This is a genomic window from Alteromonas gilva, assembly GCF_028595265.1.
In the GTDB taxonomy this organism is placed as follows: domain Bacteria; phylum Pseudomonadota; class Gammaproteobacteria; order Enterobacterales; family Alteromonadaceae; genus Alteromonas; species Alteromonas gilva.
Genome location: NZ_JAQQXP010000001.1, coordinates 634,387 through 692,057 on the forward strand (window position 1 = coordinate 634,387; position 57,671 = coordinate 692,057).

Annotated in this window: 50 protein-coding genes (2 of these 50 only partly in view); 25 read left to right on the forward strand and 25 right to left on the reverse strand. The window is 45.8% G+C overall.

Annotated features, from left to right (window positions below):
• Window positions 1-605, forward strand: partial view of a pectinesterase family protein gene (locus OIK42_RS02835; RefSeq protein ID WP_273638204.1) — the 3' end only. The gene continues 5,557 nt to the left of window position 1, outside the view; only the last 605 of its 6,162 coding nucleotides appear in the window; its start codon lies off the left edge, out of view; it ends in the stop codon at window positions 603-605.
• 594 nt (window positions 606-1,199) lie between these two features.
• On the opposite strand, the gene OIK42_RS02840 is transcribed toward OIK42_RS02835, so the two are convergent.
• The 3 genes from OIK42_RS02840 to OIK42_RS02850 all read right to left on the reverse strand — a co-directional run bounded on the left by OIK42_RS02840 (window position 1,200) and on the right by OIK42_RS02850 (window position 5,629).
• Complete coding sequence (locus OIK42_RS02840; RefSeq protein ID WP_273638205.1) at window positions 1,200-2,324, reverse strand: ThuA domain-containing protein; 1,125 nt, start codon at window positions 2,322-2,324, stop codon at window positions 1,200-1,202.
• A gap of 235 nt (window positions 2,325-2,559) precedes the next feature.
• Window positions 2,560-4,398 carry an SLC13 family permease gene (locus OIK42_RS02845; RefSeq protein WP_273638206.1) on the reverse strand — a complete coding sequence of 613 codons (1,839 nt, stop codon included), beginning with the start codon at window positions 4,396-4,398 and terminating at the stop codon, window positions 2,560-2,562.
• Window positions 4,399-4,657: 259 nt separating this feature from the next.
• Window positions 4,658-5,629 carry an arabinan endo-1,5-alpha-L-arabinosidase gene (locus tag OIK42_RS02850; RefSeq protein WP_273641384.1) on the reverse strand — a complete coding sequence of 324 codons (972 nt, stop codon included), beginning with the start codon at window positions 5,627-5,629 and terminating at the stop codon, window positions 4,658-4,660.
• Between the two features lie 214 nt (window positions 5,630-5,843).
• On the opposite strand from OIK42_RS02850, the gene OIK42_RS02855 reads away from it, so the two are divergent.
• A complete protein-coding gene (locus OIK42_RS02855) occupies window positions 5,844-6,875 on the forward strand; it encodes a glycoside hydrolase family 43 protein (RefSeq protein WP_273638208.1) in 1,032 nt (343 codons plus the stop codon).
• Window positions 6,876-7,199: 324 nt separating this feature from the next.
• Window positions 7,200-8,525: a TolB-like translocation protein gene (locus tag OIK42_RS02860; protein ID WP_273638209.1), complete on the forward strand. Its 1,326-nt coding sequence runs from the start codon at window positions 7,200-7,202 to the stop codon at window positions 8,523-8,525.
• Here the strand turns inward: OIK42_RS02860 and OIK42_RS02865 are convergent.
• Together OIK42_RS02865 and OIK42_RS02870 are read right to left on the reverse strand one after the other, a co-directional pair.
• The gene (locus tag OIK42_RS02865) at window positions 8,522-9,424 is read right to left on the reverse strand and encodes a sialate O-acetylesterase (RefSeq protein ID WP_273638211.1); all 903 of its coding nucleotides are present in this window, start codon (window positions 9,422-9,424) and stop codon (window positions 8,522-8,524) included. The genes OIK42_RS02860 and OIK42_RS02865 overlap by 4 nt on opposite strands.
• A gap of 161 nt (window positions 9,425-9,585) precedes the next feature.
• A complete protein-coding gene (locus OIK42_RS02870; protein ID WP_273638213.1) occupies window positions 9,586-11,214 on the reverse strand; it encodes a sodium:solute symporter in 1,629 nt (542 codons plus the stop codon).
• Window positions 11,215-11,494: 280 nt separating this feature from the next.
• Here OIK42_RS02870 and OIK42_RS02875 point away from each other — a divergent pair, with 280 nt between their 5' ends.
• The 4 genes from OIK42_RS02875 to OIK42_RS02890 all read left to right on the forward strand — a co-directional run bounded on the left by OIK42_RS02875 (window position 11,495) and on the right by OIK42_RS02890 (window position 15,092).
• Entirely contained in the window at window positions 11,495-12,214 is a 720-nt protein-coding gene (locus tag OIK42_RS02875; RefSeq protein ID WP_273638216.1) for a FadR/GntR family transcriptional regulator, read from the forward strand.
• Window positions 12,215-12,275: 61 nt separating this feature from the next.
• Window positions 12,276-13,055, forward strand: coding sequence for an SDR family NAD(P)-dependent oxidoreductase (locus tag OIK42_RS02880; protein ID WP_273638218.1), 780 nt, complete (start codon window positions 12,276-12,278; stop codon window positions 13,053-13,055).
• Window positions 13,056-13,324: 269 nt separating this feature from the next.
• Window positions 13,325-14,032 (forward strand): sulfite exporter TauE/SafE family protein, encoded by a 708-nt coding sequence (locus tag OIK42_RS02885; protein ID WP_273638219.1) that lies wholly within the window; start codon window positions 13,325-13,327, stop codon window positions 14,030-14,032.
• A 175-nt stretch (window positions 14,033-14,207) separates the two neighbouring features.
• A complete protein-coding gene (locus OIK42_RS02890) occupies window positions 14,208-15,092 on the forward strand; it encodes an SMP-30/gluconolactonase/LRE family protein (RefSeq protein WP_273638221.1) in 885 nt (294 codons plus the stop codon).
• On the opposite strand, the gene OIK42_RS02895 is transcribed toward OIK42_RS02890, so the two are convergent.
• Both OIK42_RS02895 and OIK42_RS02900 read right to left on the reverse strand, forming a co-directional pair.
• Window positions 15,089-15,439, reverse strand: a complete 351-nt coding sequence (locus OIK42_RS02895; RefSeq protein WP_273638223.1) for a YacL family protein — start codon at window positions 15,437-15,439, stop codon at window positions 15,089-15,091. The genes OIK42_RS02890 and OIK42_RS02895 overlap by 4 nt on opposite strands.
• Window positions 15,439-15,972: a YgjP-like metallopeptidase domain-containing protein gene (locus OIK42_RS02900; protein WP_273638225.1), complete on the reverse strand. Its 534-nt coding sequence runs from the start codon at window positions 15,970-15,972 to the stop codon at window positions 15,439-15,441. Before OIK42_RS02900 ends, OIK42_RS02895 begins: the two co-directional genes overlap by 1 nt.
• A 379-nt stretch (window positions 15,973-16,351) precedes the next feature.
• Between OIK42_RS02900 and OIK42_RS02905 the strand changes: the two genes are divergently transcribed.
• The 8 genes from OIK42_RS02905 to OIK42_RS02940 all read left to right on the forward strand — a co-directional run bounded on the left by OIK42_RS02905 (window position 16,352) and on the right by OIK42_RS02940 (window position 25,735).
• Window positions 16,352-17,914, forward strand: a complete 1,563-nt coding sequence (locus OIK42_RS02905; RefSeq protein WP_273638227.1) for a sodium/sugar symporter — start codon at window positions 16,352-16,354, stop codon at window positions 17,912-17,914.
• Between the two features lie 324 nt (window positions 17,915-18,238).
• On the forward strand, window positions 18,239-18,820 hold the full coding sequence (locus OIK42_RS02910; protein WP_273638229.1) for a single-stranded DNA-binding protein: 582 nt from the start codon (window positions 18,239-18,241) through the stop codon (window positions 18,818-18,820).
• Between the two features lie 170 nt (window positions 18,821-18,990).
• Window positions 18,991-20,307 carry a tyrosine-type recombinase/integrase gene (locus tag OIK42_RS02915; protein WP_273638231.1) on the forward strand — a complete coding sequence of 439 codons (1,317 nt, stop codon included), beginning with the start codon at window positions 18,991-18,993 and terminating at the stop codon, window positions 20,305-20,307.
• Window positions 20,304-21,854, forward strand: a complete 1,551-nt coding sequence (locus OIK42_RS02920) for a site-specific integrase (RefSeq protein ID WP_273638233.1) — start codon at window positions 20,304-20,306, stop codon at window positions 21,852-21,854. Before OIK42_RS02915 ends, OIK42_RS02920 begins: the two co-directional genes overlap by 4 nt.
• Window positions 21,851-22,366 carry a hypothetical protein gene (locus OIK42_RS02925; protein ID WP_273638234.1) on the forward strand — a complete coding sequence of 172 codons (516 nt, stop codon included), beginning with the start codon at window positions 21,851-21,853 and terminating at the stop codon, window positions 22,364-22,366. Before OIK42_RS02920 ends, OIK42_RS02925 begins: the two co-directional genes overlap by 4 nt.
• 82 nt (window positions 22,367-22,448) lie before the next feature.
• Window positions 22,449-24,704, forward strand: a complete 2,256-nt coding sequence (locus OIK42_RS02930; RefSeq protein ID WP_273638236.1) for an integrase — start codon at window positions 22,449-22,451, stop codon at window positions 24,702-24,704.
• Window positions 24,705-24,712: 8 nt separating this feature from the next.
• Window positions 24,713-25,117, forward strand: coding sequence for a hypothetical protein (locus OIK42_RS02935; protein WP_273638238.1), 405 nt, complete (start codon window positions 24,713-24,715; stop codon window positions 25,115-25,117).
• 228 nt (window positions 25,118-25,345) lie between these two features.
• Window positions 25,346-25,735, forward strand: a complete 390-nt coding sequence (locus OIK42_RS02940; RefSeq protein WP_273638240.1) for a hypothetical protein — start codon at window positions 25,346-25,348, stop codon at window positions 25,733-25,735.
• A gap of 297 nt (window positions 25,736-26,032) precedes the next feature.
• Here the strand turns inward: OIK42_RS02940 and OIK42_RS02945 are convergent, their stop codons facing one another.
• From OIK42_RS02945 to OIK42_RS03005, 13 genes are all read right to left on the reverse strand, one after another.
• A complete protein-coding gene (locus OIK42_RS02945; RefSeq protein ID WP_273638242.1) occupies window positions 26,033-26,311 on the reverse strand; it encodes a hypothetical protein in 279 nt (92 codons plus the stop codon).
• Between the two features lie 159 nt (window positions 26,312-26,470).
• On the reverse strand, window positions 26,471-26,803 hold the full coding sequence (locus OIK42_RS02950) for a hypothetical protein (RefSeq protein WP_273638244.1): 333 nt from the start codon (window positions 26,801-26,803) through the stop codon (window positions 26,471-26,473).
• Window positions 26,804-27,983: 1,180 nt separating this feature from the next.
• Complete coding sequence (locus OIK42_RS02955) at window positions 27,984-28,601, reverse strand: hypothetical protein (protein ID WP_273638246.1); 618 nt, start codon at window positions 28,599-28,601, stop codon at window positions 27,984-27,986.
• Window positions 28,602-28,634: 33 nt separating this feature from the next.
• Entirely contained in the window at window positions 28,635-30,692 is a 2,058-nt protein-coding gene (gene brxL / locus OIK42_RS02960) for a protease Lon-related BREX system protein BrxL (protein ID WP_273638247.1), read from the reverse strand.
• Window positions 30,693-30,707: 15 nt separating this feature from the next.
• Entirely contained in the window at window positions 30,708-33,452 is a 2,745-nt protein-coding gene (gene pglZ / locus OIK42_RS02965; protein WP_273638249.1) for a BREX-1 system phosphatase PglZ type A, read from the reverse strand.
• A gap of 5 nt (window positions 33,453-33,457) precedes the next feature.
• Window positions 33,458-33,742, reverse strand: a complete 285-nt coding sequence (locus OIK42_RS02970; RefSeq protein ID WP_273638251.1) for a hypothetical protein — start codon at window positions 33,740-33,742, stop codon at window positions 33,458-33,460.
• Entirely contained in the window at window positions 33,739-34,377 is a 639-nt protein-coding gene (locus OIK42_RS02975; RefSeq protein WP_273638253.1) for a nucleotidyltransferase domain-containing protein, read from the reverse strand. Before OIK42_RS02975 ends, OIK42_RS02970 begins: the two co-directional genes overlap by 4 nt.
• Window positions 34,374-35,189: a pentapeptide repeat-containing protein gene (locus OIK42_RS02980; RefSeq protein WP_273638255.1), complete on the reverse strand. Its 816-nt coding sequence runs from the start codon at window positions 35,187-35,189 to the stop codon at window positions 34,374-34,376. Before OIK42_RS02980 ends, OIK42_RS02975 begins: the two co-directional genes overlap by 4 nt.
• 1 nt (window position 35,190) lies before the next feature.
• Window positions 35,191-38,829 carry a BREX-1 system adenine-specific DNA-methyltransferase PglX gene (pglX, locus tag OIK42_RS02985; RefSeq protein ID WP_273638256.1) on the reverse strand — a complete coding sequence of 1,213 codons (3,639 nt, stop codon included), beginning with the start codon at window positions 38,827-38,829 and terminating at the stop codon, window positions 35,191-35,193.
• A gap of 15 nt (window positions 38,830-38,844) precedes the next feature.
• Window positions 38,845-42,492 (reverse strand): BREX system P-loop protein BrxC, encoded by a 3,648-nt coding sequence (gene brxC / locus OIK42_RS02990; RefSeq protein ID WP_273638258.1) that lies wholly within the window; start codon window positions 42,490-42,492, stop codon window positions 38,845-38,847.
• Between the two features lie 19 nt (window positions 42,493-42,511).
• The gene (locus OIK42_RS02995; protein ID WP_273638260.1) at window positions 42,512-43,096 is read right to left on the reverse strand and encodes a DUF1788 domain-containing protein; all 585 of its coding nucleotides are present in this window, start codon (window positions 43,094-43,096) and stop codon (window positions 42,512-42,514) included.
• A gap of 4 nt (window positions 43,097-43,100) precedes the next feature.
• Window positions 43,101-43,715: a DUF1819 family protein gene (locus tag OIK42_RS03000; RefSeq protein ID WP_273638262.1), complete on the reverse strand. Its 615-nt coding sequence runs from the start codon at window positions 43,713-43,715 to the stop codon at window positions 43,101-43,103.
• Window positions 43,716-44,606: a WYL domain-containing protein gene (locus tag OIK42_RS03005; RefSeq protein WP_273638265.1), complete on the reverse strand. Its 891-nt coding sequence runs from the start codon at window positions 44,604-44,606 to the stop codon at window positions 43,716-43,718. It lies immediately after the preceding gene.
• A gap of 242 nt (window positions 44,607-44,848) precedes the next feature.
• Between OIK42_RS03005 and OIK42_RS03010 the strand changes: the two genes are divergently transcribed.
• The 4 genes from OIK42_RS03010 (at window position 44,849) to OIK42_RS03025 (ending at window position 46,991) form a co-directional block, all read left to right on the forward strand.
• Window positions 44,849-45,220 (forward strand): hypothetical protein, encoded by a 372-nt coding sequence (locus tag OIK42_RS03010; protein ID WP_273638267.1) that lies wholly within the window; start codon window positions 44,849-44,851, stop codon window positions 45,218-45,220.
• Between the two features lies 1 nt (window position 45,221).
• Complete coding sequence (locus OIK42_RS03015; protein ID WP_273638269.1) at window positions 45,222-45,785, forward strand: recombinase family protein; 564 nt, start codon at window positions 45,222-45,224, stop codon at window positions 45,783-45,785.
• Window positions 45,786-45,906: 121 nt separating this feature from the next.
• A complete protein-coding gene (locus tag OIK42_RS03020; RefSeq protein ID WP_273638271.1) occupies window positions 45,907-46,815 on the forward strand; it encodes a hypothetical protein in 909 nt (302 codons plus the stop codon).
• Entirely contained in the window at window positions 46,812-46,991 is a 180-nt protein-coding gene (locus OIK42_RS03025) for a hypothetical protein (protein ID WP_273638273.1), read from the forward strand. Before OIK42_RS03020 ends, OIK42_RS03025 begins: the two co-directional genes overlap by 4 nt.
• A gap of 518 nt (window positions 46,992-47,509) precedes the next feature.
• Here OIK42_RS03025 and OIK42_RS03030 read toward each other — a convergent pair.
• Window positions 47,510-48,730 carry a GGDEF domain-containing protein gene (locus OIK42_RS03030; protein WP_273638275.1) on the reverse strand — a complete coding sequence of 407 codons (1,221 nt, stop codon included), beginning with the start codon at window positions 48,728-48,730 and terminating at the stop codon, window positions 47,510-47,512.
• A 51-nt stretch (window positions 48,731-48,781) separates the two neighbouring features.
• Between OIK42_RS03030 and OIK42_RS03035 the strand changes: the two genes are divergently transcribed.
• From OIK42_RS03035 to gluQRS, 3 genes are all read left to right on the forward strand, one after another.
• On the forward strand, window positions 48,782-48,910 hold the full coding sequence (locus OIK42_RS03035) for a hypothetical protein (protein WP_273638277.1): 129 nt from the start codon (window positions 48,782-48,784) through the stop codon (window positions 48,908-48,910).
• 317 nt (window positions 48,911-49,227) lie between these two features.
• Entirely contained in the window at window positions 49,228-50,865 is a 1,638-nt protein-coding gene (locus OIK42_RS03040; protein WP_273638279.1) for a glutamate--tRNA ligase, read from the forward strand.
• Window positions 50,866-50,901: 36 nt separating this feature from the next.
• Window positions 50,902-51,846: a tRNA glutamyl-Q(34) synthetase GluQRS gene (gene gluQRS / locus OIK42_RS03045; protein WP_273638281.1), complete on the forward strand. Its 945-nt coding sequence runs from the start codon at window positions 50,902-50,904 to the stop codon at window positions 51,844-51,846.
• A gap of 63 nt (window positions 51,847-51,909) precedes the next feature.
• On the opposite strand, the gene OIK42_RS03050 is transcribed toward gluQRS, so the two are convergent.
• The 4 genes from OIK42_RS03050 to OIK42_RS03065 all read right to left on the reverse strand — a co-directional run bounded on the left by OIK42_RS03050 (window position 51,910) and on the right by OIK42_RS03065 (window position 55,061).
• A complete protein-coding gene (locus OIK42_RS03050; protein ID WP_273638283.1) occupies window positions 51,910-52,098 on the reverse strand; it encodes a hypothetical protein in 189 nt (62 codons plus the stop codon).
• 143 nt (window positions 52,099-52,241) lie between these two features.
• Window positions 52,242-52,757, reverse strand: coding sequence for an Lcl C-terminal domain-containing protein (locus OIK42_RS03055; RefSeq protein WP_273638285.1), 516 nt, complete (start codon window positions 52,755-52,757; stop codon window positions 52,242-52,244).
• A gap of 1 nt (window position 52,758) precedes the next feature.
• Window positions 52,759-54,456 (reverse strand): Lcl C-terminal domain-containing protein, encoded by a 1,698-nt coding sequence (locus tag OIK42_RS03060; protein ID WP_273638287.1) that lies wholly within the window; start codon window positions 54,454-54,456, stop codon window positions 52,759-52,761.
• Window positions 54,457-54,518: 62 nt separating this feature from the next.
• Window positions 54,519-55,061, reverse strand: coding sequence for a sugar O-acetyltransferase (locus tag OIK42_RS03065; RefSeq protein ID WP_273638288.1), 543 nt, complete (start codon window positions 55,059-55,061; stop codon window positions 54,519-54,521).
• Between the two features lie 437 nt (window positions 55,062-55,498).
• Between OIK42_RS03065 and OIK42_RS03070 the strand changes: the two genes are divergently transcribed.
• The 3 genes from OIK42_RS03070 to mreC form a co-directional block, all read left to right on the forward strand.
• Window positions 55,499-56,014, forward strand: a complete 516-nt coding sequence (locus OIK42_RS03070) for a hypothetical protein (protein WP_273638290.1) — start codon at window positions 55,499-55,501, stop codon at window positions 56,012-56,014.
• A gap of 308 nt (window positions 56,015-56,322) precedes the next feature.
• Window positions 56,323-57,366, forward strand: coding sequence for a rod shape-determining protein (locus OIK42_RS03075; RefSeq protein WP_073316955.1), 1,044 nt, complete (start codon window positions 56,323-56,325; stop codon window positions 57,364-57,366).
• A 36-nt stretch (window positions 57,367-57,402) separates the two neighbouring features.
• Window positions 57,403-57,671: the start of a rod shape-determining protein MreC gene (gene mreC / locus OIK42_RS03080; protein WP_273638297.1), read on the forward strand. Its footprint extends 598 nt past the window's final position; the window shows 269 of its 867 coding nt (coding positions 1-269); it begins with the start codon at window positions 57,403-57,405; its stop codon lies off the right edge, out of view.

Sequence of the window (57,671 nt, forward strand, 5' to 3'; positions counted from 1 at the left end):
AGATTGATCAAAGCGGCCTGGATATACCCGCCATTGGCGACAATGGTGCCGGTGGTGGCAGCGGCGGCAATGATACCGGCACAGACGTAACGCTGCCTTACAGCGAAGATTTCTCTGCTGACAGTACGGACGCGTTCTTTAGCGCCGCCTACAAGTCATTACCGGCGGATAGCAGTGTCCCACTGCATGCCGTCACCGGTGGTGGTAGTGGGATATCCATTACTGACGGGCAAATCTCGTTGGACAGTGCGCGTTTCACTATTGGTGACACGCAGTCAGGCACTGACACCGCTGATACCGATACTGGCGGACGTGGTGTATTTGACTTAAGCCGGCCGTATAAAGTGTTGGTCGATATCGTCAGCGTGAGCGATCCGGATGGTGATAATAATTTCCAGCTGTATGTGGATAACAATACCAGTAGCAGCAGTAAATCGGTGCATGGCGGCAGCTCAAAATTCTTCGCCACGCTGATTAATGATCTGACGATTGGCACATTGGAAGTCGAAGGGCCGGTGGCTACCGCTAATTCGTTTATTCAATTACGAACCGAGAGTGGTGGCACCGTCACACTGGATAACCTGCGGATTGAATATACTGACTGACACAGAATAAATTAACCGTTTGAAATCCGTAGTGCCGCCGCGCACTGCGGATTTTTTTTGTTTTTTTTAAAATCTCACATCAACCAGGATTTTACTTTGCGGGGATTCTTAGGCTTTTGTTTTTATTAATGTATTTATTGTTTTAATGGGTGCTGTTGCATTGCCAAAATAGCGTAAAAATATAAAATAGTATACGATTTTAAAAAATAACTGGAAAATTTTACAGTATTGTCATATAGTTAATAGGGCAACATAACTAAGGAGGATGTCAAATGAAAGCTTTTAAACGATTCTTCAAGCGAGCACATCCATACACTGTTGCTTTTTATCTAGGCAGAAAGAATACCCAAAAAATCTTAAACTGTAAGATTAAGAAGAAGTCAGAACTGTTCGACGAACAGCATGGTTAAGGCTTGAAGGCAAAGAGGCTCTATTAACGTGGGGCCTTTTTTGCGCCTGTAATATGGGTTGAGCGGGCAGTTGTGAGCTGCCCTCAGATAACCAACGCACTGCGGCGGGCTCAACGTCTTAAACCTTGAAACCCACTCGTGTGCCTGCTCTTGTGTATGACTACCAACAACCTCTGAATCATCTTTACTCTTTACATTGCGCCACGCCTTGCCCGGCAGTCCATTGCAGCGCATCCTTTAGTAACTGCATGTTTTCTTTGTTGGCGTAAACTTCTTCACGGTGGCCAATGGCAGTGTACATGGCTCTGCCCTGACGCACACAATGCTTCCAGGCTATCGGGTGGGTATCGCCCATCGCCAAATTGCCTGGTGTATAGCTGGACTCGTCAATACTGAGTACGTATTCCACATTATCAATCTGCGGTTCACTGGCAAAGGAATACCACTCATCTTTTAATGACCAGGTTTGCGGCAGCGATGCACCGACACGGCCGTCATTTATATGTGTGGTTAGTTCGGCGGTCTGAAATTGTGGCTCCATGGGGTGACCAATAAACTGTGCGCCTAACAATGAGTCGCGGTACCAATCCCAATAGTAAACCGAATCGCCGCCCGAGGCATGTACGCCAAGAAAGCCACCGCCATTATGCATATAGTCTTCAAAGGCCTTGCGTTGTGACAGGGTCAGGGTATCACCACTAACATTATTCCACACGACAACATCAAACTGGGCCAGGTTACTGGCTACAAATGCCCCGCCATGCGCGGTCACCGTCACGCCATACCCCATGTCTTTTGCCAAACGCTTAAAGGCTTCAGTGGCTGCGGTGACCGAGCGGCCATGGTCATAGCCATTGATTTTCTGAAAAACCAATACCTGAACAGGTTCATTGCCAACCGTAAACAGCTGTGGTTCGGCGTCGAAACGTGCACAGCGGGCGGTTTGATCGTCAGTCGTCACCGGCAATTTTTTAAGTGCTGCATCGAGCTTGTCGATACCTGGTTTGGCCGGATCCATGCGGGCAATCAATTGCTCCAGAGTAAGGATGGTTGCCAGTGATGGTACCGTGTCACTGAGCAACCACGCCGGTAGCGTGGCAAACAGGCCTGGGTAATACTGCTCGGTGAGTTCACGGGCTGCCGGGCGGGTCATTATGTCATAGGCGGGCAGGCTAACACTGAAGGGGGCATTACGCAGAGCACAGTTGGTAATTGGTTTATCCTGGGCAAACAGGTTATTGCAAAAAAAAGAGCCGCTGACCAGCAGGGTAGTGACGGCTATGTTTGACAACGCTTTAAATGTTTTCATGATTTTTCCTGATTGGCTAACACGTAAGCGCTTCCAACGGTGATAGTTCAGCGCAGTGATAACTGAAACCCTATTTTGTTAGGTGGCTTAACAATGAGTGACACGTACGATAACCGGCTGGAGCGACAATGAAAAGTTCGAATGTTAAAAATAACGCTTTGTGTTAACCAATTTGCAACAAGTGATGGTGCGAGCAAATAAAGACCAGTGCTATGCCGCAACAATCAAAGGTTTGTTACCAGGGGAAAAACCAGGGAACTAAATAGTAGCAGCACACAAATACCCAACCAAGCATGGGCAGGCCCAACTTAATGAAGTCGATAAACCGATACTTACCGGGCTCTACAATTAAGGTAATAATCGGCGAGGCGACCGGTGTTAAGAAAGCGGCTGATGCCGCGAATATAACAGTCATGGCCATTGGGTAGGGCGATACTGACAGTTGATCGGCAATACTAATGGCGATGGGAGCCATCAGTACTGCAGATGCCGTATTGGATAATATATTGGTTAACAGGGCTGTGATAAAAAACAACATGACCAGTAAGGTATGCGGCGAAGCATCTGCCGCCAGGCTAATTAAACTGCCGACAATCATGTCGGTACCCCCTGTTTGTTGCAGCGCCTCAGCCAGCGGCAACATACCGGCCAGCAAGACCAGGCTTTGCCAATGGATGGCACGGTAGGCGTCTGCTGCGCTCAGGCAGCGGGTCACGACGCCGGCGATAACGGCCAGCATCACCGCCGCAATCAGTGGCATCCAGTTAAAGACCGAGCTTAGCACCAGTAATGCGATAATCACTAAGGCCACAGGCATGCGTTTATAGGCTGGCACGATGTCGTCGGCTTCCGACGGTGTTTCCAATAACACAAAGTCATGCTTTTGCTGCTTTAGTCTGGCGATTTTTGTCCAGGTACCGGTAACGAGTAAACTGTCAGAGGCTTGTAAGGGCGTGTTTTGGTAGTCGGCCAGAGGCTCTCGTTTGCGCCGCACACCATATACATCCAGATCATAGTGATCGCGAAACCGGGCATCACGCACAGACTTACCAATGAGCTTTGAATCAGGATGAATCAATACACTTACCGCACCAAACTCCCAGCTGCGGTACTGAGTTTCCATCTGCGACGGATGAAACGGAGCCAGCCCCAGCGTCTGTTCGACGCGGTCGCTATCTTCAGGATGCATTGCAACATGTAATATATCGCCGCTGTGTAACACGATATCCGGCGATACCCCGGCTTTTAGCTTGCGCCAGCCGCGGGTTTGCTGGGAAAGATCGAGAATACGGATACCATAGCGGTTGTAGAGGCCACTTTGGCCAATAGTTTTACCCTGTAGCGGCGATGTTTCACTGATGCGTAAATAGGTGAGTTGATGGTCGACCTGATATTCATGCCACAAGGCCTGAATTGACCGCTGCGGCGAGCGTTCAGCCGCCACACGGTTATCAGGCAGCCAGTGGCGCCCCCAAAGCAGCATATATCCAATTAATCCTGCCAGCACGATAAGTCCGGGGGCGGTAAATGTAAAAAAGCGCAACGGTGCATAACCTGCGGTGTTCAAGGCTTCGCTGACCACCAGGTTAGGGGGCGTCGCGATAAGCGTAAGCATACCGCTAACCAGCGCGGCATAGGACATGGGTAATAACAACTGACTGGCACTGTGACCGGTTTGTTTGGCAATGCGCAATACAATAGGAATAAAGATTGCGACGACGGCAGTTGAGCTCATTACCGCGCTCAACAGGGCACTGGCCAGCATCAGCATGAGCAGTAATTTATTGGCAGAGCTGCGACTATGCCGACCTATCCAGTCACCTACAAAGCGAGCAACGCCGGTACGGTCCAGCATCTCACCTACAACCAGCAGCGCCGCAATAAGCACCACGACCGGGTTGCCAAAGCCTGCCATCGCCTCGCTCACAGAAAGAATGTCGCCGAGCATTAAGGCCAGCACAACGCTTATGGCAATCATGTCGTAACGCACACGGTTACTGGCCATTAATAAAGCGGCAAGGGCAATGACGACAAAAACATAGTGGGCATGTAAGGCCAGTGGCACAGTGAACATAAAAAGCTCCCGAAACAACTATCCCTGTGACGTCGAGATTACACAGAATGAATGTTATATAACCAGAGTACTGAACTTGCCCGCTAAATAACAGTGGACTGGATCAATAGAAGTGGCATGAAGGCTGACTGGAGAGGCGCAAAAGAAAACCCCCGTGCGTGTGGGTCAACCGATTACGCTGTAATCTCGCACGAGGGTTAGGGCACATGGCGGCAAACCAGTTAACGCTGTGTTTGCCGGTATTGTTATTGTAATTGGCTTACTTACTGATAAGCTTGGTCGTACGTTTATTGAGGTCGGCAGGGTCTACCACTGGCCAGTCGTTATCCCAGCTAATGGGCAGAATACGCAGTTTTTGCACCGCGTTGTCTGCTGTTTCGTAAGCATGCAATACCAGATAGTCTTTACCGTCGAAGGTATACGCGGCGTTGTGGCCAAGTGCAACCCAGTCGTCATTGCCTTCAATAACCAGGGTGCCGCCGCCTTCGTTCAGTGATTTACCATCACGGTCAAGATAAGGGCCCGTCACATCTTTACTGCGGCCAACGCGCACATTGTAAGTACTGTCCATACCGCGGCAGCATTTATCAAAGGATACAAACAGGTAATAATAACCGTTTTGCTTAAAGATATACGGTGCTTCAATGGCGCCTTCACCCGGGTCAGCATCATTACTTAAATTAGCACCAGGACGCTTAGCAATAGAATACCATTCTTCTGGCTGAGCAAGTCTCACCATGTCATCGTCGAGTTTAACCAGCTTCAGACCATCCCAGAACGAGCCAAAACTCATCCAGGCGTTTCCGTCGTCGTCCTCAACAATGGCCGGATCGATAGCATTCCAGTGATCGCGGTTGGGTACTGATTCCACAACGATGCCGTAATCAATCCACTTATAATCGGCAGAATCCGGATCAAGGGTTTCATTAACCGTTACACCAATCGCGGAGGTATTTTTACCGAATGCTGACACCGAATAATACAGGTAAAACTTACCGTCTTTTTCGTAAACGTCCGGCGCCCACAAATGGCCGTTAAAGCTTGGTGAGATGCGCTTTGCCCAGCTCGGTTCGTCAGGGAAAACCCGTCCGGTCAGCGACCAGTTTTCCATGTCTTTGGATTCGTAGTAGGTAATACCCGGGCCGGTGCTGAACACGTAATAGGTGTCGCCTTCTTTGGCCATTACCGGATCATGCACTTCAACTTGTTTTGCCTGTGCACCGCAGCCCATCAAAAAAGCGCCGCTGATCAGGCCGGTTATTGCTGTGCGGAAAGTCTTCGCACTGATTGCCAATTTTCGTTCTAAAATCATTTTTACCTCAACACAAAAAGCGTTTGCCTACTATAGCAATAATCATGTTAAATATGTAATACAATATTAATAATTGATTAGCAATTTGACAACTGTCAATTTCAATTGTGTGAATAATGATAACGGAGCAATTATGGTTAATGATAATAACGTGCTAACAAACACGATACGTTTTGCCTGTATTTTACTGACCACCTTGTGTATCAGCCCTGCTTGGGCGACAACACTGGAACCTATTGATAATCCTATTGTAGTTCAGCGCGCCGACCCATGGATTGTGCGGCACGATGACGGTTGCTATACCTTTATTGGTTCATCACCCAAGTTCGATGAAATTGAGTTGCGTTCGGCATGTCGCTTAAACGATCTTAAAATAGCCGAGCCAAAAGTGATTTGGCGGAAAAAGGAAAAAGGCCCCATGAGTGTTAACATTTGGGCGCCAGAATTACATGAAGTGGATGGCGACTGGTATATTTATTTTGCCGCAGGCAATGCCGATCAGCCCTTCAGTATTCGCATGTATGCGCTAAAAAATACGGCCGAAAACCCCATGGAAGGAGAATGGACCGAAGCCGGGCAGATAGAAACCCCGGTTGACTCGTTCTCACTCGATGCCACGAGCTTTGAACATCAGGGCACTCGTTACTTAGTTTGGGCGCAGCAGGATGCCGACCGCTCCTACAACTCGGCGCTGTGGATTGCCGAGATGGACTCGCCAACCTCAATTAAGTTTGACACTATCGCAGTAATTACCGAGCCAACGCTGGACTGGGAAGTACAAGGCTACAAGGTAAATGAAGGCGCAGCCGTGCTGGTTCGCCACGGGCGTGTCTTTATTACCTACTCAGCCAGTGCTACCGATCATCGCTACGCCATGGGGTTATTGTGGGCCGATGAAGACGCTGATTTACTTGACCCCGACAGCTGGCATAAAAAACCTGAGCCGGTTTTTACCACCAATGCTGCAGTGGGCCGTTTTGGGCCTGGTCATAACAGCTTTGTAAAAGCCGAGGACGGAGTCACTGATTTAATGATTTATCACAGCCGTGATTATAAAGAGCTGCGTGGAACACCACTGACTGATCCTAATCGCCATGCCAGAGCGCGGGTAATCTATTGGGATGCCGAAGGTTTTCCTGTTTTCAGACCTGAGTTAGTTGATTAGTAAAAGATTACTGACACATCATAAATCCTCATTCGGCCAGTCTCGCTATTGTCAGACTGGCTTTTTTGGGTGTATAGCACTATGGCCAGTATGACTAGCGCGATGCCCATCGCAGCCGCCCCGAGTGCCGTGGATGAAAGTGGGGGCTCACTACACCGGGACTAACGCCCACAATGCCGGTAAACGGCTTAAACTCTCTGGTAAGTTTCATATTTAACTCAAAAAGCAATAAGCGTTGGTTTGTATGGACAGCTTGTGGTTTGCTCATTAGCACCGCGTACTACAAAAGTGAAAATAGCGATGCAATGGATGAAGCGCACATTAATGCCACTCTTAACAGGCTTGTTCGTAATGCTGCCGGTATTTACCGTCACAGCGAAAATTGGCGATACGTTTCCCTCGGAGAGGCAGGTACTTAACGATCCCGTTACCGGGGTCAAACTGGCTTTTTTAACCAGTGCCGCAAAAGGTGACTCAAAGATCTATCCTACCCATCCGCAGTGGACCAGTGATGGTGAGTGGTTGGTATTTCGCTCTGACCGGGTGCCAGGTGAGGCGATGGCGGTAAACGAAGCCGATGGCAGACTGGTGCAAGTCAGCGAAGGTGGATATTTTGGTATGCTGGTAAATGCGCAGCAATCAAATACGCTGTATCTGATGCGCGACCCCAAAGTGTCCGCTGACCAGCAGCCCCGTTATGGTCAGAATAACAACGATAAGCAGATCATTGCGGTGGATATGCAGCAGTTACTGACGGATGTGACCGCGGGTCAGGTAAAGAGTGCCAAGCACTATCAGAGGGTTGTTGGCACTGTTCCCGCCGCTATGGGCGCTGGTGGTGATATGGCGCTGGATGCGGCGGAAGATGTCATTTACTTCCGCATTGGTCGCAAGGAAGCAGCGCGGCATATTGATGACAGCATACCCATCGAGTCAAATTTTGGCCCACGAAATATGGGCGCAGGCCCCACAGGTATCGCCAGTATGGATGTGCGCACTGGCAAAATAGAGATGGTCGTCGCGCTGCCCTTTCAATTAGGGCATATTCAAACTAATCCCTGGGTACCCAGAGAATTGATATTTTGCTGGGAGACTGGCGGCAAGTCACCACAACGCATGTGGACGATGAAAGTCGGTGGGCCGGTCAAACCGTTGTACCCGGAAGCGGACTATGAATGGGTAACCCATGAAGCGGTGATCACCGCCGATGAGGTAGCGTTTGCTATCATGGGACACCGTGATATTGGTACCAATGACGGATGGGGGCCATCAGCGAGCCGTGCTAAGCCTACCGGATTAGGCATTGTTAATCTGCGTAGCGGGGAAATGCGTATAGCCGGGCAAACCCGCAGCGGCAGTGGGCTATGGCATGTGCATGGCTCGCCGGACGGGCGATGGGCAGTAGGCGACGATTTTAGCCGAAGCCTGTATCTGATAGACCGCACCACCGATGAAATGATGCTGTTGAGCACCGGCCATAAACCGACGGCAAAAGACCATACCCATCCCACGTTTAGCCGTGACGGGACTAAGATCCAAATCCAGTCGGCGATGCTGGCAACAGACGATCGCAGTCTGAATATCGCCGTGATCTATTTACCTGAAAAGTTGCTCAAACGCGATTACCGCGAAGTTAAACGCCTGGATTAATCCGTTGCACACTGTCGCTCCAACAGGTTAACACTGTTAGCGAATTGCTCACCCAACTGAAGGTAGTCGGCTGAATGATAGTGCCAGCCGTCTTCCAGATGGGTGAAGCTTTCTGTGACGGTGACCAGCGCAGCGCAGGTATCCTGCTCAACAAAATCCAGTTGTGCCTGTTGTACCACACTCCCCCAGTTCATACGCAGGCCGTCTTCCGGATCCATCTTCGAATCGGTAATTTTGCCCATGACAACAGGCAATGATGCATCACGAAGTGCGGCACGAAACAGCGCCATTATGTGCTGTAAGTTGCTCATATAGCGATGCGCGGTAATGTCGCTGTGATAGGCATCCGATTCACCCTGCATCCAGATGATGCCAGCGGGAATTAGTTTGTCAGCTTCACCATCACCATCAATATCCTGCTCGCTAAACGCATGCCGGAGCGTGGTCAGGAAATGATCATACTGATTGATACCATTCCCTCTGCGATAGTCAGGGAACCAGTTGTTGCCCACGCCGTAGCCAAGCGCTGAGCCGCCCAACGCGTATTTAATAATTGCCACAGACTGATTTTTATTAATTGCGGCGATACGATGACCAAAACTCAACTCCGGACCAAAGTGCTCAGAACGGACGTTAGCGCTGCCGTCACTGCCAAAATTCAGACCAAATCCTGGCTGCAGTGTATCCCATACACCCAGGCCGCCATCCGGTTTAAAATCGGCTGCCGGGTTGCCTGTGAATATCCTCACATCTTTTAGCGGCCTGAGGTAGTCCTTGGGTAATTCGCTATTGTTACCAAACCCTTCCATATTTGACTGGCCACCCAGGTAATACACCTTGTAGGTTTTAGCGCACAGGGCAGGGCTGATAATGAGTAATAACAGAATGAGTCGTAACATAAAAAAGCCTCTCCATTTTGAGCAGTGAGCGCCGCAGTATCCGGGCTTACTGTTAATTTTTATTGGCGCAAGGTAGCTCGTTAGCATAGCTACCCGCTAAAACAACAAAGCCGGTAACAGGGACCTGTTACCGGCTTTGACTTTAAACGCTTACCGCTTGTTTACCAGAAGCGGATATAGATAAACGCGGTAATACCTAAAATACCCGCGGTATGGATATAGTCCCACTTATCCAGGCCGGCGATCACTTCACTCATGGTGCCTTTACCCAGCGTGCGGAAGGTCAGGCCTTTCAGTTTTTCTTCACTGGCGCGCGCGGTAAACATGCTGATAACAATCATAATAACGGTAACCAGCACGAACAACAGAATACAGTAGTACAACCAGTTCATCTCAACAATCCAGGCGAAGCTGGTACCGGCCAGACTATCTCTGAACGGCAGCAGTACCAAACGAATCATACCGAGTACAAACCCTGACACCAGGCCATAGTAGCCCGCTGCCGGCGTAATACGGCGGCTAACCAGGCCGAGCAGGAATACTGCTGCGATCCCCGGGGCGATAAGCGACTGAACGCTTTGCAGGTATTCATAGAGTACGTCTGCAATCAGGCTCATTACCGGGATCCACAAAATACCCAGAACCACGATCACGACGGTGGCAATACGACCCACTTGCAGCAAGTGTTTCTCGCTCGACTCAGGCTTAAACTTTTTATAAAAGTCGATAGTAAACAGCGTCGCTGACGAGTTAAACAAAGATGCCAGTGAGCTCATTAATGCTGCCACTAAACCACCGATGACAATACCTTTTACCCCTGACGGTAACAACTGGGATACCAATGTGGGGAACGCCTGGTCGGCGCTGGCATAGTCAATGATGCCTTTTTCTTTCAAAGCGACGGCAATCATGCCCGGCACCAGGAAGATAAATACGGGTAAAAGCTTCAGGTAACCGGCAAACATAGTACCACGGCGGGCTTCTTTAATGCCTTTAGCAGAAAGTACACGCTGAACGATGTACTGGTCGGTACACCAGTACCAGAAACCAATAATAAAGGAGCCAAATATAATCCCCGGCCACGGGAACTCTGCATCACTGGCACTGCGGATAAGGTGCATATTGGCATCGTTAATGCGCTCTACTTCGGCCCAGCCGCCGGCCTGTTCGAGGCCCACTACCAGAATCACCACAGAACCAATAATTAGCACTGGCGTTTGCAGTACCGAGGTCCACATAATGGCTTTCATACCGCCGAGTACCGTGTAGATACCGGTAATAATGACCAGGCCTAATGCGGAAATCCAGAAGAAGTCGATACCGAACATCGTATCGATTCCCAGAATCGTCTTAAACGCAATTCCCCCTGCGTAAACCGTTACTGCTACTTTGGTGAGTACATAGCTGACCAGTGATATCACCGACAGAAAGCTCCGGGCTTTGGAGTTGTAGCGGCGTTCAAGAAATTCCGGCATGGTGTACACTTTACTGCTCCAGTAAAAGGGTACAAAAAACCAGCCTAATAACAGGATAATCCAGGATTGCAGCTCCCAATGGGCTAATGCCATACCTGATTGAGCCCCAGAACCTGATAAGCCAACCAAGTGCTCAGACCCAATGTTCGAGGCAAAAATCGACGCACCAATAACCAACCAGCTAGCGTTCCGGCCTGCTAAAAAGTAATCAGCAGTGTCTTCTTCCTTTTGACGCATGGACATGCCCACAACGCCTATCAGTAAAACAAAAAAACCGGCTAAAACGAGCCAGTCCAGAGTACTTAATTCAACCATGAAAATACCTTGATACCATGATGATCAATTTAAACAGATTAAAAAATATTATATTACAAAACAGCTGATGGGAAGCTTTTTGTTAAAACAGCGTTAAAACCCAGAAGGTTAATTTATCACACTTTTACAACGAAAATTTTTTAAACGCTTGCACGCAGGGGCCTTACAACTCTATGATGGCGGTAATAATATTAACAAAACAGGCAACATGAATCATCGATAGTCTAAGATATTATTTATTCATTCATGATTAAAGCCGTTAGCAAAAAGATAATTACCTATGGCGCGAATTGAGAACCTGAACCTATCGCAACGTGTGACCAATGAATTGGGTAAAGCGATTATCGCGGGAGTCTATGGCGAAGGCTCCGGGCTTCCCACTGAGGCACAGTTGTGTAATGAGTATGGTATAAGCCGAACTGCTGTGCGTGAAGCGGTTAAAATGCTGGCTGCAAAGGGGCTGATCTCGTCCCGGCCGCGTCAGGGAATTCGGGTTGAGCCGCCCGAAAACTGGAACTTATATGACACCAGCGTGCTCGGTTGGATGTTTGAGAGCAGCCCTTCACTGTTGGTATTAAAAGAGTTTTTACAAATGCGTCTGGCTATCGAACCGCAAGCGGCAGCGTTAGCTGCAAAACACGGTACGCCGCAAGCCATTGCGCAAATTGAAGTGGCGTTAAATGCCATGGACAATGCCGCGCAAACCGACGGCTCTATACATGACAGCGACGTGGAGTTTCATACTGCAATACTGCTTGCCAGTGGCAATCGCTTTTTTTACCAACTCCGAGACTTTATTAGCACTGCATTAAATGTGAGTTTTCAGTACACCACAAATGCAAAAGACAGCCTGCAAACGATTGCCGATGAACATAGAAAGATTTTTCAGGCGATCAAGAACGGCGAGGCTGAGCGTGCCAAAAATATGATGGCTTATTTGATCGATGAAGCCATGGCATACATAGAACTGAAAATTAATGAAGCAGAGTTAACCGCATAATTATAAGTAACGGAATCGTTGATAAAGTGAATACAGTGCCAATTTTAATCGTGAGTTGTCTATGACGCAGACGCCCGAAACAGCAGCCCAATACCCAAGTTTGCGCAATCGCAGCGTGTTTATTACCGGCGGTGGTACCGGTATTGGCGAAGTGATGGTCGAACGCTTTTGCGCGCAGGGTGCCAATGTGTGTTTTGTGGATGTTAACATTCCAAAGAGTGAAGCGTTGGTTGAGCGAGTGGCGCAAAGCGAAGGTGGTAAAGCCGTTTTTATCGAATGTGACTTGCGTGACATAAAGGCGCTCCAGGCCGCTATAGCTGAAGCCGGAAGAATTAACGGCGACATTAGCGTGCTAATCAATAATGCCGCAGATGATACGCGTCATGAGTTTGAACAGGTCGATGAGGAATACTGGAACGACCGCGTGAATGTGAATTTACGTCCGAGCTTTTTTGCAGCACAAGCCGTTGTTGAACAAATGCGCCGTTGTGGTGGTGGCAGTGTGGTGAATATGGGCTCGGTAAGCTGGCGTCAGAAGCAAACCTGTATGCCTGTTTACACCACTGCTAAAGCCGCCATTGATGGTCTTACGCGCACTCTGGCTGCCAAACTGGGACCTGATCATATCAGGGTCAATACACTGGTACCGGGCTGGGTAATGACCGAACGGCAAATGACCCGCTGGGCTAGCCCTGACATCGTTCAGGAAGTGCAACAAGCGCAGTGTATTCATAAAACACTACTTCCTATTGATATCGCTAATGCCGCGTTATTTTTAGCTGCTGACGATAGCAAAATGATGACAGCGCAAACGTTAATCATTGACGCTGGTTGGGTATAAGGCGTTACTGAACGTCTTGTCCCTGCTGTATAACATCCCGTTCCCTTCTTAACTGAATAAGCAGCTTAATCAATAATAGCCCACTTTTTATTCTGGGCTCTGCGTGTTCAGGGTTGTAACACGCACAGAACATCGGGCTTTATCACCTTTATCGCTCACTGAAATGTTGCAAAAATGTTTACAATCTGGCACTGTGCAGGGGTTAAATGTAATATAATATGTAAATTTAAAGTAACCTCAGTTTCTGAGGGGCGTAAAGGATTATTTGCTTGGCCGATTTTTTTCTGGTGTATCTGGTCTTAATAATAGGCTCTTGTTTACAAAGCGTTATTGGCTTTGGGCTTGGCCTGTTAGGCGCACCGCTTATTTACTTACTAATGCCTGAACTGGTGCCAGGGCCTATGATCCTCAATGCGCTGTTGCTCACCACCCTGCTAGCAGTTAAACATCAGTACGATATTGATTTAAAGCAAACCGGATTTTCTATTCTCGGTGGTACCGCTGGCGTGTTGGTTGCCGGAAGTGTGTTGCTGTACATCGATGCGCATCAGTACCAGATGCTGCTGGGCATTTGTATTATTGCTGCGGTGATTTTATCGCTGGTGGGTGTGACGCCCCGTATCAGCGTTTTATCTAATCTGATTGCGGCGATGATCTCCGGCTTTATGGGCACTACAACCTCCGCTGGTGGTGCACCCATGGGCCTGCTTTATCAAGCCGAAAATAAAGATAAAATTAAAGCCAATTTGAGCGTGTTCTTTGTTTATATAAACATGTTTGGCATTGCTGTGCTGTGGTTTACCGGCGCAGCGGGCCACGAAGATCTTGAGCGCTTTTTAACCTGTATTCCCGCTATTTTGATCGGCTGGTTTCTTTCATTCTTTGTGAATCGACGTATTGATGAAATGTTTGTCAGAAAACTCATTCTCGCCGTTGCAGCGTTTGCCGGTACGGCACTTATAGTGTCAAATGGCTAGCCAGTAGCATAGCGTTGTCAACAAAGTGCTACATTCCCGAATCGAATTCCCGCCCGTAAGCTTTATTTAATCTTTTATCAATGCGATATTGCATACAGTAGATAAGCATATCATTTACCTGGTTTTCTGCTTTAGCGAGCTATCTGACCAGGCCAAAAACAACTCGATTAAAAGAATGTCCGCTGCCACCATAATCAATACATACCCCACCGGCTGTGAACTGGGCGAGGGAATTCACTACAGCGCCAGTTTGAACTGCGTTTTTTGGGTCGATATAAAGCAACATCAGCTATTTCGCCTATCACTCAACGACGGTGTGATTTCACGGTTTAATATGCCCGAGCCCATTGGCTGGATTAAACAAACTCGCACCGGCAATTTTATCGTTGGCTTGCAGTCGGGTATTTACCTGTTGAACAGCGATTTTACTTGCGGTGAGCAGCTGTGCGCACCCAGAGCGGAGCCAGCGACAAACCGCTTAAATGATGCCAAGACCGATCGTCAGGGCCGCTTATACTTTGGCTCTATGGATAATTATGAAAAGCAACAGTCGGGCAATTTGTATCAATTATGTTCTGTTACCGGTGCAGACTCGCCACGCTTAATTGACAGTGACTACAAGGTGTCGAATGGTCCGGCGATTAATCTGGCCGGCGATAAACTCTATTCTGTTAGCTCGTCAACACGAACCATTTTTAGTTTTAGACTGGAAACCAATGGCAATGTGACAGACAAGCAGGTGTTTATTCAGTTGCCTGAGCAGTATGGCTTCCCTGATGGTATTACCGTTGACAGCCAGGACAACATTTGGGTGGCGTGCTGGATGGGGCATTCGCTGTGTTGCTTTAGCCCGCAAGGGGAGTTGCTCAGGAAAGTCATTATGCCGGCCCCGCTCATTACTAATATAACGTTTGCCGGGGCGAACTTAGACAGAGCCTTTGTAACCTCTGCACGAATTGGATTAAGCGCTAAACAATTGCAACAGTATCCGCTGTCAGGCAGTGTATTTGAGTTATCGCTTAATACTACCGGGTTACCCGAAGCCCTGGTGGCTGATTAATTAATAAAATCGCGCCAACTTTCTAAGAGATGTGTAAATTCAACCAAACCACAGCCGGCAGCCGGCCCATCTGAATAGTCATCTTCAAATTCGTCATGATGGGGCTGGCTATTATTCAGAAACAGCTCCACTTCATCATCGGCAATGGCGAGGTGATAAATCTTACCAGTGAATTCAACGTCAGGGCGCTGGTTATTTTTTAATTGCTCTATCATGTATAACAAAGATTCAATAGCGCGTTTGTCGGTACAAATATCGTGACTTAGCCAGTCACCCAAGGCTTCACTTTCGATATCGCATTTGGCCAGCGGTTGGCCGGTTACGTCGGTAATAAATTCAAAGTCCATCAGAAGGGCTCCTGGGCTGTTGGGGGATTAAAAACGTAACCGGTGGCATCCATTTCAGTGAGGTACACTCGTACGTCAAACTCGATTTGGTGGTAATCAGGTAACATGTGTCGGCATAACTGGTAAAACGCCTTGTTGTGTTCTTTTTCTTTTAGATGTGCGAGTTCATGTACCACAATCATGTTCAAAAACGGCTCCGGTGTATTTTTAAATAAAGCACTGATGCGCATCTCGTTTTTACTTTTAAGCTTGCCACCCTGCACCCTTGATACATAAGAGTGCAGCCCCAGCGCGTGGTTAACGATATGGATTTTGTTGTCGAAAACTACCTTGCTCAGCGGCTGGGTTTTCTTCATAAACTGATTCTTTATTCCCTGTGCATACTCACGTAATTCCTTGTCATTATTAATGCTATGCATATTGGGGTAGCGTGAACGTAACCAGTTACCAAGCTGTTTTGCAGTTTTCATTTGTTGAATTTTATCCTGCAGGTGCTGCGGATAGTGAGTCAGATAGGTAAGCGGCTTGGGCATGGTAACGTGGTGATAGGCGAAACAAGTGCCTTATTATACACGCCAAATCAGCGATGTACGCAGTAATGTTGTTGGCTTTGCCGTTGCGTTATCGTTAACACTGTCGTGGCTGATTTATTGGTGATGTGGCGCGATAACCACATACGCTTTGTGAGGAAATGACTACCCTTAGCTAACGACTCTATTATTCCATTGTAGTTATTTTATTACTAAAAAATGCGTTTTGGGGGGTGACTAACCTGGGTGATGACCAGTATTATGCAAATGTGGGTTGAAACAAGTCGTTTACAATTATACGCCAAATACGGCGGCGTTTGTGTAAATTGTGTAAAAAAGTAATTTTGTAACGTATTAAAATTACAAAAATCTAGGGCGCAAAATGAAAATAGAAACACTCGATATAGTGCTGTTTGCTATCTACGTCATTGCTTTGATCGGCATTGCATGGTGGGTTTCCCGCGAAGAAAAAGGTCACGAGAAAGACACTAATGACTACTTTCTGGCAGGGTCCAGTTTGCCATGGTGGGCAATCGGGGCATCATTAATTGCGGCGAATATTTCCGCTGAGCAAATCATAGGTATGTCCGGCTCCGGCTATATGGTCGGCCTGGCAATCGCTTCTTATGAATGGATGGCGGCGATTACGCTGATTATTGTTGGTAAATACTTTTTGCCCATCTTCCTGAAACATAAAATTTATACCATGCCGCAGTTCCTCGAACAGCGCTATGACCATCGCGTACGCAAGGTGATGGCAGTGTTTTGGCTTGGCGTTTATGTATTTGTAAATCTTACCGCTGTATTGTGGCTGGGCGCACTGGCGATCAACACGATTGCCGGTATCGATTTAGTCTACGGCATGATATTCCTTGGCGTATTCTCGCTGGCCTACTCACTGTACGGGGGCTTAAAAGCGGTTGCCATGACCGATATTATTCAAGTGGTATTGCTGGTGTTTGGCGGGCTGTTCTTGTCGTATACTGCACTCAATTTGATTGGTGACGGCGATGGCGTGCTGGCGGGTTTCACTACCCTGACCACTGAACTGCCGGGTAAGTTCGACATGATCCTGAGTGAGAGTAACCCGCATTACATGGACCTGCCGGGTTTGTCGGTCCTCATTGGTGGACTGTGGATAATGAACCTCTCTTACTGGGGCTTTAATCAGTACATTATTCAACGTACGCTGGCCGCGAAGAGTGTTAGCGAAGCGCAGAAAGGCATTGTGTTTGCCGCATTTTTAAAAGTACTGATGCCGCTTATCGTTGTACTGCCGGGTATTGCCGCGGTGCTGTTAGTGCCCGATCTGGATAAAGCCGACCAGGCATACCCCTCACTAATGACGCTTATGCCGGTAGGTTTGAAAGGCATTATTTTTGCTGCCCTGGTGGCGGCGATTGTGTCGTCTCTGGCGTCGATGACCAACAGTGTGTCGACCATTTTCACCATGGACATTTACAAAGACAAACATCCGGATAAGAGCCAGCATCACTACGTGAAAGTAGGGCGTATTGTGAGCTTTGTTGCCCTTATCATTGCCATGGTTGCGGCGAAGCCACTGTTAGGCCAGTTTGATCAGGCCTTCCAGTATATTCAGGAGTTCACCGGCTTCTTTACCCCGGGCATTGTGGCGTTATTCGCTCTGGGTATGTTCTGGAAAAAAACCACGGCAACGGCAGGTTTAGTCGCAGCCGTAGGCTCGGCGGTATTTAGCCTGGCATTTAAACTGTTATTCCCCGAATTACCATTTATGGACCGTGTCGGCGTTGTGTTCTTATTATGCGTGGGATTAGCGGTGGCGATTTCGTTGTTCGAAGGCAAAGGGGATCATCCTCAGGCGGTTGAACTAAAAGAAATCGAGTTTGCTACCAAGCCAAGTTTTAATATAGCGTCGTTTGCCGTGATCATTGTGGTGGCTGCGTTTTATATTACCTGGTGGTAACGCCGAGCTAAGTACACTGCGTTAAATAGTCAGCCCTGTTAGTGATAACAGGGCTTTTTTATGTCGCCGGGCAGGCCATAAGTGTTAATCAATACACCTGTTCAGGTTCATTGGCAGGATAAATACGCTAGCCTCATAATGAAATGGTAGGATAACAATGATGCTGTGTTAGGCTTATTTACCTAAAGCTTAAAAAGGCGCTGAGCGGCTGACAAAAATGCGCTATACTGGCAAGCTTTGAGATAAGACGTTACGGCGCATCAGGCGCTGTGTAGATACAGCTATATAGAAGATATAAGCTCGAACAGATTTTAGGAGACATTCATGGCAACTCGAGGCGTTAACAAAGTCATCTTGGTCGGAAACCTAGGTAACGACCCGGAAATACGTTACATGCCCAACGGCAACGCCGTTGCCAATTTGAGCCTGGCAACCAGCGAAAGCTGGAAAGATCAGCAGGGTCAAATGCAAGAACGTACCGAATGGCATCGTTTAACCATGTATCGTCGCCTGGCGGAAGTGGCTGGTGAGTACCTGAAAAAAGGCTCACAGATTTACGTAGAAGGTAAACTGCAAACCCGCAAATGGCAGGATCAGCAAGGCCAGGATCGCTATACTACTGAAATCATCGTTGACCAAATGCAAATGTTAGGTGGTCGTGACGGAGGTCAGGGCGGCCAGGGCGGCGGTTATCAGCAGCGTCCACAGGGCGGTCAGCAGAGTGCGCCACAAGGTGGCGGTTATGGTAATAACCAAAACTACGGTGGTAATCAGGGCGGCGGCAATCAAGGTGGCGGGTACCAGCAACCTGCACAGCGCCCGCAAGGCGGCAGCGGTGGCCAAAATCCGCAGAAGCCTCCTATGGCTGAGCCAGACTTCGATTTTGACGACGATATTCCGTTCTGACGGTTACCAGAGATAGTGTTTTGTAAAGATTCTTTGTTTTTATAAATACTTTCAATAGATTATCTGAAAAGTTTACATTCTTGTTTGCAAAGTCTGTAAACTTTTTTTATGCTTAAATTGTGGTACGTAGTTACCATGAGAAAAAGTAAAAAAATTGGGTGGTGATGGTGATGAAAATAAAACGGGTAAGAATGAACGATGGAGAAAGCTACTGCATTCTGCTCAATGAGGATAACTTCCCGTTGCCATATCAAAACTTATTCCTAACCCAACAGCGTCGCAATGCAGGGGCATCGAGTAGCTCGTGTTATATCGCTCTGGAACACCTACGGTTTCTTGAAGAAGTGTGCGACATGATGAGCATTGATTTGGTGCAGAGATGTCTAAAAGGTGACTTTCTCTCAGAAGAAGAACTTGAAACCATATCGCTTTGGGCTGGAAGGACCGTTGAGGCTTTACGTAACCATATTAAGGCTCTTAAAAAGAAAACGGTAAAAACGAAAAGGCCAGAAAATAAGAAACTGGAATCAGCAAGAGCCACTATTGTAACTAAGCACGATGACAGTGTGTTGCCAAGTACCCAGTACAATCGAATGACCACGTTTGCGGAATACATTGGTTGGTTAGAACGAAAGCTCAATAGAGCAGCGTCATCTAACTCAGAGGAGTTACTTAAGCGAAAACGGCCTCCAAAGTTGTCCATGCCTGACGAATTCAACCCTTCCCGGTTTAAGTCCTTAAGCAAGCATCAAATGGCCAGAGTGTTGGATGTGGTGAGACCAGATTCGCCAGATAACCCGTGGAATAATGTTGGTTTGTGCTACAGAAATCAGCTGATTGTTAATCTACTCGAAGCGACAGGGATAAGAAGAGGTGAGTTACTGAGGCTACGTATCTCCGACATCAAACGGCACGCGAGCAAAGGTCATGGGGCGATTGTTGTAAGGAAGAAAACGGATAGCGATGATGACCGGATTGACCGTCCTGAAGCGAAGACATTAGGAAGAGTAGTACCGCTTGATAAGAGGCTACTGAACTTGATAGATGACTATGTGGTGAAATACCGTGCAAATGTTCGTGGTGCCGAAAAAATAGATTATCTATTAGTCACTCACAACCACCGAGTTCGATATAACCAAGCCCTCTCTAAGGCTGCGATAAATAAAGTGTGTAGAGAGTTGGCGGGCGCTGTTGGTTTTAAGGTTCATCCCCACGCTTTTCGGCATAGTTGGAATGACCGTTTTAGTGAGAATGCGGATGCTCGTATTAAAAAGGGGCATACAACACCAGAAAAATCAGAAATGGATAGAAGAAAGTTAATGGGGTGGACGGCGTCATCTTCCATGGCACGCTGGTACAGCAAAAGATTTGAGGAAAGGCGCGCAATGGAGACAGGTTTGTCTCTACAGAAAAAAAATAGTGAGGCGATTGAACGTGTTATTGGCGTTCACGATGATGATATCGAATGTAGTGGGGTAAGGAAATGAATACATTACATTCTGTTGCAGAGGCACAAAAAAAGTCCACAGTATCAATAACGGTTTCACTTAGAGGATATGAATTTGACACGGCTAGTAACAAGTGGGAGTTGGATAGAAACAATAGCATCAATCTTAGGTTTTTAGATGAGTTTTCAGATGAAATAAGCGGTAGTATCAGGGATACATTAATCTATTTTGCCGAAACATGTTCCTCAAAACATACGAAAAACATATGTGAAAACTTGAAGTTATATCTACGGCACTCACAAGAAAAATCATTTACTGAGTTTGGTTTTGTTCTGCTAAAGGACTTTCTTGGAGAAAAGGAAGAATACAAGTTATCTGTGATCAGAGGCTTCCTTCGTCAAATGAAGTATTTAGGAAATGCTGACAGTATTCATGAAGGAGTCTTTGAGCTGATTAATTCATGGAAATTATCTGGTAACGAAAAAGGCTTGCCAGTGCTTTCATTTGACCCCCATATAGGCCCCTTCAGTGATCTAGAATTTGAAGCGATCAGCAATGTTGCTGCGAATAGCTATGCACAGAAAAGGCTTACAACGGAAAGGTTTTTAACCATCTTATTGTTCAGAGCAACAGGTAGGAGGCCTGAACAATTAGCGTCACTGAAGATAAAGGATTTTTCATATTCGAAAAAACATTCTTCTAACACTATGTATGTGGTAGAGGTCCCACGCATCAAGCAGCGAAAAGGAAAATTTAGACAGTCGTTTAGGCCCTTTGGATTGGCCGGTTATCTAGCTCAAGTAACAGAAAAGCATATAGAGGAACAAACACGCAAGTTGGAGGGGGATCTGGGCAGGAGCATTACAGTAGAAGAGCTTGGTGAATTGCCTCTATTTTTATCAAATACAAATATCAAAGAGATGCAGAAAGTTCCCTCTAAAGATTTCAAAGAGCTTTGCGAAACAGAACTTTTCCATATGACTTCCGCGTCAATGGCCTCGCGACTGGTGAGCGCAGTCAATAGTCTCGGTGTTGTCTCAGAGCGCACGGGCGAGCGGCTACATGTCAATGCCTACCGATTCAGATACACGCTTGGGACGAGAGCAGCCAGAGAAGGGGCCGGTAAAATAACGATCGCAACATTGCTTGATCAATCTGATGCACAGAATGCGTGGGTGTATATCGCAAATCCGGCTGAGTACGCTATTGAGATCTCGAGAATAATGAATCAGCCATTATCTCGCTATGCGTCAGCATTTGCAGGAAAAGTGGTAGGGGACGAACAAGAAGCAAACACTCATTTAGATGGAGCCGCGAGAATCCCATGTAGAGAAGTAGATAGTGACGTTGGATCATGCGGCACGAGTTCGTTTTGTCAGGATTATGCGCCTATTGCATGCTATACATGCCCCAAATTTATGCCTTGGGAAAATGCGCCGCATCATCTTGTACTCAAATTCTTGATGGAAGAACGAGAACGTTTGAAAAAAACTTCGGCAACAATGCCAGTTATCACAGCTAATGATCGTTCGATTCTAGCTGTAATTCAGGTAATTACTCTCTGTGAAGAAAGGAGACAGCGATGAACAGTATTGACACCTTTGAGCCCAAAAAAGAGTTTGATTCTCGAGAGAATGTTGAGGCTTTTATTGAGTTTGGTAAAGAGTTGGTAAAGAGAACTTCCAGAGGAAAGTACACATTTGATGATAACTACTGGCCTAAGGTAGGGAATTTCACCCGGATGGGTGTTCACTCGCAAAATCGAGATCCTGAAAATTTATTGAATGAGTCTATTCTGCCTTTTGCGAAAGCGTATGTTGCGTATGCGAGTGAGAGCAAACCTGATGTCAGTAAACGCTTTTATGCCTTACGCGCTATTAACGAGGTAATTATCAATTCTGATATTAACCTGACGGTCACTAACCTTTCGAGAACGGAGTTTGATGAAGCAGCAAGTTACGCGGTGAGTAAAATGGCAAATATAGCAGGTTACCATACGGGTCAAGGTCTTAAAAAGTTACACACCTTTCTTGTTGAAACGAATATGGTTGAGCCGTTTGATTGGAAAAGTCCTATAGCCAAGCCTAAAGAGGAGTGAACGTGCCAGTTATCACAGGCAGTGATCGTTCGGTTCTAGCTGTAATTCAGGTAATTAATCTCCGTGAAGAAAGGAGGCAGCGATGAGTAACATCGTCACCTTTGAGCCCAAAGACAAGCTTAATCAACGAGAGAATGTTGAGGCTTTTATTGAGTTTGGTAAAGCGTTGCTGATGAGAACCTCCAGCAGGAAGTACACATTTGATGATAACTACTGGCCAAAGGTAGGGAATTTCACCCGCATGGGTGTTCACTCGCAAAATCGAGATCCTGAAAATTTATTGAATGAATCTATTCTGCCTTTTGCGAAGGCGTATGTTGCGTATGCGAGTGAGAGCAAATCTGATGTCAATAAACGTTTTTATGCCTTACGAGCAATCAACGAAGTAATTATCAATTCTGATAGCAACTTAAAGATCAATAACCTTTCGAGAACGGAGTTTGATGACGCAGCGAATTACGCGGTGAGTAAATTGGGCAAAGGAGCCGCCAACCAAACGGGCCAAGCTCTAAAAAAATTGCACACCTTTCTTATTGAAAAGAGAATGATTGAGCCGTTCGATTGGAAAAATCCTATAGCCAAGCCCAAAGGGGAGGGAACAGATGATCAATCACTGGAAGATCGTGAAAGCAAAATGCCTGATGAAAATGCGGTCATGGCGATTGCGCAAATTAGTTCATACAGAACAGAAGAGTTGAGTTCACGCGATATTCATACAACATCAAGAATGGCGCTACTTTTCGCCGCTCCCTCGAGAGGTTCAGAACCATCATATTTAAGAGCGCAGTGTCTACAGGCTCAACAAATGACAGTTGAGAAAGCATTGAAGTTGGGACTTGAGGAAGATGATGTCAGAACTCTGCTAGCTCGCCAATCTGGCAAAGAAGAGAAGTCTCAAGAAAATGAAGATAACGATAACACTGAATTAGACCTTAGGGCGGAGATCACTCTCAAAGGAATAAGCTGGTTTTCTGGAAAAGGATATAACTATGAGCTCAAGTGGTTACCAACTGTAATGTATGATGCTGTTACAACAGCAATTGAAAGGCAGCAAGAACAATCAAAACGAGCTAGGTCAGTTGCAAAACTATTGGAAGACAGCGATGATTTTCCACGGCATGAGCTTTGTCCAAAAGTAAGTGAAGACAAATTGCTCACAATGGATCAAGTTGCCTTGGCACTAGGATTTGATCTCAAAAAATTGAAGTCAAAAAGACAAATGCAAGTCAGTAGAAATCAGCTTCTGAAAAGAAAAGGAATCGAGAGAAAGGACTTTGTTGTTTCACTTCGAGACTTAAATAAAATTGTGCGCCGTGATCTTCCTGAAGGCTTTCCATATGTCAAATTCAAAAATGATAAAGTTAAACTCAAATGGTCAGAAGCTTTGTATGCTGGTTTCAAAAATAGTTTGGATTCAGATAAGACGGAGATACTCACGGAATTTTTCATTCCCCAGATTAATATATTAAATGACGATCTCGCGCCTACGAAAAAGAAGAACAGGTTGACCGGCGAGTTAAGCTCTCGAAAGTCGATCTTTGAGAGATGGGGCTTTGGTCAGCTTAGAATGACTTCTCATCAGCTTCGGCATTTGATTGATACCATGGCCGCTGTAAATGGGATGTCAGAAGAGCTGAGAGCGAAATGGGCACAACGTTCGGACCCTCGTCACAACAGCTATTACAATCATGTTACGCCAGAAGAATACGGAGCTGATTTTTTAGAGGATAGAGAGAGTCAGTTGGCTAGCTTGGAGTCTATCCCGATCAAAGTCCACGTAGCAAATCCGCAAACACTTCAAGAGTTAAATACAAAAACCTCATTGACTGCTCATGCGACAGAGTTTGGAATGTGTATGCTGTCGTATCTGAATGAGTCGTGTACAAAGTTCCGTGACTGCCTTAACTGTGCTGAGTTACATTGTGTCAAAGGAGATAAAGAAGCTGAGGACCGTTTGCGTGAAAAATTGAAACTGGAGAGAAAGCTGCTCGCTAAAGACGAGAAAGCCATGATGGATAAAATACCGGGAGCTGAACGATGGTTTCAAAAACGTAAAATAAGAGTGGAACGTGGCACTGCATTGATTCAACGCTTAGAAGATCCGGCTTTAGAAGATGGAACAGTTATCAAGTTAGCAAATGTAGAGGACGTCTCACATGTCGATAGAGCTCTAGAAAAAAATGGAAAGAAACGTCTCCCAAAAATTACGAATTTCAAGAGGCTAAAACGACAAAATTCTGATGATGAAAATGCTCCTATCCCATTGATTGATAAAAACAATACAAGCTCAGAGGATATAGATTTAGATGATCTTGACGGTTACATTGATGCGTACTGAGAATTAACATGGCGAAACACCTTACAGATGACGATATTGAAAAGATCGTAGATATTCTTGATAACTGGTCAGTAGAAACTAAGTTAACGTGGGATAGGTTGGTAGATAGTGTTCAGCATGGTCTGGGTATTGAGACAACCAGACAAACTCTATCCAAACAAAAGCGTATTAAAGACACTTTTAAAGCAGTCAAAGCGATCGTATCAGGGAATACTAAACCAGTTGATAAAACATTACCTTCTAGCTTGAAAATTGCAGCGCAACGGATAGAAGCTTTGGAAAGAAAAGTCGAAAGATTAGAGCGAGAAAACCACGAGCTACTGGAACAGTTCCATGTTTGGCTTTACAACGCAGATAGACTAAAGATTACCATCGAACAATTAAACAGCCCGTTGCCTCGCAAGACACACTGATACAAAAATCTAAGATAAATATCTTATGGATTAGACAAAATTGAGCCGACAACTTCAACTTCAGAGCGGGACTAAATCTAACCGGCTATTGTGTACGTAGTGCAGGCCTCTAATCCTTCCCATGAAAACACAGAATATGCTTTTTCAGTGGAAATGGATGTTACTATGAAGTCGCAGTTGTAAGGTGTTAGGCATTTGGAGGCAGGTATTCTTATAAATTCTAGGTTAATGACTTCTAAAGATAGTAAGCTTATCATTTTAGATAGAAAACTTGAGAGTGAAATTGATAGCTTCATTAATGACATATTGAAGAGCTATGAAGGAAAATCTTTTGAGCCTGCTTTAAATAAAGTTCAAGATAAAGCCATAAAAGAGTGGGCTAGAGCAAAAAACATTAATTATGTTTATATGTGGGCTCTAATAGGTGAAGGTGAAATGCTGCATAGGGTAAAATGTAAATCAGTAATTAAAGCTGGTCACAGAATTATTCTTGATGCATATGCCATGTGCAATTCTGAATCTTGGGGGTTCCACCGAACAGACCTTTCAACTTATTTCCTTATCTCAGATGAAAGTGAATCAGAAAAATATAGAATCTGTTCTAAATGCAAGAAGTAAAGTAATGCGCTAACAAGCGCATTAAGTTAAGAGGCTGAATATAGCTTGCTCGGTTCCGTTTCGCTATAAAAGTTCAGCAAGCTATTCTCAGACCCTTATGCGGATGTTGACCGTCTTATTTTTGTCTAGCGCTATCTGTCCCGTCTGGTATCATCAGGTACTGAAGCTCAATCAAGATGGGCTAAAAAGCTAGCTGTAGATGTGACGATTAACGCCTATTCAAAGCCAAGGACCTGCGGGGCTTTAATTTTCTTGCAACAAGAAAGTTAAGAAAACAAATGTCAGTATTTATTAGTACTATTTTTTTGTTTCGATACCGTATTTACTGGCAAAAGACGAAAGTTTTTTGTCGTAAAAATGCATATCCCGCTGGTAGCGACAGATGAACTTTATAGACCTTTCTGCTTCATCATAGTAAGCACGAAAATTGTTTTCACCGGCATCGATGTTAAAATCGCCGCCTTCTAATTTATAGGCGGCTTGGCCACCAACAAAATTTTCTTTAGTAAAGTCTGATAAGATCGCATCTACTTCGTCGTGAGCGATTGACTGGAATTTGGTCGCAAGGTTAGGCATGGTTGTCTCCCTTAGTGGTCAATAATCCCTGATACCTTTTTTAGCTTATTGTTGAATGCCTGCCGACTGTATGGGCAAGCCTGAACCTTTAACCCATCTATTGTCAGATTATACATAAACTAGCACATACAGCTTTACATCGCTTAGTAACGACACTTTTTATTCGAATCCGCCTAGTCTTTTCGACTCAATGTAGTTTATAACTTCCGACGCACCAGTCTCTCGATTTTCTATCACAACTTGAGAAGGGGTAGTATTACCGAATCCGCTAATAGGTTGTTTTGTATACCAATTCCAAGCATCTTGTCTTGTATCGAACATTGTTTCAAGCATATTAAATATAAGCAGTGTCTCCTTGAGTCGTTTTGTATCCGCATGTTTTGCACCATTAAGAGTTTGAGCAGGCAAAGCTGTACATGAACAAAACTGCTCTTCGTCGATGCCAATTTCACGGATCAGAGTTTTTATTTTATCGCGGGTTGATAAGGCCATAACTCGTCGCAGTAAAGAAGTGGATTTATGTACACTATAGTCGATTAGTTAATTTAGCCAATCTGCTCAATAACTTCACTAATAGGTGCAACTAACTTAGCGAGATGCACCTTTGTTTGCAGATGCACATCGTCTGTAATTGCGGTAGTTTCTACTAATCACTCATCTCACAGGTAGAGTTTTCGGGCTATCAGCCGGACTAGAATGGTTGCAAGGTACACCGATTCGGGAGGCACTTCCTGTAACTGTGTACCTGTCCGCTAATCATTCATCTCACAGGTAGCGTTATCGGGTTATCAACCGGACTAGAATTGTTGCAAGGTGCACGGATTCGGGAGGCACTGCCTGTAACTGTGTACCTGAGCACTAATCATTCATCTCACAGGTAGCGTTACCGGGTTATCAGCCGGACTAGGATGGTTGCAAGGTACACCGATTTGGGAGGCACTTCCTGTAACTGTGTACCTGAACGCTAATCACTCATCTCACAGGTAGAGTTTTCGGGCTAGCAGCCGGGCTAGTATTATTGCAAGGTACACCGATTCGGGAGGCACTTCCTGTAACTGTGTACCTGAACACTAATCACTCATCTCACAGGTAGAGTTTTCGGGCTATCAGTCCGGCTAGAATGGTTGAAAGGTACACGGATTCGGGAAGCACTGCCTGTAACTGTGTACCTGAACACTAATCACTCATCTCACAGGTAGAGTTTTCGCGCTATCAGCCGGGCTAGGATTATTGCAAGGTACACCGATTCGGGAGGCACTTCCTGTAACTGTGTACCTGAACACTAATCACTCATCTCACAGGTAGAGTTTTCGCGCTATCAGCCGGACTAGAATGGTTGCAAGGTACACCGATTTGGGAGGCACTTCCTGTAACTGTGTACCTGAACGCTAATCACTCATCTCACAGGTAGCGTTATCGGGCTATCAGCCGGACTAGAATGGTTGCAAGGTACACCGATTCGGGAGGCACTTCCTGTAACTGTGTACCTGTCCGCTAATCATTCATCTCACAGGTAGCGTTATCGGGTTATCAACCGGACTAGAATGGTTGCAAGGTGCACGGATTCGGGAGGCACTGCCTGTACTGCGTACCTGAGCACTAATCATTCATCTCACAGGTACAGATAGATGGATTCTCGGGTCATTACGGTATCTTGAAAGTAGAAGCTAATTTAGTTGCGCCCCGAGCCGTAGCTGCCGGGAACGCGGCGATCTAACGCATCGACTTTGTACTCAACCTTGTGTTTCCGCTTTTTGTTTTTTACGCGTCTTTCTGCTTTTAATGCTCTTTGCTTGGCTTTTGAAAAAATGATTAAACGGCCAACAGAAAGCCCACTGTCAGGGGAAGATTGCAAAGAAGCTAAGATAGATTCAATTTCTTTTGTGAGGTAATCGATACTTTTTTCAGAGACTAGCTTAGATACCGTTGGCTCATGTCGCTTTTCTAATGGTTGTGCACAACCCCATTTGTATGAATAAGAATGTTGTGATTCCTTTGGACTCATTTGAACAGCGGGTTTTGCAGAATGTTTCTGTGGGCACTTTTTAATATGCGCAAGTAGAGTTTGTTTACGTTTGAATCGCTGAGAGCAGTGTGGGCAGGTTAATAATTCTGGAGACTTCTGCCACTGGGCATTTCGAGTCTTTTTCTTGCGTTCGTTCGGGCGCTTTGTTTCGCCAACAGCATTTGGGTTGGGTTCGGGCATGTCAGCTAATTTACTTACAGGGTTGATTTGCCAGCTATGCTTGTTGACGAGATGATCAAATAAATCACTCTCGTCAGTTTTCATATCACATATTTGGCAAATCAATGTCCTCATAAGTCACGATACCCCCAGTGCCTTATAAACCGCGTCAACAGGATCGCTATAAAAACTCACCTGAAACTTTGTGAAAGTCTCTCCCGGCACGCTAGGTATGTCACTTGCTGATGCCATCGGCAGTAACACTTTTGTTGCTCCAGCTTCCAAAGCGACCTGCATCGTAGATGCAAGGTCCTGAACCGGATTAACAACACCACCCAGTGTCATGCTTCCCAGCACTACCATCGATTCTTGTATTGGTTTATTCAGCAATATCGAGCAACACGCAACCAATGATGCCAAGCTTGCTGTATGACTGTTACCACTGTTCTGTAGATCAACAAAATGCAGATGAAATTCGTGTTCTGAAAATTTTGTATTCGCAGCAATTCGACTCAAATTACCTTTGAAATACTCAAAGCCAACGCGAACCTGTTCCTTTGCTGCGGTATCGGAACCAAAACCAGAAGTTGAATGTTTGCCATTACCTGCGGTCATTTGCGTTTCAAGGCGGAAGACTCCAAGTTTCCCTAGTGCGCCATCAGTAACAAAGTGGACAACACCCGGTTTTGGCACACCTTTCGGTATAAGATCCGAGCCCCCCTGTTCCGGCACACCAACAAAAAACTCTTCGTGAGTTTCGTTATCGATGTAACTAAAGTTCACATCGAAAAACTCCATCCCTCCAATCTTTTTAAGCTGCTCTTTCACACGGCGGCGACATTCCAAAGCATAAGTTAAACACTCTCTAATGGCTTCCTTGTCATACTCTGCGTGCGGATAAAGTAGTTTCAGCAACCCTGATGTGGTTCGACGTACCCCTATCACATCACGCTGGTTGAGGTTGTTCCCTAACTTGAAGTATTTATCAATTGCGTCTGAGAACGTCGTCTTGCGCATTTCGCGCATATACTCAGCCAAGTAGTCGGTAATTAAGCCAAAACGGTCTGTGAAGAACTCAGGGCGCATTTTGGGTATCTCCCAACCGGGGATGTAAGCGTGGAATCGGTCAAAATACGCTGAATCGATCATTTCTGGCGGGAATGGAGCCAAGAGGTGGCTGGTTTTCACTAACGTCTCGACACTGTGGTCGATATTGCCAACAAATACCATTGAAGCTTTGGCTTCAATAGAGTCGCGGCCGCGAGAGAACGAGCCTGACGCCATGTAGTCTTTCATGATCTGGATGCCGTCTTTGTCTTTGAAGCGAATCCCTGCAACCTCATCAAATGCGACAACATCCCACATGCCTACCAAACCAATTTGACGGGAAGACATGTTATAGAACAGATTCGCCACGGTAGTCTGACCGCCAGAAACAAGCAGTGAGTTGGGCGAACACTCTTTGTAAACGTGCGATTTACCCGTACCACGGGGACCGAGTTCGCAAACGTTATAGTTGTTCTCAACAAAGGGGATCATTCGGGCAATCAAATGCCACTTAGTGCGCGTCTCAAGATTGGCGGGCTCCATACCTACCGAACGAAGCAATACATCCATCCATTGTTCCGTAGTGAAATTGCAGCGGGCACCATATACCTCGACCATATTCATTGAAGGCATTTGGATTGGCTTTAAATTCAGGATGCTAAACGGTGAAACCTTTTGTCCTTCCTCGTAAAAATAGCTCACCGTGATAATGCACCAGATCCCACCGGTCAGCAGTTTCTCGTTCTCCTTAACGATTTTGTTTGGGACTACCGCGTCTTTGATGCCGATATTCGACAAGCTGGCTTCGTAAACATCTTTCTTCTGATTAAGCTTCACCGTGACTTTATCGATAACTTTGTGCGTACCTTTTTCACGGATAAGCGATTTGGCTTTTTCTGCCTCATCTGGACGAACATAGTTCTCAGTCAGGATTTTTTTAACGTTTTTCAGGCCTTCCTGTATTAGCTCATCTTCCGCCGCAGAGCAGTACATTCCGAGCAAATACTCAAGTACATAGACAGGAACATTCGCACCTTCTTTGAGCTGCTTAGTCAGGTCCTTACGAACTACTCGGCCTTTAAACTCGGTAGTGAGTAAGTCATCCAAATCATGGCTACGGATTTCTGTTTCTTTATTGTTATCTGTCATTTATCCGTGCTCTCCCTAGAAAAAATCGTCTTCAATGGCCAAGTCAATCGTCACCGTATGTGTTGCCATAGACTGACTGGCATCAGTATCTTTTAAAATCAGTTTGTAACTCAAGTTACGGTCAAAGCCACTACCTTCAAGCTTCACCGACACGTTGCGTTTGCGCTCATCTAGCTTTTCGGACGCAGAATCGAAAAGCACTTTCTCAATGGCACTTACCCGCATTCCTTCAGGTGATTCGATCCAAAGTTCCAGCTCTCTGGCTTTAAACTTTTCGCCCACAGCATCTGTTTGCAGAAGCTGAATACGGTCGATATTACTGACGATCCTAACCGGGCTGTTTAATGGCACAACGCCTACTTTTTGTTTCGCGTGTTTCGTTTGAGCTTTTGTATCTAACTCGCGCACATGTAACAAGGGCACACAGATTTCCTGTGGCATGATCCCGCCGTGTATAAACTTGGCACCACCCACAAAGTTAAACCGATTACTGCCACGCGGCACCATAAACTCGGCATCATCGCCGCTCGTAGCATCAATTCCAGCGGTATTAACTAAACGTCCCGTCCAGTAATAACTATCAGTTAGTAACTTGGAGCCGATTACATAGCGCTTTTTAGCCTCAACTGCGCCATCAGGTTTGACCTTGAGTGAAGTCTTATCTGAATCAGTCACATCAGTCATTTTAAACAGGAAGCCGTGATCGGCAGTCACAATAACGCGGCTACCATTAAGGCGATTTATTATGCGAGACACCAAGTTTTTGATTTCACTAATCGCATCACGGGCAGCTTCAAAGGTCAGGTTCTCAGTAGCATGTTTATCACCAATCGCGTCAATATTGTCGTGATAGATGTACACCACCTCCAAGTCCCGAACTTTCTCCCTACCTTCCTGATTGGTCCAGTTCAACACATCATTTGCTTTAAACGCAGCGCCCTTGTGCTTCGCCAATATCTTGTTGCGATTTTCTAAGCCATGCACTGACAATCCATCCGCCCGGTATTCCAAAGTTTTACCTAGATGTGCAGTCATGGTCTTGTGGGGTAGCAAGCTACCCATTCCCAACTGGGTATAGCTGGGCACCACACCTAATTGAGAATGCAGCTTTGCCTGATAACGCTTCTCATCATTTATCTGCTGTCCAATTTCAGACGCCACTTCATAGCGAAGGGCATCAGATATAATCACAAATACACGCTTGACCGGCCCATTACTGAGAAGGCTTCCAACCTCTTGATTAAAGAAATCCTGCTGATTGTTAACACCCGTCAATTTCCAGCTATCTAATAATGACTCGTTATCTACCAGCTTGCCCCAATCAACTGCCAGATCATGTAAATACCAGTCAACGTAAAGTCGTTCGATATCGTCAACCAGACCGGTAGCTTTTAATAGATCACCGCCGTCTGTCTTATTGAGCTCAATACAGTTCTCACAGAATACCCGGTACGCATAATCAAACTGATACAACTCTTCGGTATATGCTGCATACATTTGCTTGCAGCTTTGAAAATCAAAGCCATCGGCGTGCTTTTCTTTCAACTCGTAGAAATGACGTGCGGCCTTGAGTGCCTTGTACATAGGTGCAAAGTTTTCGGTAGCTACGCTCCAATGGCCACGAAGGCGAGTTGTTATCCAGTCGTCGACCTCTGTTCGTGTGAAAGCAGGTAAGTCTTTAGCAAGCGTTTTGAGTAATTGCTGGTCGGCTTCTTTGAATGTTTCAACGTGAAGCAGCTTCTCTGGGTGAGTCAGTTCGGCTAATTTGCTCGATATTTCAAGCTCCGCTGCAATGTCACTCGCAATTGTATTGTAGCTAGACGCCAGCGTTCGATTCTCACGCCAGTTTGCAACAAAATTGATGATACCAGCGCGTTTTGCTGCGGCATTCGCCATTTTGTCCTGCAACTCCGTGGGAAGTTGGTCGTAGACGTTCCTGTCTAATCGCATTGGTAATATATGCGCCGACAGGCTTTGACCAAATTGACTGTTCGCCGCATCTACGCCGCCTGCCTGTAAAGCTTGAAAGCAATCCGTCACTAACAGTTTGATGAACAACTCATGCAAAGAAGGCTGTTTAGCCTTATCAGCATCTTTGATTGAGATGTCATCGCTCTGCCATAGCGCAGGCTCAACATAGCCGAATTCTGCAACCACAAAGCTCCAAAAGGGCTTTGCTAAGTCGTATTTTTCCAGCTCATCCAGTAGCTGGTTGGCGTCTTCCGGCTTATGTGCATAGGCATCAAATAACTGATGGATCACAGCATTGAAACTGACGGATTCTACTTTCAGCAAGACCGCAATCATCGCAAGCTCTAGAAGCACTTTATCCGCATTATCCGGCAGAAGCTTTTTTAACTTTGTGTAACGCTGCTTATTGCCAAAAAAGCGCTTGTAGTGATTGATAACCTGCCGAAATTCCATGCGCATGCCCAACTCGTTCAAAATCATAGCACTGGAGTCGGCGTAAAAGTGCGAAGCATACTGGCGTATATCATACAGCCAGTCTCGCGTAGGGGAATTTACCGGCTTATTGCTGTATAACAGAAAGTTAGCGTTAGGCTGTTTGAGCTCAATCCGTTGCTTCACTTCGAGTTGTGACAAAGCATCAATTTCTATCAGCTTTATCTCGTGCTCTTTCATAGCAACACGAATATCAGTAAGTTGTTCGGTGAATTCTTGATCTTCATCGAGCCAAAACACGATTCGGCAGTGATTGGACTTGGCTAGAATGCCTTCTTTTATCTTTAATAAGTCCATAAAAATTAACCACCCAAAGCCTGTTTAAGTTCACTAAATAACTGCTCACATTTGAGTGAATTTTCTTGATAAGTGCTGTTAAAAATTTCGCCTGATCTCTGATTAATTGTTTTTAATACAGTGGACAATTCATAAAGAAGATTAAAAACTTTACCACTAACTTTATGGTTGTGCTTCCACGTTTCAAGTGCAGCTTGGGTTAGTCCAGTTAGCTGAGTATTTTGAATGTTGCTATTGACGAGTTTTAGCACTTTGCGCTCAAAACCTATCCGTTCAATAAAATTTGTCATATTGTTCCTGCAATTTTAGTTGCTACCTCATCAATCCAACGAATTATGGACTTCCTATGCTTTAGTAGCTCATTAGCTGGGTTTTCATTGTCAGAAAGCGTTTCGCCACGAACAGTGGATCTGCGACAGTTAAGCATTGTTAGATAGAGTGGACGTGGAATATCAAGGGACAATTGTGAGAGTTCAAATGGAGCGAACTTACTGAAGTTAAACTTCCCATTTATGAAAATTGATGCAGCCATTGCAATATCTCTTACTGCTACAGCTATCAGACCTACTTCAAAAACGCTTGAGGGGGTATTATCTAATAGCTCGCTCAAAGACGACACTACTATATTTTTCAGTTCAGATATTTCTGAGGGTGCTGAATCATAACTTGCTGGAGGTCCAATCTCTCGCAAAAAGTCATACTTTCTTGTCTCAGAACCTACAGGTACAGAGTCTTGATAAAGATGCCATGCGAAAAGTGTTCCCTTTTCATACAGTCTTCTAATGCCAGACTTCGTATAGACAGACCAGTTTTGTGGGCAGCTAACATGCTCATCGTCCGATACAACTAATACATCAACATCTGATCCAGAGTCAAAATCACCAGAAACAAGTGAGCCAAATACATATCTCAATGAAGAATTCATCTTCTAGATAACCTCTTCACGAGAACTGATAAGAACATACCAAGTAGTACAAAGCGGCAAAGTACTAATGGTACACCTAGCATTAGCGGGAGAGCATCGGAGTCGAGCCCTAAAAAGACCAACACAGAAGCTTGCAAAGAACTAGCTAAAATTTCGCCAGAGAGAATTGATAATAGCGTGGCAGCAAAGATTACGAGACAGATAGTTCGGAAAACCTTAACTAGAGATTCTCCGTTACCCCAGATAAAATCAAGGCTGCTGAATGTGAGATAGTTCCAGACAAACTTGGCTCGGTCCCAGCTTTTATATTTATCTCTATACCAGCCCTCAGATGAAAAAGCACCTTTTTTGAGATGCGTTTTCGTGGCCATCAACTCATGTTTAATGGCCTTGTTCACTCCAACAACATCGCCGATCTGACCAAAATTAACTCGCAGAGCTTGTGCAAACTCTAACGCAACATTTTCGAATCCGGGTTGATTATTATCGAGAATAGTATTTGTGATTCTTGTATTGTTGAAACGGCAATAGTCAAATTTGCATCCAATAAATTCAGAGCCCCTGAAACTACTATTTTTAAGCTGCGCACCTGTAAAATCACAATTTACAAATTTGCATTTTCTGAAGTAGCAATCGTCAAAAACGCTGTATCGAAAATCTACCCTCTCGAAGGTTTTTTCGACTGCGCTTACTCTCAGCATATGAGCCTTGCTCAGACGAACACCATTGACACCTGAAACATTAAACTCAATATCTCCTAGGTGCTTAACCGGGTTGTCTGTCCATTCTGACTGTTGCAGTTCTATACTCATGCTAGTTAACCGCCTTTCCGTGAATACCTTTGACGTTTGCGAGTAAGTTACCAAACCTCCCATAGTTAGCTTTGACGCCGTCATCAAGATCTAACGAAATACGCATCTCGGCATAGTGCTTAAGTTCTTCGTCATACTTGCGTAGTTCTGCTTGTTTTTTCTCTAGATCTTTAATTTCCTTTTCAATGCGACGCTGCTCTGTGCCAGTAGCCTCTACTACTTCTTCCATTTTTCTAGAAAGCTGGTGATCGTATTTGCCCATTAACGGAGTGACGTACTCCGTCCGCATACGTGATAGCGTGGCTTCGTTGTAGCGGTGCAGATAAACTAAACATTCAATCGCCTTTTCTTTACCTGAGCTAAACAGCCAGTAAATCGGGCGCTTTTTATACATTTTGCAGTGATCAGCAAAGAATTGAGTGGAGAAGTAGCGACGAATCGTTTCCATCGCGCTTTCGCCTTTTTTGGGCCTGATAGCATTTAAGCACAGGCTTTCAGCGACAAATTCTAGGTTTTCTTGAAGATGCTCAGCGCCCCAAACTGATCTCACGAACTCTCGGAAACGTGTCGTAGCGTCATCTTCAAATAGCCATTCTTCGGATGCGAGAGGAATAATGCCGTCATCATCCACTGGGAAAGATTTATAAGCCCCCTCTGCTACCAATTCTTTGAAGCCTTCGTTCCCAGCGTGTGCATAAACTATCCCACCTTTATTAAGGGAATAGCGACCCATCATGCAGCCAATTGAGTAACTTACTAGCTCTACAATCAGATTCGCAGTCATTCTTTGCTTATCAAATAAACCTTCCCTAACATAATTCCTGTGAAGGGTTAAATCTGTGACAGTTAGCGGATTTTGATCTAAACAACCATAAGCTCTGGAAATTTCTTGGTCTATCTTATTCTCTAGCTCCAAAGTCAATTTCAAATTTGATTCAAATTCCATTTGTAGATTGTTCACAGATGAAAATATTTTGCTATCTACAACTCTAGTCAAAAGAGGGGGGGTGGAGAAATCCCACGAACTTTCAAGTGAGTCCCAATCTCTTTTATGTATGTCAATCAATAAGTTGACAGCATGATTATCAATTGGGATGTCTTTTACAGGTATTTTGGCAATATGACCAACTTCAAACTTAAATGTCTCACTAACAACTCCAAGGACTGATTTACAAACTGAACTATTTAATATTGCGATCAGTTTATCCCTTTGATTAAGGTCGTCAAAAAATATTGCCGGGCCTACGTGCCCAAATATTTGACCTTTAGGAAAATACCTGAAGGATGGTTTCCCGCTGGATATAATCGACCATGCTATACCCTCGCTAAAATAATGCTTTATATTCTTTATTGTTCTCGTAGGGCTGCCATAAAGTGATGCGGCATATTCAAGAACTTCTTTACCTTTGTTCTCCCAATTAATTACATGCTCGTTATTACCGTACCATCTTCGATAACCTCCACCTTTCTGAAAAGGCACCCATTTGTAATTATTTTGCTTACATTCTTGACCATCAATAGCAAATTTTCCGGCATCAACTTCAAACCAAAGTCTAAGGAACCGATTATCATCCGAGGTTGCTAACCCCTGTCTTGGCTTGGCAATTTCTGCCATCAGAGGGTCATTTTGGAAGCTGTCTTTTAACTCATCTGAAACCCAGTAAGAAATGGGCTTGCCCGGTATTTTTATAAAATCGTTTGCGGAAGAAGTTGTGAGCCTTTTGTTTTTAATAGGAAATTCATTAGGAACTCCATTATCATTTAAATCTTTATTTTCACAGTAAGAAAATCGCCCGACATAAGATGTTAGATTTTGGTGTCTAAATATCGTTGCACTAGTGCCGAACGCAATTTTCATAACGCCGTTTCCCATATGCAAAAGGCTATCGATTGTGTAATCACACAAAAATTTCTCTCTCATTTTTTCGTAACTAGATAAGAACATCCATGCCTGCATAGTCACCATTGCATTGTATGCAGTTTTTTTTAGCCAATTCATTCCCCTATCCATGAACATTGCAAATAGATCTGCCTTAGAATTGGCAAAGTGCGTTTTAGCAAATTCCTTTAATTCAGCATTCATCCCTTTACCACCCATATAAGGTGGGTTTGCAACTACAGCATCATATCTTTGCGCCAACAGGGTAGCTTGATCCACAATAGGAATTAGTTTTTCTGCACCACCACTCGCGACAGGGTCAGTTCCTCTTACTTTGTTCAGCAACTGCTCTTTAAGTTTTCTAAGCGTTGGCAAATATTGATGTTCAACCTGAATCAATGAACCCACAGTTTTCGCCTGCTCAAACGACATAATCAGGTGTTTCAGCAAGTCGAAATATTCAGCATATTCACCTGTCGGTGCATCAAATTTCTTAGTTTCGACAAACAGATCGCCGCTACTGCCTTGTTTAGCCTTGCCATCTAAATTTAGAGCGTGCCAGAGTGATGCGCTATCCCAGCCTTCGGTTGACTGTAATGCATAAACATTCAGTTTTACGCTGCCATCCTGAACGCGCTGGAATATACGTCGGTCGTCTTCACGGGCTTTCATTAGAAGCGCAAAACCAGCGAGTTGCGCCGCTCGGTCATCGATATCCAGACCGTAGATATTTTTAGTCAGGATCAGTTCTGGAATTTCGCGCAAGCGATAACCACGTTCTAAATAGATTTCACGCAGTAGCTCATACATCTCAACAAGGATATGGCCTGAGCCACAGGCTGGGTCGAGTACTTTTATCGTTTCAGGATCAAGACTTCTTGGCGTAATAGCGGCTAGCTGAGCGTTTACCTCATCAGTTTGCTCGGCAGGCTCAATGTAATACTCCATCTTGGCTTTGATGGAAGAATCCGGATAGGTAGCCAACCACTGACGGCCAATGCTGTTCTGCACCAGATATTTTACTATCCAGTTAGGCGTGAAAAGCTGGGTGGCTGCCGGGATATCCTCTGATTTAACCACCTTGCCAATAACAGCATCTTTATGCTCTGAGATATAGAACTGATAAAGCCAGCCGATAACTTCGATTTGCTCCCAGTCTTCTTCAGGAATATCGTTTATCAGCCCCTTCAGAATCGAATCGGTTTTAGTGAGATTATCAGGCAGCAGCAGTTCGGTTGCATCATCAATGGCCTCGAATAGAAACGGCATAACGCTATGCAAGTGATGACACTGGCCAAGTAATAACTCACGGTACAACACTTCCTGTTTATCACCAGCTAATTGCCATTCAATGATTTGTGCTTTATCCAGCCCCAACATATCAGCTACATCTGCCGCATGGTCTAAGATTTCCGGTAAACCATCTTGATTGGTTGAATTACTTAATACCCGGCAGCCATGCTCAAAATAGTCCTGTAGTTCCATATATCGAAGCGCGGCTAAACGGTTAAACCATGTATATGCCATCTCGCGAACAAACAAGTCGTAACCTTTTTCTTCTACGCGCTTTTCAAGCCGCTTGCGCTGCTCACCCTGCTGTTTAGTAAAGGCATTTCCTTCAATAATAGCCGTGCTACCCTGAAAGCTGACTGGAGCAATTTCATCTTCGTATATTCCAAAGTGTGCTGCACGTTTGGCTACCGCTTCCATAAACTGGCGACGTGCTTTTGGGGCATAAGCTTTTAAGTTCTTGGTATTCATAATCTGTGTCCCTACTTATTTAATACGCACTTTGTTGTTGTTGCTTACCAAGGACGTGAGTTCGGTTTTTAGTGCAGTCAAATAAGCATCGATATCTTGCTCAGTCTCAAGTACACCCGATTGGCTTACTTTGCGAACAATGGATGCTGTATCCACGGTGACCATTTTCTTGGGAAGAGGTGTTACAGGCTTTTCTGCGACCTTGGCGGCATTTTTACCATCCCCCAGTCTGTCTCCATCGGGGCTTGGATAGAGCTTCTGTTGTTTTTGTCGCTCCGCTTCCTGTTGTTCGATGAATTCGTTGATGACAATGTAGGCATCTTCTTCTAGTGCCTGAGATTCGCTTTGTTCTTGCAAAATGTCTGCGATGGCTTGCAGCTTCTCTAAACGCTTAATAGCGCTTTGTAATGGCATCAGTACTCGGTTACTTAGTTCATCTGGTGCCTGTGCCTGTTTGATTTGCTCTTGTACCAGACTAATACGATGCTCGATGCGCTCTTTGGCATGTTGGCGTTTTTTATCAAGTAACTGCGAGTTGACCTTATCCACTTGCTCAATCAATGGTTCTATATTGCGAATGTATCGATAAGGACGAACATTGTCGTAAATTGCCTGAAGTTCTTTTAGCGCTTTGGCAGCTTGCTCATCACCCTCAAGTGCTTTGCGATTACGCTCAAATTCAATCGTTAATGCAGCGGCTAACCGCTGCCACGTGTTGAATTGGGTTTCGTAGAAGTTTTCCAGATCTTCAAAGTCTTCTTCGAAATCGAGCAAATCGTTGCTGGCGTCCAAGAACTGGTCGATAAATTGGAAGCTGGATTGGGTTTCAATTAACCCAGCTAAAAGCACGCGACCATGCTCAATTTCATCCTTGCCGGGGTACTGGCCCGTAGACGCCTTTTGCGCAAAGCCATCAAGCTTGGATTTCATTGTACGCAACTTGTCTTGCGCGGCGTTAAACAGCTCTTTTTCAGTCTCAGGTGCGTTTACCGAAAACACATCACGATACAACTTGGCTGCTCGTTTTAAGTTTGCTTCCGACTGTTGCTTTATTTTACGTACACGCAGTTCAGCACGCTTACGCACCTGAATCAGGTTATCGTACACACTCTTGAGTGGTACTTCCTGTTGGCGCATGTGGAAACAGATTTTGTTAGCAAGAGCTAATCGCGCCATGATCAACAGAATTTCTTCATCGTTCCAGCCAAACGGACGTTTTGAAAAGCGCTTCACCACATCGTCTGCGGTGGTCACACGCCCGGTATCATCCGCCAATGTGATGTATTTCTCGACTTCTAATGTGGCTTCTGGATTAACTTCATCGTCTTTCAGATCCAGACCGATTTGACTGGCGTCATCAGCGACCAATGTTTGCTGTATTTCACGGCGTATGTCTCCGGGAAAACGTCGCACAAGTTTGAGCTTGCTGAACGTATTCTCAATCACGTAGCGATAAGCATCATCCAATATCACTGAGACCGAATTGCCTTTTGGATTAAGCTGAGAGCCAAGCGCGTAGTAATGCGCATCTTTGACCAACTCTTCAAACGCCGTAATTAGACGTTTGTGACGAGAGTGGTTTTCAGAAGCTTTGTCGCGAAGCAACTGTTCTTGTTCAGGGCGGTTACCCCCTGTCATGCGCAGAAACTTACGGGTCTTTATGAAGGTTCTTAGTTCATCGAAAAGTTGTTTGTCATCTTCTAACTTGATCAGGATCGCACCATTACCTTCAGCCGAGTTATTCATACACACTGTGTGAATGTACTCTGCATAGTTAGCATCTATCGGTGAAATCACCTTAACAACCAAGTCGTTTTCAACCGCACCATCTCTTGGAATACCATTACAAAAACGGCTAACCGGGAACAGTTGGTTGTTTTCGGGGTAGGTATACTGGTTTTTGCGGCGCAGTACTTCTTCAAAAATGATGTTGCTAAGCTCTGCGGTCTCATCTGAGACCTCAATCTCGGTATGCTGGATTTCCTTCTCAATTTCTTTTTCTTCATTGGTTAGGAAAATGTATTCATCACCCTGTCGGGCAATCAGCAAGTTTTGCTCCAGCACATTTAGTGCCTGTTCTATTTGACGGCGCAGATCAAGCCTGTCTTCATCAACCTTACTGACGCAAAGCGTAACTAAGTTGTCTAAGGTGGACTTGATCACATCCACGTAGCGAATGAGGAAAAGAGTTTTAAGTATGTTTACGGCAAAACCGGAAATGGAGTCTTTGTCAGAAGCATTGTCGATATCGCGCTTAACCGCTGTGTCTAGGAAGCTCTCAATGGCCGGATAAAAGCGATAAAGTGGGATTAATGCACCAATCTCTTCGTTGCTGATTTGCTGGGCCGCGCTTTGGAACGCATCTAATAATGAACGCTCGCCTCGGCTTAAGTGCAAACCTGTCGCCCCGGCTTTGCGAATCGCCTCGAAAATTTTCTGCACCAAAATGTAGTGATATGGCACAAATGGATACGCATGCACAAAACTAGTGGCGTCTTTATAGTTAGCCAGTTCCGCTGTGGTCGTTGCATCAAACGCAAGCTGGTTGCGCAGAATATCGCCTTTCTGGTCGTACAGCGATTGCAGTGCATCACGTGCAGTATTGTCTTTTTCCAGCAAGCGCTTCTCAATTACCTCACTGGTATTCGAGCTGGATAATGACAGTCGCTCAAAACGCCCTTGGATTTTTGAAAAGTCATGGCCTTTGGAGCCGGACATCTGGCCGATAACAGCATCAATATCTTCCTGAGACGTTACTACTACCCATGCTCTACCTTCACAGATAGTACCCAAATTTTCGGTAATAGTTTGCAGCTTCAGCATCATTTGGGTGTTGTTGCCGATGAACTGACCTACTTCATCTACGAAGAACAATACGCGGCGATTGATATCCTGATCCAGATATTCCTTCACCCATTTACAGAAGTTGGCCACATCGAGGGAGAAGTTTCTTTCTAGATTATCTACCCACTGCCTTGCAGATTCCGCAGACTGCTCAGTCACCTTTGCCAACGCTTCGGCTAGATCATCGCGATAGAAATCATAAGCGTCTCGCTCTGCAACCCAATCGACGGAAGTAAGCTCATTGAATACGACTTTAAACTTCTCAAATACCCCTTTGCTGGCGAGCTCTCTCTCTAGGTGGGCAATGTGCGGATGATCGCCACTGAAGCCCATTTCTTCGTTAAAGACCTTTAGGAATACCTTTAAAATAGCGTTGTCACCATCGTCCGTGTTGGCGCGGCTATCAATGTTGAACAGAATGACGGTGTTGTCTTTATTGATAGCAGTATCAATTTCACCCAGTAGGAAACCATCGAGGCCTTTATTTTTGAAAAACTCGATAGCAGTCCGGTCAATTGCGCCGTTATTAGCCCGAATATTCTTTAACAGGTAAGAGAGGATCTTGATGAAATGGGATTTACCTGAACCGAAGAAGCCACTTACCCAAATACCTAGTTTTCCAGATGCCGCCTTGGCTTTCGGATCTCTAACTGAAGGCATGTAGGCATCAAAGAATTTCTCAAAGTGTTGGGCCAATTCTTTGGTAATGACATATTCATCCAATTCGGTGAACACGATATCATTTTCCGTTTGGTCCGCTTTTACAACACCATTAATTTTGCGCTCAATATCTTTGGTAAATAGTTGTTTAATCTGCATGAATTTCCCCTAAATCCGTTTATGGCACTAACTTAAATGCTCTGTAATAGTTATTTGAGTCAATTGTCCCGAAAGGTTTTAACCTCGCCCCATCGTATTCGCCCGGATAGAACAATACGGTGGGTACGCTGCCAACTTTGGCGTGAAGTGCATTGAGTAAACCGTGGCCGCGAACGATGGGCCATGCGCTTCCTAGGCCATGCAGCAGGATAAATTCGCTTTTCTCAAGATTGGCTTTCTCAGCGATAAACTCAGCTACTCTGTTTTGCTCCAGCGGGCCTTTGAGTGCATTAAAAAGCGCATCATCACCTCTATCTTGCTGTAACTTGAATGCACGCTCTGTCAGATTTCGACTATCTAAAATATCAATAATCACTTCAAACAAATTGATGCTTGCGAACTTCCGTCCACGGTTCTTAAGCTTTCCGGTAATAAAGCTGAGATGTTCACGAACTTCCAATTCTGCATCCGCTGGATAGTCGAATATGTAGAAACCAATTTCATTTCCCAGACCTTTGTTTTCCAAAAACTCTGCACTTTCAATTTTTTGCAGAATTTGGTCTAGTCGCTCGCGTAATGTCTTTAATTGCTTATACGACGACATCTGATTAGGCCTCCATTGCCGCAATGACATCTTCTCTTTCCATTTGTGCAAGTAGCGACCGTACTTCAGGTAATAAGAAGATGTTTTGTAGCTTTTTGGTTCGAGTGGAGTCGATATAACCCGCGTCCGCCAATAACTTAAACGCAACCTGAGCTATCTTGTATGTCGAAGTTTCTGACATCGAGCCTAGTTCGGGATAAATGCGAACACTGTCATCCCAAAAACTTTCCCAGTCTTTCTGATCGATGTATTCACGAAAGACGCGTTTTGCATCGATGACGACATTACGCATGAAATCCGCCAGCATGGGCGAATTAATAAGCGTTGCCGCAAACATCAATTGGGTAGCGAGTTCAGTACCACCAAATGCTAGCTTCTCCAAGTAGGCGTTGCTCAGCCCCTCCAATCTCTTTTTGATTGTGGCCGCATTGCGCTTGGCCGATGCATCAGAGCGTTTTTGTAAAACGTTTCGATTTACAATGGCATCATGCCAATCATCTGCCGACGGTGATGTTAATAAGAGCTCCGCAATTGTCTGTGATTCGCGTAGCATCAGGCTGCCACCGATAAGGTCACCTAAATAGGCTTTATGGTTTTTAATTTTGGCCTGAGCATTCATTTATTTATTCTCATTATCGGGTTCATATCCCGGTGCGATTGCTAAATTTTCAGCACCGTAGAGTGTTTGTCTGTTCTTCAGCCAAAGTTGGTATTCTGAGCCTTGCAACGAGGCATTTGCCGTGCAGTCGACATTCCAACGGCGTAGCAGATATCCTGCCATAGCGGCTCTAACGTTGAGTTCTAACATGCCGTCATTCATCGAATAATCCAGCTCAATGGCCGTCGGGTGCTTAATATTTTCTGGATGAGGCACCAATCGCAGCGGCATCATTCGCATCCACTGATGATCGTCTAGCTTATCCTCACCTCGATTAACCTCTGCATCGATAAGAGTAACCTTTGAGATACGTGTGATAACAAAATCTCGAAAGCTTGAAGATTTTCGGTCGAACGCTCGAACGTGCCATCGCAATCCGTTATCAACGATACTATGGGGTATGATTTCCCGTGCACCCGACCCGCTACTGAGCGAGGTATAAATAACACTGACGGCCTTTTTATTGACTGTTGCTTGTACCAAACGGGCAACAATAAAGATATCCGGTATATTGAGCTGGCTGGGTGCTTCTACCGGGAAATCGATATCACCTATCGCATCAAGCCCATCTGATATGTGATTTGCCAACTTGGCGAGGGTCTTCTTCGCATCGTGCTCGACCAACGGGGTAAACTCAGGCGTTTGATAATATCTTTTATCGCGCGAGTCATACTCCATGTTTTGCGGGCATAGCTCTTTGTACAAAGTAATATCGCGTGAAGCAGACGATAAACCTTGTCCGAAGTAATTGACGACTTCGGACCTCGTAACATGTCCGATAAAAAGAAGTTTGAAGTCGATATATGCAAGTCTTTGCTTTTGAGCAAAGTTCAAGTCTTGCCAACTCATCATAACCCACCCATTCCAAATAGTAGACTGAGTGTGTCTCAAAATGATACGGACGTCAATTCGAAACGGGAGCAGAGCATCTATACATTTCGCTATCAATGGCCTTTGTGTTCAAAATATTGTCTGACATTGTGAACAATGTTCAATAATTAAAATTCAATATTTTGTTCATGTATGGCAAGCTATGTTCATAAGTTAATAGATTTGAACAGCGCAACGAAGCTGACCTAGTTAAAGAGGAAAAGATGAGCACGATAGAGATGACGGACGAGCTGATCAATGATGCATTGGATCCTGACTCATCAAGTTTCTTTGTTATTGAGCGTGGTACAGACTTTCGGTATCTAATCAAGTTGCACAACGAGTTTGGGCCACTCAATCAGACCATTTTTGCCGATACAGATAATTATGATGTGTTCTTTATGAACGGCGAAACACAATGGTTTGAAGAACAGATTATGCCATGGCTATATGAAGACAGTTCTGGATCGATAGAAAAGATAGAGCTTGGCCCACAGCATTCATTTAATCACCGAAAGTTACCTCGTATATTAGTACAACATGAACCAAGCCTTGCGAATGATCTTAAGACCATGAGAACTGAAGAGGGAACTTAAAATGGCTTTAATAGGCTTTGCGCGTGTTAGCACTAGGGAGCAAGATCTCTCTTATCAGTTGAAAGCACTCAAAGAAGCAGGGTGCTCCAAAATTTTTCATGGCAAGCAGTCCGGGGCATCCAGAGAGAACGAGGCTAAGCTTTCAGAGCTCGTCAATTACATAAGAGATGGTGACATTGTTTTAGTAACAAAGCTGGATAGGTTGGGTCGCTCTTTAAAATCAATTTTGAAGACTATCGACGCAATACATAGTGAAAACGCCTCATTGAAGACCCTCGACGGAGCGATTGATACATCAAATGAATCGCCCTTTGCGAAAGCACAACTAAGTTTGATTGGCACGTTTTCGCAGCTTGAGCGAGATTTAATAGTGTCGAGAACATCAGAAGGAAGAGAGCGAGCTAAGTCAGAAGGCGTCAGGTTTGGCAGGCCCAGTAAGCTAGATGAGAAAACAAAATCTGAAATCAAGAAGCTATTCAACAATGGCTATGGCATGAGTAAAAACCTATTGAGTAAGAAATTTGGTGTATCAAGGATGACGATCGGAAGGATTGTTTCCTCATAGCGGTATTATTATTTCGATATATTGCAATCAGTGATCGAATCGGGAATGATGTTAAACGATTTGGCTGAAATTTATTGATGCCCGCTTTTCGAAGAAAAATTAACAATACAGGGAAGAACGGTTGAAAAAGATTTTATATCTGGTTTTTGTAAATAACCGCGTTATCAAGCTAATTGGGCATCCAGCACTAGGGATTGTTATCCCGCCCTTAGTCGGTCTTTACTACGGCATCCTCGATATATGGGGAGATGATTGGGGCTGGATCAGTGAAAATAAGGAAACGCACGAACTCATTTTCTCAACGTTAGCAGCATTCACCGTCCTAACCTTGTTTCTCAAAGCCATAGCTGAAACTTCAAGAAGTGAGGTAAACAAAAGATATACCGTTTTATTAGAGTCAATGTTAGATTTTTTCAATACACTTGTTAAAAAGAAACGTGATAGGTTTTTCAATAAGGCGAAGCATTTGAAGCCAAATGGCGATTTGTTTAAAGCGATTACTCATCCAAAAGATCAGCTGGAGCATGTTTTGGATGGTACGAAAAAGTTTCTTACGACAGGTTTAGGTGTAGACTCAAAGAATGTAGGCATCACAATCATTCAGGGTGATCCGTCTATCGGGAAGTGGTGGTATGAGCTTAAGTGTGACATGCAGAAGCAGCACACTAAAGCTAAGGTTCTGATGGAAGGTGAGTCTACTGCTGCTCATTGTTATAGTAGCGGTGATAGCATCTTCATCCCCGATATCAGGAAAGGGCAGAAAGAAAAAGTTTTTCTTGAATCAGACAGGTCATCAAAAACGGGTCTTGGCTCAATTTTTTGTAAACCAGTGCGGATTAAAATAAATGGTCTAGAATTTGTTTATATTTTTACTATTGCTGTCTATGCGCAGAACTTATGTTCTCCTTACGATGAGGATGAGTGCAGGGCATGTGAGAAAATTCTTGATGAGATAGCTGACAGAGTTGAGCTAGAGCTTTACTTACACTCTATGAGACAGTTTAGGGAAATTGGAGGCAAGGTCGCATGAGAAAGATTCTTATGAACGAAAAAGGTGAATTCGATAACAGCGAAAAGACTGATTTTCTGATGGCGAAGGCTGTGAAGCTAATGGCTGCTGTCATAAAAAACTCTGAAGATGAAGAAACTAGAGAAAGAGTTGTAGTTACCGGTCGAGTCACCGAAAAGGTAGAGCAACAAGGATAACTAGCTTGTATTGATCTGTTAAGAGCTCTGTTTCAGCTTTGGTAATGAAGATCTGATGAGACAATGCCTACACGACTAAATGTGTAAAGAATTGCATTGTTATGAGCTGAGCCTTAACAAAAAATTTTACATTCTTATCATCTTTAATGTTTAAATTATTGTTTTATATGGTAATTGTATTATTTTGTAAGTGGCAAGGTAAATGAAACCGTTCTAGTCCGCCAACTTTTTGTTTGTAACGAAATTTAAATTAAAGCCCTGTTATTACAGGGCTTTTTATTACGCGAATGCTTTAATAAAACAGAGACTACCTTTTCTGCATTGGTCTTGAAACAAACCGTCTTTAGCGACTTTGGATAGCGTTACAGGTGTTGTTCACAAACTCTGGGGCTGAAACGCGCCATTCAATCTGGACTCTATTTCAAGAAGGCTGTTACCTCATTTAAAAAAGCCTGCATGTTGTGAGCTAAGCAGAACAAGATATGTAGCGCTGTCCTGGTAATTCAATATTATCGGTGTCATGCAATTTTAACTGTATTTCTGCCGGCTTTTTTCGCTTTGTAAAGTGCGCCGTCGGCCTGCTTTAATGCGCTTTCAAAACTGACTTGCTTATTTTTGAAAGCAACACCAAAACTCATTGTGACGTGAACCGTTTTGCTGCTGGTTGCTTGTTTGGGTTGCTGCCCTGCTTTGGGTTTTCGTTTGGGGCGGTCGGGCTGGCGAATTACCATTGCGTATTGCGCGATACTTTCCCGTAACGCATCAACGGTTTCAATCACCTGTTCGGGGTTCTTGCCGGGAAAAACTAAGGTGAATTCCTCGCCGCCATAACGAAATGCCTTGCCACCCTGACTGACCCGATTGAGTTGCTGTGCCACCATTCTCAACACCTGGTCGCCCACATCATGCCCGTACTTGTCGTTAAAGGATTTAAAATGATCCACGTCTGCCATGACAATGGAGTAGTTATTAAATAGCGACTGTGTGAAATGCATTAACGCCCGGCGCGACGCAATGCCGGTTAGTTCATCTTTGAAGGCCATTTTATGGCTGTTTAAGAGCACCACCGTGACCGTCATGATGGCAAAGAGGTTTGCTGCAAATGCCAGTAACGGCAATGAAAAACGCTGGCTTATTATCACCAGACAGACCATGGATACTGCCAGCAACGAGTGGCTGAGCCGCGGGCTAACAAAAGTTTTAACCATTGCTGAAGCAAAAAACAGCGCGTAGAGGCAGGCTTCGGGTAAAGAAAAGTGTTGCGCCAACCAGGGCAATAATACCGCGTATTCGTGACTACTGCGTTGATAAACGGGGTTGGCGGTTAACACGGCTGAGTTGAGCACCCAGGCAATCAGCGCCGCGATACCAGCAATCAACATGCTGGTAAGGATAAGGTTAGAGAGTCTGAGACTTTTGTCTGTGTGCCATATCAGTACGCTGGTTACGCCTGTAAGCATTAATATTAACGTGTTTGGTGAAAATGGCTGGGGCAATAATGACGGGGCATCAATGCTGGTAAATAATAGCAGCCAAAGCAAACAGGCGTAAAAATACCGGCTTTGATTAAATTGCGAGGCGATGAGGGCTGCAATGCCAAGCAAAGGGTAAGGCAGCCAGCTTTTATCTTGTAACCAAAACAGCGTTTCAGCCTGGAATAAGGAGATAATGGTAAAGCCAATGGAAAGTGCAATGACCGGTAACAATGTGCTGTTAATTAATGTCGGGAGATACTTCATTACTCGGCAATACGGCCCTTTTTGAAATGTGAATATAAAAAAGAAAAGTTAATGTCTTTTAGCAATTGGCATCGCGCCAGCGTTAAACATTATTCCTGCGTTATTCCCGATTTTATTGGCACTGCTCCCGATGTGCTTAAAACCGGCTTATATCATTACGCGCTCATCCTTGCCGGGTAGAGGAGGGCATCATACCTGTAGCAAGGCGCAATTGGGAAGCCATTGTTGGATATCCCGAAACAAAATTTAACGCCATAGAGCGTTTCATTGTGAACTAAAAACAGGACCGCGTCCGGCTGCCCGTTGTGTGGTGACAAAACGAGATGGATAGCAATTTAAACGGTCGCTGTAAGGTGCTGCGCGCGATGTTAGGGCCGGGTAATTCGCTCATCAGGAGCGCTGGCTGTTTAATCTCAACCTATATACAGATATAATCCAGCATTACTTTTTTCTTCGCTTGCCGGGCAAGCAAACACACTACGGACATAACGCAATCCATGTACTCAGATAATGCTATTTCCCTGATGATTCCGGATACCATTCCCAGCGGCGCCGAGCTGGAAAAAAAATACCCACCGAGGGAGCTTCCTGCTGGTGCGTTGGTAACCCGGTTTGGTCCTAGCCCTACTGGTTTTTTGCATATCGGTGGTGTTTACACTGCGATGATTTCAAAAAACATCGCATTGCAGTCTGACGGTGCGTATTTTGTTCGCATTGAAGATACCGATAAAAAGCGTGAAGTGGCCGGGGTTCAGGAGCATTTCGACGAAGCCTTTGCCTACTTTGATATTGCCCCAACCGAAGATGACAGCAATGGTCACTATGGCCCGTATAAACAGTCATCCCGTCAGGATTTGTACCTTTCCTTTGTTAAGCAACTGCTACAAAAAGAAAGAGCGTACCCCTGTTTTTGTAGCGAACACGATCTACAAGAAAAGAGTGATGAACAACGTCGCGAAAAAGTCGACACCGGCTATTACGGGCGTTGGGCTACCTGTCGGTCACTGGACCCTGCAGAAGCTGAACGCAGAATCGCCAATGGCGAGGAGTATGTTATTCGTTTTCGCTGCGAGGGTGAGCCGGGTCCGTTTGTATTTGAAGATAAAATTCGCGGCAAAACCAAAGTTAAAAATAACATCAATGATGTGGTAATTCTAAAGTCGTCGGCGAATGCTGAGCGTTTACCGACTTATCACCTGGCCCATGCGGTAGATGATCACCTTATGCGGGTCAACCTGGTTATTCGCGGTGAAGAATGGTTAGCCTCGGTACCTTTGCACCTGCAATTGTTTGACGCCCTCGGGTTTGAGCCAATTCCCTATGCGCACATTGCACCATTGATGAAAATGGATGGCAAATCACGCCGTAAATTATCGAAGCGAAAAGATCCGGAAGCCTCGGTTGAGTTTTACATGCAACAGGGCTATCCCACAACTGCGGTGCTTAGCTATCTGAGAGGCCTTGCTAACTCTAAGCTGGCTAATACGACAGTCGAAGAAAGCCTGTCACTGCCTATTTTGCTGGAAGATTGCCAGGTGTCAGGTGCACTGGTTGACCTGGTAAAACTAAACGACGTGTCGGCCAATATCGTGGCAACCATGAGCGCTGTTGATATCCGCGAGCAGGTGTATGCCTGGGCTAAACAGTTTGATAGCGAACTTGAATCGTTGATGAGCAAACATTGGGACGCCATTCCCAGCTTTATTGACGCTGATCGATTTAATAACGGCCGTACCCGTAAAGATCTTACCAAATGGTCTGACTTTACCGCGCTATACGGATTCTTCTTTAATGAAGTGTTTGCATATTGCGAGTCGGCCGAGGATGCCCGTTTTGATGGTGTGCCTGCTGAGGTCGTGAGCAATTTCCTGTCGCTTTACAAAGAGGGCTACACCCACGCAGAGCTAAATGAGGATTGGTTTGAAAACCTCAAGGCTATCGCTAAAGAGGCGGGCTTTGCCATGAACAACAAAGAATACAAGCAAGCGCCTGAGCGTTTTCATGGCACAATGAAAGAGGCCTCGCTGATTCTGCGTATTGTGATTACCGGTCGCAATAACAGCCCGAGCCTGCATGAAGTTTGCCAGCTTATTGGTAAAGACGAAGTACTGAAGCGGATTGCTAAGGTTCTGTAACGCTTAGCTTTTCACATTCCGGTTACGTAGGGCAGCATGGCAGCAGCGCAAGGTAATACATACAAAGGCAGGTTTGCGCCGACCCCATCGGGCGACCTGCATTTTGGCTCGTTTGTTACCGCCGCTGCCAGCTATCTGGATGCCAGAAAAAATCACGGTCAATGGTTTGTGCGCATTGACGATCTGGACACCGCGCGTGAAGTAAAAGGCTCTGCGCAGGCCATTTTAACCACCCTTGAGCGTTTTGGCTTTGAATGGGATGGCCAGGTCAGCTATCAAAGCCAGCATACCGAACGCTACCGTCACTTCGCCGATGTGCTGCTTAATCAACACCAGGCTTACTGGTGTGAGTGTTCCCGTAAAGTCATCACCGCACGTTGCCCCGTCGGCGAATATGGCCCGGTTTATGACGGCTATTGTCGCAGCCGGGCGGTTGCCCCCGGCGCGAACCGAAGCCTGCGGGTCATTACAAATCAAGGTGCTAATCAAACCGCAAATCAATCTGTCGTATTTAACGATGAGCTGAAAGGAGAATCAGCCATTGATTTACAGGCTACCCTGGGTGATTTCATCATTAAACGTGCTGATGGTATTTTTAGTTATCACTTAGCAGTGGTGGTAGACGATCACGATCTGGGCATTACGCATATTGTAAGGGGCGGCGATCTGCATCCGCTCACCGGTCAGCAGGTATTTTTGCAAAATAGCCTGCACCTGACTCATCCACAATACGCACATTTACCCATTGTACTGGATGCCGGGCAGCGCAAGCTAAGTAAATCTTCCAACGCGCCGCCCATCGATGCTGCACCTGCACCTGCTGTGCTGTTTCAGGCATTAACAGTGCTCAATCATAGCCCACCCGATACGCTCAGAGGCGCGCCACTCAACGAACTCTGGGCTTGGGCAATCGCCCATTGGCAGCTCGAAAAAGTGCCCGGGGAGACAAATATGATGTTGCCGGACTTAACCTCGGTGTGAGTGGTAGCTCTCAATCTTATTAAAAGCTACTCTCTGCGCCATTTAATGCTGTTGAGGGCTGTATCATGACTGATGTTTTTTACGTTTTTGATAACGGCTGTATAACACCAGACTGATAGTAATAATAGAGCATCCGATACTGGCAAATGCCGGTGTCAGGTTGCGATCTTCGGTAAAATAAAATGTCCCGGCGCAGACTAAAAACAGTACGCCCGACAAAAAGTACACATAAATCGCCTTAATGTTTTGCACAACAATTCTCCCTGCTCATCTCCGTTGATCCCTATTCCGTCCTGATACTTCTGAGCCTGTCGTCGGTATCATTTAACGTTAAATTAAATCAACGGCCCGGCGATATCAATTGGCGAGCGCAAAATTTTAACCAGTGCCGGATGCTAGTCCGGCAGATTGGTTTTTACCAGGCGTAAATACACCGACAGCTGTTTTTCTTTTATGGAGTGACTGGCATTGAAAAAAGCCACGGTCCAGGCGCGCAGCGGATCGCTGTAACTGGGCGTGGATGTCCAAAAGCTGTCTTCCGGCGTGGCCGGAAAAACCGCGCTATTGATTGCCGGTCGCACGCAATTGCGCTCAGTGAGCGAAGACAACTCTTTTACGTTGGGCACGCGCCATCCCTCAAGCCTTTCACTGTCGTATTGTTGTGCGTAAGTAAGTGCTTGCTGCCAGGTCATCGGTTGTGCCTCGCCGGTACAGGTATCACCGTCCCAGGTTTGCCCTACAGCGCAGCGTTGCCAAATCAGGTTGGTGGTCGAGTGCAGGATGGTGGCATCGTTATCGGTTTCAACGAAGGCGTCACCTGGTGTGGTTGCTACGGCACCGCTTAAACACTCCTGAGCGAGTGCAGAGCCGGATACCAATAGCGCAAATAAAAAGCCTAATTTTAGTTTCATGCTAACGTCCTGCTCTGACCAGCCGAATGGCGACCGGGTCAGACTTATTCAAAAAGTTATCGACACCCGAGATAAAATCGATTGCCCAGGTATTTTGCGCGGCATCATTACTCACGCCATCAGCGCCAGGCTGGGAAGTCCAGTACCATAAGGTCGTTGCCGTAGCGGAACCGGTATTGGGGAAGTAGCGACTATCAACCCGTGGCAACGCGGCGCGGCCAAAGTGGACTATCGACAGCAGCTCCTGGTGCGTCGGCAAACGCCAGTCGTAAAACCCACATAAGCCAGCGGCGTTAACGGCCGAAATATAATCAGCAGTATTACACGAAGTGATGGAGCAAACCGTGTCAGGACCGTTTATATTGCCAGCGGCACCACCGTTGTTCTCTTCGGCATACCAGCTGTAGCGATGATCCAGATCCCGTAAGCCGCCATCGTTGGTTTTTACTTCCCAGACCAGGCCAGTCACATTGTCGCGGACACAGCTGAATTGGGCGGCTTCATCGTCTTCTTCGTCGCCATTGCTGTTAAGTTTGGTAAAGTCAAAGCCTGCTTCGCCACGACCCGCTTTTGCCAGCACAGCGCTTTGTGCCAGAACATCAGCGCCGCGCTGACCATCCTGGCCCGGCCAGGCGTTCTGATGAGCCGAAGCCAGTGTGGTATTGGTTGCCTGTAGTGTCATGCCGGTATCATTAATTACCCGCACCGGAAATGGCCTCACCACAACGGTAAGACTGTCGGTAATCTCATTACCAAAGCTATCCTGGGCGTTCAAATACAGTTGCAATGTGGTTTCTGTGTCTACCTGAGGAGCAACCGCATAGGTATCGGCGGCGGTAACAGACGCGATGACAGGCTCTGCATTGCCGGTGAAGGTCCACAGTGTATCAATGGGATAAGCGGCCGGGACCGAACTGGTTGCTGCACCGCGCAGTGCAATGCGCTCGCCGCTGAATACGGCCTGATCGGAACCGGCGCTCACCGTGGGCGTGGTTTCTGATGCCGACAATACGGTGTAAGACTGGCTCACTGTGTTAGTGGCGCCTTCCGCATCTGTGACGGTGAGCGAAAATGTTAGCGTTTGTCTGTCGTCAGCAATGGGCGTTGTAATAACCAGTGAGGGTGTACTGGTATCGTTGCTGATAATGGCATCGTCGCCGTTGGTTTGCTGCCACTGCCAGGTGACAATGGCCGGTGTTGTGCTGGCGTCTTCATCAAAACTATTGCTGCCATCCAGCGTAATCGCAACACCTGCCGGGTAAGTGCCAACGGCTAATTCTGGCCACTGAGACGCTGCAATCACCGCCGTAGGAGGCACGTTTTCAGGTGTGACGGTGAGGGTAAAACTATCGGATGCGGTTTGCCCGGCGCTATCGGTTACGTTAACTGATATCACATAGTCGGTATCCTCTGTGGCGACCGGCGTGGTTAATGTAGCGCTCGATGCAGTGGTATCGCTGGGGGTAATAAGCATTGCCGGTGATGCAGACCAGCTGTAAGTGACATCCCCCGAGGGGTACGAAACCTGCGCGGTAAGGGTCACCTCGGATTGCTCAGTGGCACTGCGGTCCCGTCCGGCATTAACCGCAAAAGTTTCATCCCGATCTTCAGAACTTAACCCGCCGCCACAGGCTACCAGCATGCACGAAGCCAGTATCACGTGCATTGAAATCAGTCGACACCAACGATAAAAAGCCATTCTGTATTGTTACCTATCGGGAAATTATTGCTGTGTAGTCGCTATCGGCAGCTTGGGTGTTTTTATTGAGTATTTTGTGCAATCTTACGGATCTGGCGTGCAGGATTACCAAAGCACAGTGCATTGGCCGGTACATCCTGAGTGACCACGCTGCCGGCGCCTATCACTGCATTATCACCAATGGTAACGCCCGCGCACAGGGTGACGTTAGCAGCCAGCCAAACACGATGCCCTACCTTTACCGGCCGGGCAGTTTCTGATGCGGCCGGGGTATCAATAGTATGACGCCCGACGACAGTGGAAATGACGGTATTCGGGCCGATTAACACCTGATTGCCCAGCACGACCGGGCAGGCATCGATAATTGTTGCGTTGTAGTTGATAAAAGTGCCTTTACCTATAACACAGTTGAAGCCGTATTCAATGCGCAATCCCGGTTCAATCTGACAGCGCTTTGTTGCTGGCATTAACTGCTGTAGCGTTAAGAAGCGGCGTTGGTGATCATCTAACGGCAGCGCATTGTAAGTGTTACACAGCTGCTGAGCCAACAGGCGGGCACGGCTAAGCGTATCATCCGCAGGCGAATATTGTTCGCCGCTGCTCATACGCCTGACGCTTGTATGGGTGCTAAATTGTTGTGTGGTGAAATCCAAAATACGCTCAGGGGTCGGCCGCTTATTGTCATAATACAAAATATAACAGACGCCGGCGAAGTAAATAGTGGCAGGTCAGTCGATGCCCGGTGGGCTATAGGCGACGTGGTAACCATAAAATAGTATATAATAATTACTATAAGGCAGAGCATGTTGCAATAACACACTCATCGGAGTGTTGGGGGCGAGGCCTGCTGTCTGGAATAACTTTGTTATTGCCAGCTATAAACGATATGTTTAACCCGCCGGGCGTTAACAGCGTGTATCGGGCCGGTGACTTGTCGATGGCGCTATCGGTGTGCTCGGGTTGCCGGTAAATCAGACCCGTGCTTTTGGACGACCTTTACAACAATGTCAGATAGGATGAGCACTAGCAAGGGGCAGTAATAGTGAAATCGAGAAATCCTAACGATAGCAGTTTATCGCGGATAATGATCAATCTCTCCGTTATCGTTGTGTTTGCCGCACTGATGACAGGCGGTATTATTTATGTGTACGAGAAAGAACCTGATATCGAAGCCGAAATGATGCACAACTACGCACGCCAATTTACGTCGAGTGCAACCAACGCTCATTGGCAGTGGCAGGCGCAGGGCCGCCCGGAAATGATCATGTTGGTACACTACGATGAAAATGGACGTGAGGTAGGGCGCAGACCCGTACGGATGGCACATTTTGGCTGGCCTAAGGTTGAGCCCAGCTCGGCAAGTTGTCTGCAGTTGTGGGAGCAGCTATTAAATATTCCTACCCGGGTTGATGGTTTCAGAGTGCTGGCCGATTACTACGCCAATGACAACAATGAATCAGAACCGCTCAATACGCGCTGTCGCTATCGTGTCAGTACCGGGCCCTACTTTGATTACAGTATCTATACCGGCAGGGTAATACAGTCAGGCGGCGATTAGACAACACGATTTTTTTTACGAGACTTTTCTTTACGAGACTGTTGCGTTGCCGGTGCTATTCAAACGAGTCATACAACAATAATCCCTTGATAATTGTATGTTTATTGAGCTCGCTCAGGCCGCGTATAACGGTGTTGAGTGGAAACAGGCGCCATGCTGTGGTTTTTTTTGTATTAGCTTGGGAGTTTACTTGCTCAAAATTGCCCCCATTGTTAAAGTGTGCAGATTGTTGTTAACTCATGTCCAGCCGCCAAAAATCCGCACTTCAAGGCGCAGTGACCGATGCTTTTTACAGGAAATATCACCGCATGTTTAAAAAACTTCGAGGCATGTTCTCTAACGATCTGTCCATTGACCTCGGAACAGCTAATACGCTGATCTATGTGAAGGATCAGGGAATTGTGCTGAATGAACCTTCCGTTGTTGCCATTCGTCAGGAACGCGCGGCTGGTCCCAAAAGTGTTGCCGCTGTGGGCGCAGAGGCCAAACGAATGCTGGGCCGAACGCCCGGCAACATCCGTGCAATCCGGCCTATGAAAGACGGCGTGATTGCTGACTTTTACGTGACCGAAAAAATGCTGCAGCATTTTATCAAGCAGGTGCACGATAATAACTTTTTACGCCCGAGTCCGCGCGTGCTGGTATGCGTTCCCTGTGGTTCAACCCAGGTTGAGCGTCGTGCTATCAAAGAGTCGGCGCTGGGCGCTGGTGCACGTGAAGTGTACCTCATCGACGAGCCTATGGCAGCGGCTATCGGCGCTGGTTTGCCAGTATCAGAGGCAACCGGTTCGATGGTGGTCGATATTGGTGGTGGTACAACGGAAGTCGCTATTATTTCCCTCAATGGTGTGGTGTATTCTTCATCTGTTCGTATTGGTGGGGATAAATTTGACGAAGCGATTATCAATTACATCCGCCGTAATTTTGGCTCATTAATTGGTGAAGCAACGGCAGAACGCATCAAACATGAAATCGGCGCTGCCTACCCTGGCGAAGAAGTTCGCGAGATAGAAGTGCGTGGTCGCAACCTCGCTGAAGGTGTCCCCCGTGGTTTCATACTCAACTCCAATGAGATCCTCGAAGCGTTGCAAGAACCGCTGACCGGCATTGTTTCGGCGGTTATGGTAGCGCTGGAGCAGTCACCTCCTGAGCTGGCGTCAGATATATCTGAACGTGGCATGGTGTTAACCGGTGGTGGCGCACTGCTTAAAGACTTAGATCGCTTATTAATGGAAGAAACCGGCATTCCGGTAGTGATTGCCGATGATCCTCTGACATGTGTGGCGCGTGGCGGAGGTAAAGCCTTCGACATGATCGACATGCATGGCGGTGACCTGTTTAGCTACGAGTAAAAAACAAGGCAACCCTCGCGGTTGCCTTCTTGCATTATGGATACAATATTCACTCGTGGTCTCTCGCTCAACTTTCGCTTGACATTAGCATTAGCAATGTCTGTCTTGCTGATCGTGTTAGATTACAAAATTGATGCGTTTTCAACGACGCGGGTGTTTCTCAATTCTTTAGTCAGTCCGGTGCAATATTTGGCAAACCTGCCTGGTCAGTTATTAAATGTAAGCGCGCAGCGACTCACCTCGCAACAAGCATTAATTAGCGAGAATGAACAACTCACTAATCACATTTTAATGCTCAACGAACA

Bases quoted from the DNA above. Each gene is read 5' to 3' on its own strand.
- OIK42_RS02840 (WP_273638205.1), bottom strand. From the start codon at position 2,324: ATGAAAACATTTAAAGCGTTGTCAAACATAGCCGTCACTACCCTGCTG.
- OIK42_RS02845 (WP_273638206.1), bottom strand. From the start codon at position 4,398: ATGTTCACTGTGCCACTGGCCTTACATGCCCACTATGTTTTTGTCGTC.
- OIK42_RS02850 (WP_273641384.1), bottom strand. From the start codon at position 5,629: ATGGGCTGCGGTGCACAGGCAAAACAAGTTGAAGTGCATGATCCGGTA.
- OIK42_RS02855 (WP_273638208.1), top strand. From the start codon at position 5,844: ATGGTTAATGATAATAACGTGCTAACAAACACGATACGTTTTGCCTGT.
- OIK42_RS02860 (WP_273638209.1), top strand. From the start codon at position 7,200: ATGCCACTCTTAACAGGCTTGTTCGTAATGCTGCCGGTATTTACCGTC.
- OIK42_RS02865 (WP_273638211.1), bottom strand. From the start codon at position 9,424: ATGTTACGACTCATTCTGTTATTACTCATTATCAGCCCTGCCCTGTGC.
- OIK42_RS02870 (WP_273638213.1), bottom strand. From the start codon at position 11,214: ATGGTTGAATTAAGTACTCTGGACTGGCTCGTTTTAGCCGGTTTTTTT.
- OIK42_RS02875 (WP_273638216.1), top strand. From the start codon at position 11,495: ATGGCGCGAATTGAGAACCTGAACCTATCGCAACGTGTGACCAATGAA.
- OIK42_RS02880 (WP_273638218.1), top strand. From the start codon at position 12,276: ATGACGCAGACGCCCGAAACAGCAGCCCAATACCCAAGTTTGCGCAAT.
- OIK42_RS02890 (WP_273638221.1), top strand. From the start codon at position 14,208: ATGTCCGCTGCCACCATAATCAATACATACCCCACCGGCTGTGAACTG.
- OIK42_RS02895 (WP_273638223.1), bottom strand. From the start codon at position 15,439: ATGGACTTTGAATTTATTACCGACGTAACCGGCCAACCGCTGGCCAAA.
- OIK42_RS02900 (WP_273638225.1), bottom strand. From the start codon at position 15,972: ATGCCCAAGCCGCTTACCTATCTGACTCACTATCCGCAGCACCTGCAG.
- OIK42_RS02905 (WP_273638227.1), top strand. From the start codon at position 16,352: ATGAAAATAGAAACACTCGATATAGTGCTGTTTGCTATCTACGTCATT.
- OIK42_RS02910 (WP_273638229.1), top strand. From the start codon at position 18,239: ATGGCAACTCGAGGCGTTAACAAAGTCATCTTGGTCGGAAACCTAGGT.
- OIK42_RS02915 (WP_273638231.1), top strand. From the start codon at position 18,991: ATGAAAATAAAACGGGTAAGAATGAACGATGGAGAAAGCTACTGCATT.
- OIK42_RS02920 (WP_273638233.1), top strand. From the start codon at position 20,304: ATGAATACATTACATTCTGTTGCAGAGGCACAAAAAAAGTCCACAGTA.
- OIK42_RS02925 (WP_273638234.1), top strand. From the start codon at position 21,851: ATGAACAGTATTGACACCTTTGAGCCCAAAAAAGAGTTTGATTCTCGA.
- OIK42_RS02930 (WP_273638236.1), top strand. From the start codon at position 22,449: ATGAGTAACATCGTCACCTTTGAGCCCAAAGACAAGCTTAATCAACGA.
- OIK42_RS02935 (WP_273638238.1), top strand. From the start codon at position 24,713: ATGGCGAAACACCTTACAGATGACGATATTGAAAAGATCGTAGATATT.
- OIK42_RS02940 (WP_273638240.1), top strand. From the start codon at position 25,346: ATGACTTCTAAAGATAGTAAGCTTATCATTTTAGATAGAAAACTTGAG.
- OIK42_RS02945 (WP_273638242.1), bottom strand. From the start codon at position 26,311: ATGCCTAACCTTGCGACCAAATTCCAGTCAATCGCTCACGACGAAGTA.
- OIK42_RS02950 (WP_273638244.1), bottom strand. From the start codon at position 26,803: ATGGCCTTATCAACCCGCGATAAAATAAAAACTCTGATCCGTGAAATT.
- OIK42_RS02955 (WP_273638246.1), bottom strand. From the start codon at position 28,601: ATGAAAACTGACGAGAGTGATTTATTTGATCATCTCGTCAACAAGCAT.
- brxL (WP_273638247.1), bottom strand. From the start codon at position 30,692: ATGACAGATAACAATAAAGAAACAGAAATCCGTAGCCATGATTTGGAT.
- pglZ (WP_273638249.1), bottom strand. From the start codon at position 33,452: ATGGACTTATTAAAGATAAAAGAAGGCATTCTAGCCAAGTCCAATCAC.
- OIK42_RS02970 (WP_273638251.1), bottom strand. From the start codon at position 33,742: ATGACAAATTTTATTGAACGGATAGGTTTTGAGCGCAAAGTGCTAAAA.
- OIK42_RS02975 (WP_273638253.1), bottom strand. From the start codon at position 34,377: ATGAATTCTTCATTGAGATATGTATTTGGCTCACTTGTTTCTGGTGAT.
- OIK42_RS02980 (WP_273638255.1), bottom strand. From the start codon at position 35,189: ATGAGTATAGAACTGCAACAGTCAGAATGGACAGACAACCCGGTTAAG.
- pglX (WP_273638256.1), bottom strand. From the start codon at position 38,829: ATGAATACCAAGAACTTAAAAGCTTATGCCCCAAAAGCACGTCGCCAG.
- brxC (WP_273638258.1), bottom strand. From the start codon at position 42,492: ATGCAGATTAAACAACTATTTACCAAAGATATTGAGCGCAAAATTAAT.
- OIK42_RS02995 (WP_273638260.1), bottom strand. From the start codon at position 43,096: ATGTCGTCGTATAAGCAATTAAAGACATTACGCGAGCGACTAGACCAA.
- OIK42_RS03000 (WP_273638262.1), bottom strand. From the start codon at position 43,715: ATGAATGCTCAGGCCAAAATTAAAAACCATAAAGCCTATTTAGGTGAC.
- OIK42_RS03005 (WP_273638265.1), bottom strand. From the start codon at position 44,606: ATGATGAGTTGGCAAGACTTGAACTTTGCTCAAAAGCAAAGACTTGCA.
- OIK42_RS03010 (WP_273638267.1), top strand. From the start codon at position 44,849: ATGAGCACGATAGAGATGACGGACGAGCTGATCAATGATGCATTGGAT.
- OIK42_RS03015 (WP_273638269.1), top strand. From the start codon at position 45,222: ATGGCTTTAATAGGCTTTGCGCGTGTTAGCACTAGGGAGCAAGATCTC.
- OIK42_RS03025 (WP_273638273.1), top strand. From the start codon at position 46,812: ATGAGAAAGATTCTTATGAACGAAAAAGGTGAATTCGATAACAGCGAA.
- OIK42_RS03030 (WP_273638275.1), bottom strand. From the start codon at position 48,730: ATGAAGTATCTCCCGACATTAATTAACAGCACATTGTTACCGGTCATT.
- OIK42_RS03035 (WP_273638277.1), top strand. From the start codon at position 48,782: ATGTCTTTTAGCAATTGGCATCGCGCCAGCGTTAAACATTATTCCTGC.
- OIK42_RS03040 (WP_273638279.1), top strand. From the start codon at position 49,228: ATGTACTCAGATAATGCTATTTCCCTGATGATTCCGGATACCATTCCC.
- gluQRS (WP_273638281.1), top strand. From the start codon at position 50,902: ATGGCAGCAGCGCAAGGTAATACATACAAAGGCAGGTTTGCGCCGACC.
- OIK42_RS03055 (WP_273638285.1), bottom strand. From the start codon at position 52,757: ATGAAACTAAAATTAGGCTTTTTATTTGCGCTATTGGTATCCGGCTCT.
- OIK42_RS03060 (WP_273638287.1), bottom strand. From the start codon at position 54,456: ATGGCTTTTTATCGTTGGTGTCGACTGATTTCAATGCACGTGATACTG.
- OIK42_RS03065 (WP_273638288.1), bottom strand. From the start codon at position 55,061: ATGAGCAGCGGCGAACAATATTCGCCTGCGGATGATACGCTTAGCCGT.
- OIK42_RS03075 (WP_073316955.1), top strand. From the start codon at position 56,323: ATGTTTAAAAAACTTCGAGGCATGTTCTCTAACGATCTGTCCATTGAC.